The organism is Streptococcus sobrinus DSM 20742 = ATCC 33478 (assembly GCF_000686605.1).
Taxonomy (GTDB): Bacteria; Bacillota; Bacilli; order Lactobacillales; family Streptococcaceae; genus Streptococcus; species Streptococcus sobrinus.
On sequence record NZ_JMLC01000014.1, the window covers coordinates 1 to 54,936 of the forward strand.

48 protein-coding genes and 3 riboswitches are annotated in these 54,936 nt (G+C 45.3%); of the genes, 10 read left to right on the forward strand and 38 right to left on the reverse strand.

Annotated elements, in window-relative coordinates; genetic code table 11:
• The 20 genes from BS63_RS0105885 to BS63_RS0105985 all read right to left on the reverse strand — a co-directional run.
• On the reverse strand, positions 1–3,119 hold a 3,119-nt coding region (locus BS63_RS0105885), incomplete at its 3' end, for a GbpC/Spa domain-containing protein (protein WP_028798489.1).
• A gap of 368 nt (positions 3,120–3,487) precedes the next feature.
• Positions 3,488–5,893, reverse strand: a complete 2,406-nt coding sequence (gene pheT, locus BS63_RS0105895; protein ID WP_028798490.1) for a phenylalanine--tRNA ligase subunit beta — start codon at positions 5,891–5,893, stop codon at positions 3,488–3,490.
• Positions 5,894–6,021: 128 nt separating this feature from the next.
• The gene (locus tag BS63_RS0105900; RefSeq protein ID WP_019769446.1) at positions 6,022–6,543 is read right to left on the reverse strand and encodes a GNAT family N-acetyltransferase; all 522 of its coding nucleotides are present in this window, start codon (positions 6,541–6,543) and stop codon (positions 6,022–6,024) included.
• A gap of 19 nt (positions 6,544–6,562) precedes the next feature.
• Complete coding sequence (pheS, locus tag BS63_RS0105905; protein ID WP_002963076.1) at positions 6,563–7,606, reverse strand: phenylalanine--tRNA ligase subunit alpha; 1,044 nt, start codon at positions 7,604–7,606, stop codon at positions 6,563–6,565.
• A 407-nt stretch (positions 7,607–8,013) separates the two neighbouring features.
• On the reverse strand, positions 8,014–8,889 hold the full coding sequence (locus BS63_RS0105910; protein ID WP_002963077.1) for a DNA/RNA non-specific endonuclease: 876 nt from the start codon (positions 8,887–8,889) through the stop codon (positions 8,014–8,016).
• Between the two features lie 54 nt (positions 8,890–8,943).
• Positions 8,944–9,135, reverse strand: coding sequence for a DNA-directed RNA polymerase subunit beta (locus BS63_RS0105915; protein WP_002963078.1), 192 nt, complete (start codon positions 9,133–9,135; stop codon positions 8,944–8,946).
• Complete coding sequence (gene murA, locus BS63_RS0105920; protein ID WP_002963079.1) at positions 9,135–10,403, reverse strand: UDP-N-acetylglucosamine 1-carboxyvinyltransferase; 1,269 nt, start codon at positions 10,401–10,403, stop codon at positions 9,135–9,137. Before murA ends, BS63_RS0105915 begins: the two co-directional genes overlap by 1 nt.
• Before the next feature lie 63 nt (positions 10,404–10,466).
• Entirely contained in the window at positions 10,467–10,703 is a 237-nt protein-coding gene (locus BS63_RS1000000111810) for a DUF1146 family protein (RefSeq protein ID WP_080566229.1), read from the reverse strand.
• 352 nt (positions 10,704–11,055) lie between these two features.
• Positions 11,056–11,475, reverse strand: coding sequence for a F0F1 ATP synthase subunit epsilon (locus BS63_RS0105930; RefSeq protein WP_002963081.1), 420 nt, complete (start codon positions 11,473–11,475; stop codon positions 11,056–11,058).
• A 12-nt stretch (positions 11,476–11,487) separates the two neighbouring features.
• The gene (gene atpD, locus BS63_RS0105935) at positions 11,488–12,894 is read right to left on the reverse strand and encodes a F0F1 ATP synthase subunit beta (protein ID WP_002963082.1); all 1,407 of its coding nucleotides are present in this window, start codon (positions 12,892–12,894) and stop codon (positions 11,488–11,490) included.
• 399 nt (positions 12,895–13,293) lie between these two features.
• A complete protein-coding gene (locus BS63_RS0105940) occupies positions 13,294–14,172 on the reverse strand; it encodes a F0F1 ATP synthase subunit gamma (RefSeq protein WP_002961719.1) in 879 nt (292 codons plus the stop codon).
• Positions 14,173–14,184: 12 nt separating this feature from the next.
• A complete protein-coding gene (gene atpA, locus BS63_RS0105945) occupies positions 14,185–15,690 on the reverse strand; it encodes a F0F1 ATP synthase subunit alpha (RefSeq protein WP_002961720.1) in 1,506 nt (501 codons plus the stop codon).
• A gap of 15 nt (positions 15,691–15,705) precedes the next feature.
• On the reverse strand, positions 15,706–16,242 hold the full coding sequence (locus BS63_RS0105950; RefSeq protein ID WP_002961721.1) for a F0F1 ATP synthase subunit delta: 537 nt from the start codon (positions 16,240–16,242) through the stop codon (positions 15,706–15,708).
• Positions 16,242–16,739 (reverse strand): F0F1 ATP synthase subunit B, encoded by a 498-nt coding sequence (atpF, locus tag BS63_RS0105955; protein WP_019769196.1) that lies wholly within the window; start codon positions 16,737–16,739, stop codon positions 16,242–16,244. The genes BS63_RS0105950 and atpF overlap by 1 nt, the downstream gene beginning before the upstream one ends.
• 18 nt (positions 16,740–16,757) lie before the next feature.
• Positions 16,758–17,471 (reverse strand): F0F1 ATP synthase subunit A, encoded by a 714-nt coding sequence (atpB, locus tag BS63_RS0105960; protein ID WP_002961724.1) that lies wholly within the window; start codon positions 17,469–17,471, stop codon positions 16,758–16,760.
• A gap of 29 nt (positions 17,472–17,500) precedes the next feature.
• Positions 17,501–17,707 carry a F0F1 ATP synthase subunit C gene (locus tag BS63_RS0105965; RefSeq protein WP_002961726.1) on the reverse strand — a complete coding sequence of 69 codons (207 nt, stop codon included), beginning with the start codon at positions 17,705–17,707 and terminating at the stop codon, positions 17,501–17,503.
• Positions 17,708–17,916: 209 nt separating this feature from the next.
• Positions 17,917–18,933, reverse strand: a complete 1,017-nt coding sequence (locus tag BS63_RS0105970) for a diacylglycerol kinase family lipid kinase (RefSeq protein WP_002961728.1) — start codon at positions 18,931–18,933, stop codon at positions 17,917–17,919.
• Positions 18,934–18,942: 9 nt separating this feature from the next.
• Positions 18,943–20,901, reverse strand: coding sequence for an NAD-dependent DNA ligase LigA (gene ligA / locus BS63_RS0105975; protein WP_002961729.1), 1,959 nt, complete (start codon positions 20,899–20,901; stop codon positions 18,943–18,945).
• 171 nt (positions 20,902–21,072) lie between these two features.
• Complete coding sequence (locus tag BS63_RS0105980; protein WP_002961731.1) at positions 21,073–21,576, reverse strand: QueT transporter family protein; 504 nt, start codon at positions 21,574–21,576, stop codon at positions 21,073–21,075.
• Positions 21,574–21,673, reverse strand: a riboswitch (PreQ1 riboswitch). Its footprint overlaps the gene before it by 3 nt.
• Positions 21,674–21,721: 48 nt before the next feature.
• Positions 21,722–22,123 (reverse strand): hypothetical protein, encoded by a 402-nt coding sequence (locus tag BS63_RS0105985; protein ID WP_002961732.1) that lies wholly within the window; start codon positions 22,121–22,123, stop codon positions 21,722–21,724.
• A gap of 80 nt (positions 22,124–22,203) precedes the next feature.
• Here BS63_RS0105985 and BS63_RS0105990 point away from each other — a divergent pair, with 80 nt between their 5' ends.
• Entirely contained in the window at positions 22,204–22,656 is a 453-nt protein-coding gene (locus BS63_RS0105990; RefSeq protein ID WP_019769199.1) for a GtrA family protein, read from the forward strand.
• 82 nt (positions 22,657–22,738) lie between these two features.
• Here the strand turns inward: BS63_RS0105990 and budA are convergent, their stop codons facing one another.
• From budA to BS63_RS0106015, 5 genes are all read right to left on the reverse strand, one after another.
• Positions 22,739–23,458 carry an acetolactate decarboxylase gene (gene budA, locus BS63_RS0105995; protein WP_019770329.1) on the reverse strand — a complete coding sequence of 240 codons (720 nt, stop codon included), beginning with the start codon at positions 23,456–23,458 and terminating at the stop codon, positions 22,739–22,741.
• Between the two features lie 78 nt (positions 23,459–23,536).
• Positions 23,537–25,210 carry an acetolactate synthase AlsS gene (gene alsS / locus BS63_RS0106000; RefSeq protein WP_019769201.1) on the reverse strand — a complete coding sequence of 558 codons (1,674 nt, stop codon included), beginning with the start codon at positions 25,208–25,210 and terminating at the stop codon, positions 23,537–23,539.
• Between the two features lie 203 nt (positions 25,211–25,413).
• On the reverse strand, positions 25,414–26,640 hold the full coding sequence (locus BS63_RS0106005; RefSeq protein WP_002961741.1) for a tetratricopeptide repeat protein: 1,227 nt from the start codon (positions 26,638–26,640) through the stop codon (positions 25,414–25,416).
• Entirely contained in the window at positions 26,630–27,796 is a 1,167-nt protein-coding gene (locus BS63_RS0106010) for an AI-2E family transporter (protein ID WP_019770332.1), read from the reverse strand. Before BS63_RS0106010 ends, BS63_RS0106005 begins: the two co-directional genes overlap by 11 nt.
• An 8-nt stretch (positions 27,797–27,804) precedes the next feature.
• The gene (locus BS63_RS0106015; RefSeq protein WP_002961744.1) at positions 27,805–28,287 is read right to left on the reverse strand and encodes an NUDIX hydrolase; all 483 of its coding nucleotides are present in this window, start codon (positions 28,285–28,287) and stop codon (positions 27,805–27,807) included.
• A gap of 134 nt (positions 28,288–28,421) precedes the next feature.
• Between BS63_RS0106015 and BS63_RS0106020 the strand changes: the two genes are divergently transcribed.
• The 3 genes from BS63_RS0106020 (at position 28,422) to BS63_RS0106030 (ending at position 30,711) form a co-directional block, all read left to right on the forward strand.
• Complete coding sequence (locus BS63_RS0106020) at positions 28,422–29,438, forward strand: lactonase family protein (RefSeq protein WP_002961746.1); 1,017 nt, start codon at positions 28,422–28,424, stop codon at positions 29,436–29,438.
• 198 nt (positions 29,439–29,636) lie between these two features.
• Positions 29,637–30,449 carry a sugar phosphate isomerase/epimerase family protein gene (locus BS63_RS0106025; protein WP_002961748.1) on the forward strand — a complete coding sequence of 271 codons (813 nt, stop codon included), beginning with the start codon at positions 29,637–29,639 and terminating at the stop codon, positions 30,447–30,449.
• A gap of 70 nt (positions 30,450–30,519) precedes the next feature.
• On the forward strand, positions 30,520–30,711 hold the full coding sequence (locus BS63_RS0106030) for a hypothetical protein (RefSeq protein WP_002961750.1): 192 nt from the start codon (positions 30,520–30,522) through the stop codon (positions 30,709–30,711).
• A 364-nt stretch (positions 30,712–31,075) separates the two neighbouring features.
• Here BS63_RS0106030 and BS63_RS0106035 read toward each other — a convergent pair whose 3' ends face one another.
• From BS63_RS0106035 to BS63_RS0106095, 13 genes are all read right to left on the reverse strand, one after another.
• Positions 31,076–32,173, reverse strand: coding sequence for an NAD(P)/FAD-dependent oxidoreductase (locus BS63_RS0106035; RefSeq protein WP_002961752.1), 1,098 nt, complete (start codon positions 32,171–32,173; stop codon positions 31,076–31,078).
• A 7-nt stretch (positions 32,174–32,180) separates the two neighbouring features.
• Positions 32,181–33,005, reverse strand: a complete 825-nt coding sequence (locus BS63_RS0106040) for a ZIP family metal transporter (RefSeq protein ID WP_028798491.1) — start codon at positions 33,003–33,005, stop codon at positions 32,181–32,183.
• A gap of 9 nt (positions 33,006–33,014) precedes the next feature.
• Entirely contained in the window at positions 33,015–33,803 is a 789-nt protein-coding gene (locus tag BS63_RS0106045; RefSeq protein ID WP_002961756.1) for a Nif3-like dinuclear metal center hexameric protein, read from the reverse strand.
• Entirely contained in the window at positions 33,793–34,479 is a 687-nt protein-coding gene (locus BS63_RS0106050) for a tRNA (adenine(22)-N(1))-methyltransferase (protein ID WP_002961758.1), read from the reverse strand. Before BS63_RS0106050 ends, BS63_RS0106045 begins: the two co-directional genes overlap by 11 nt.
• Before the next feature lie 126 nt (positions 34,480–34,605).
• Positions 34,606–35,298, reverse strand: a complete 693-nt coding sequence (locus BS63_RS0106055) for a DnaD domain-containing protein (RefSeq protein WP_002961760.1) — start codon at positions 35,296–35,298, stop codon at positions 34,606–34,608.
• 9 nt (positions 35,299–35,307) lie between these two features.
• Complete coding sequence (metA, locus tag BS63_RS0106060; protein WP_002961762.1) at positions 35,308–36,252, reverse strand: homoserine O-acetyltransferase MetA; 945 nt, start codon at positions 36,250–36,252, stop codon at positions 35,308–35,310.
• Between the two features lie 173 nt (positions 36,253–36,425).
• Positions 36,426–36,944 (reverse strand): adenine phosphoribosyltransferase, encoded by a 519-nt coding sequence (locus tag BS63_RS0106065; RefSeq protein ID WP_019769346.1) that lies wholly within the window; start codon positions 36,942–36,944, stop codon positions 36,426–36,428.
• 250 nt (positions 36,945–37,194) lie between these two features.
• Positions 37,195–37,932, reverse strand: a complete 738-nt coding sequence (locus tag BS63_RS0106070) for a cyclase family protein (RefSeq protein WP_002961768.1) — start codon at positions 37,930–37,932, stop codon at positions 37,195–37,197.
• A 184-nt stretch (positions 37,933–38,116) separates the two neighbouring features.
• Positions 38,117–39,397, reverse strand: coding sequence for an O-acetylhomoserine aminocarboxypropyltransferase/cysteine synthase family protein (locus tag BS63_RS0106075; protein ID WP_002961769.1), 1,281 nt, complete (start codon positions 39,395–39,397; stop codon positions 38,117–38,119).
• Between the two features lie 297 nt (positions 39,398–39,694).
• Positions 39,695–41,989, reverse strand: a complete 2,295-nt coding sequence (gene pcrA, locus BS63_RS0106080) for a DNA helicase PcrA (protein WP_002961771.1) — start codon at positions 41,987–41,989, stop codon at positions 39,695–39,697.
• Between the two features lie 379 nt (positions 41,990–42,368).
• Positions 42,369–42,809, reverse strand: coding sequence for a DUF7679 family protein (locus BS63_RS0106085; RefSeq protein WP_002961964.1), 441 nt, complete (start codon positions 42,807–42,809; stop codon positions 42,369–42,371).
• 68 nt (positions 42,810–42,877) lie between these two features.
• Positions 42,878–43,906 carry a LacI family DNA-binding transcriptional regulator gene (locus BS63_RS0106090; RefSeq protein WP_002961965.1) on the reverse strand — a complete coding sequence of 343 codons (1,029 nt, stop codon included), beginning with the start codon at positions 43,904–43,906 and terminating at the stop codon, positions 42,878–42,880.
• A 184-nt stretch (positions 43,907–44,090) separates the two neighbouring features.
• Entirely contained in the window at positions 44,091–45,725 is a 1,635-nt protein-coding gene (locus BS63_RS0106095) for a glycoside hydrolase family 13 protein (protein WP_002961967.1), read from the reverse strand.
• A gap of 272 nt (positions 45,726–45,997) precedes the next feature.
• On the opposite strand from BS63_RS0106095, the gene BS63_RS0106100 reads away from it, so the two are divergent.
• The 6 genes from BS63_RS0106100 to BS63_RS0106130 all read left to right on the forward strand — a co-directional run bounded on the left by BS63_RS0106100 (position 45,998) and on the right by BS63_RS0106130 (position 54,335).
• The gene (locus tag BS63_RS0106100) at positions 45,998–47,224 is read left to right on the forward strand and encodes an extracellular solute-binding protein (RefSeq protein ID WP_019771899.1); all 1,227 of its coding nucleotides are present in this window, start codon (positions 45,998–46,000) and stop codon (positions 47,222–47,224) included.
• Between the two features lie 226 nt (positions 47,225–47,450).
• Positions 47,451–48,812 (forward strand): carbohydrate ABC transporter permease, encoded by a 1,362-nt coding sequence (locus BS63_RS0106105; protein ID WP_002961973.1) that lies wholly within the window; start codon positions 47,451–47,453, stop codon positions 48,810–48,812.
• Positions 48,812–49,648, forward strand: a complete 837-nt coding sequence (locus tag BS63_RS0106110; protein ID WP_002961975.1) for a sugar ABC transporter permease — start codon at positions 48,812–48,814, stop codon at positions 49,646–49,648. Before BS63_RS0106105 ends, BS63_RS0106110 begins: the two co-directional genes overlap by 1 nt.
• Positions 49,649–49,771: 123 nt before the next feature.
• Entirely contained in the window at positions 49,772–50,908 is a 1,137-nt protein-coding gene (locus BS63_RS0106115; protein WP_002961976.1) for an ABC transporter ATP-binding protein, read from the forward strand.
• Between the two features lie 202 nt (positions 50,909–51,110).
• Positions 51,111–51,201: riboswitch (glycine riboswitch) on the forward strand.
• Between the two features lie 3 nt (positions 51,202–51,204).
• Positions 51,205–51,309: riboswitch (glycine riboswitch) on the forward strand.
• Between the two features lie 134 nt (positions 51,310–51,443).
• A complete protein-coding gene (locus BS63_RS0106120; RefSeq protein ID WP_002961979.1) occupies positions 51,444–52,817 on the forward strand; it encodes an alanine/glycine:cation symporter family protein in 1,374 nt (457 codons plus the stop codon).
• 321 nt (positions 52,818–53,138) lie between these two features.
• Positions 53,139–54,335, forward strand: a complete 1,197-nt coding sequence (locus tag BS63_RS0106130) for a cation diffusion facilitator family transporter (RefSeq protein WP_002961980.1) — start codon at positions 53,139–53,141, stop codon at positions 54,333–54,335.
• Positions 54,336–54,936: the final 601 nt, after the last annotated feature.

Here is a 54,936-nt window from a genome sequence, read left to right on the forward strand (position 1 = left end):
TCAGTGGGTTTATCTGGGATTTCAACCGTTGTCATCTTAGGCGGCTCTGGCGCTACCGGAGGTGTTGGTTGTTTGGGCTCAGTGGGTTTATCTGGAACTTCAACAACAATTTTAGTTGGCGGCGTTGGCGGTGTTGGAGCTGTCGGTTGTTTGGGCTCTTCTCCCGGTTTCTTAGGATAGCCAACAGTGGAGTTGATCGCAAACCAGTAGATAGTTGGAGCTCCAACGGCATTAGCACCCTTAGCGGTGAAGACCAAATGACCATTAGTCATCTGCATACCGGCACCACCGTAATAGAGGTAAGGTGATTCTTCATCATCCCAACCACGTAGGTTAGGAGTTGACTCACCGTTGAAGACAGCACCGTGTTCAATGTATTGGTTGTCAGCGTTTGAAGTTGCTTCATGCGTATTGGCATCGTAGCTAACGCTGGAGTTTGGAATAGCAATGTAGCGGTTGTCGCCGATATTAACAAACTCTTGGTGTTCCACATTTTGGAATTTCTTCTTCGGTGTGAAGGTAATCATGCCTGTTTCAGCATCAACGGTGTAGCTACCGATAACATCATCCTTTTGAACACCATTATCATCGTAACCATAGTCTTGGTTACCGATTGAGTGAGCATTGGCACTACCAGAAGCATTAACGGTTTTATCGTCAGTTGTTGCTTCCCCAGTAAGGTTTTCAACTTGACTGCCGTCAACAGCATAGCTTTGAGTAACAATCTTGAGAGGGTTGTCAGCTGAAATATTAACCGTCTTACCACCGAAGTCAGCATAACCAGACTTGGTTTGTACTTCACCGTTTTGGATGTCTGGGTGACTGCCATCTGCATAAGGATTCCAGGTACCACGAACGACATTACCCTCAGTATCGCGGGCTTCAACTGTCAAGGCACGTGGGGTATCTTCACTTGATACGTAAGCCGCACCCGTCCAGTGGTTAAGGGAGTTGAGGGCCACAATAGCCTTACGTTGGGTCAGGTCATATTTTTGGCCATTCTTATCGTAGAATTCAACATCAACGGAAACCTTAACGGCCTTGTTTTCGTCGTCAGTCGACGCACCAACTGTCAAAGTAACAGTTGGGTCATTGCTAACCTTAGCAATACCTTTTTGGTTGTAAGATGGCAATTCATCAATGGTATAACGGTAGATAACACGAGTGATATCTTGTGGAACACCTTCGACCATCATCTTAGATTCGGTCAAACCATCATAGGTAACGGTAAACTTATCACCTTGTTTAACTTCCAACCATTCGTTATCCTTGTTGCCATAAGGGCTTTCAGAAACGACATCGCCTTCTTTAATTTCATTAGAGCGATATTGGTTAACGGCACTAGTCCCGATACGCTGTTGCGCTTCAGGAGTCAGATAAGAATTGATGCCTTCGATGGTGTGAGTCGCATTTTTTTCACGTTCAAAGACCAACTCCTGAGTTGCCTGAGCTTCTGTAAGATTGTGGTCAGCCAGAAATTTGTCGTAAGCATCCTTAGCGTTTTGCCATTGTTCGTGCTTAGTGTTGTACTCAGCCAATTTGCGTTCATATTCTGCACGCGCTTGGTTGTAAGCTTCTTTTTCTTGGTTGTACTTAGCTTCATTTTCAGCATTGGTTTTATCCGCTGCCTCTTTTTCAGCCTGTTTGTTATCATGCTCAGTCTTAGCCTTTTCATAGGCAGCCTTGTCAACTTCGTACTTAGCCAAGTCTTTGTCGTATTGAGCCTTGGCAGCATCGTAAGCGGCCTTTTCTTGGTCGTACTTGTCTTGAGCTTCCTTGTTGGCCTTGTCAGCGGCTGCTTTTTCAGCTAGCTTACTGTCATAGTTAGACTTGTCAGCTTCGTATTTGGCTTTTTCTTCCTTGTACTTAGCCAAGTCTTGGTCATATTTTGCCTTAGCGGCATCATAAGCGGCCTTTTCTTGGTCGTACTTGGCTTGCGCTTCTTGGTTAGCCTTTTCGGCAGCTGCTTTTTCAGCTAACTTCTTGTCGTAGTTAGCCTTGTCAGCTTCATATTTGGCCTTGTCTTCCTTGTACTTAGCCAAGTCTTGGTCATATTTTGCCTTAGCGGCATCATAAGCGGCCTTTTCTTGGTCGTACTTGGCTTGAGCTTCCTTATTGGCCCTGTCCGCTGCCTCTTTTTCAGCTTTCTTACTGTCGTAAGTTGCTTTTTCAGCATCATACTTAGCCTTATCTGCCTTGTATTGTTCCAAAGCCTTGTCGTAGTCAGCCTTAGCCTTGTTGTAGTCAGCCATTTGTGCTTGGTACTGAGCTTTAGCTTCAGCATTTTGCTTATCGGCTGCTGCTTTTTCAGCTACTTTACTGTCGTAGTTAGCCTTATCAGCATCGTATTTTTTCTTATCTTCATTGTATTGAGCAAGGGCAGCATCATAGTCTGCTTTGGCAGCATTGTAGGTTGCCATTTCTTGTTTATACTTGAGTTTAGCAGCGGCATTCGCCTTGTCTGCTGCCTCTTTCTCAGCCAGGCTAGTTTCGTACTGAACCTTTTGTTGGTCGTAAGTTGCTTTAGCAACATTGTACTTAGCCAATGCTTGATCGTATTCAGCCTTGTCTTGGTTGTACTGAATCATAGCCGCATCGTAGACCCCCTTAGCTGCCGCATTTTGCTTATCAGCTTCAGCCTTGTCTGCTACAGCCTTATCATAGGCAGCCTTGTCTTGATTGTACTGGGCTTGAGCCTTTTCGTAATCAGATTGTTGCGCCTTGTAGTTATCAACGGTCTTGTTGATTTCTTGGGCTTGGGCCTTGTTGTCTTCATCAGCTGCTTGGACAGAAGGCTGGGTCTTGGTTTCATCTGCTGATGATTCAAGTCCAGCTTGATTTGCATTAGCCTTTGCTGTTTCTAATTCAGGTGAGGTTACTTCTTTAGTTGTTGTAGTGGTATCACCCTCAGTCTTTTGGCTAATCACCTTGGTTTGTGGGCCTTCTTGACTGGCTGCTACTTCACTGGCAGCATTGCCAGAATCAGCAGCTGATTGGTTGGTTTGTTCGTCAGCAAGAACTGTAGACGATGACAAAGCAAAGGCTGCAGTTCCCAGCAAAACGGATGCCGCTCCATAGCTGTATTTGCGGATGGAGAAGCGCTGAGATCTTTTTTCCATGTTAATCATTCCTCCCAAAGAATTTGTATCTCAAGTATTTAATTTATTGAAACTATTAAATACTAATTAGTATTATAACAAAAAAATTACAAATACCCAAATTATTTTGCTGTTCAAATTATCTTTTGGAAAAGTTTATGTTGGCAAAAGTCCGTCATGTTGGGATTCTCAGCTATTCTTTTGCTTAAAAAATTCTTTTTTAAAATCAATAATTCTATATTTTTTGATTGTTTTCTGAAAATTTTCATACTCCTCGTGTATCTCTTTGAAAATTTCCAGAACTACTTCTGGGACTTTTGGAAAAGTAAAAAAAACCCTAGAAGCTTGTTCATAAAAACAATTTCTAGAGCTTATTAGTCAATTTGTGATTATCGCACTTCTGCTGCGACTTTTTCGGTCAGAGACTTGGTGATTTTTTCCATATACTTAGCGACTTCTTCGTCAGTCAAGTTATCGTCCGGATTTTGGAAGGTCAGGCTATAAGCCATTGACTTCTTACCATGAACGATATTATGACCAGCATAGACATCGAAGAGTTTGATGCTGGTCAGGCGTTTGACACCAGCTTCTTGAATAGCATCCAAGACAGCTTGGTGGCTGACTGCCTGGTCAACTAAAAGGGCGATGTCACGAGATACGGCTGGGAACTTAGTGATTTCCACAAAGGCTTGAGCCGGTTGCAAGTTGGCTTGAAGGGCCGTTAAATTAATCTCAGCCACATAGGTTTCTGGAATACCGTAGTCCTTGGCTACCTCTGGATGAACCTGACCGACAAAACCGATGGTTTGACCAGCCAAAACCAGACTAGCTGTCCGTCCAGGATGCAGGGCAGCCAAAGATTTATCAGGAACATAGTCAACGACCAGATCCAACTTATCAAAGAGGGCTTCCAAGATTCCCTTAACATGGAAGAAATCGACTGGTTGAGCTGCCGTTTGGAAATCTTTGTCACTGACTAGACCAGTCATGGCCAGAGCAAAGGTATCCTGCTCATTTGGCAGGTCTTCCTTGGGATTACCCTTTTGTTCAAAGACTTTCCCAATCTCATAGATAGCGATATCTTTATTCTTGCGGGCAACATTGTAGGCGATGGTGTCCAACATGCCAGCCACTACGTTTTGCCTGAGGGCAGAGCGTTCGATGGACATAGGCCACATGAGTTCAGTCACATTGGTCGGATTTTGGGCGAATTGGACGGCTTTTTCAGGTGTGGTCAGGGCGTAAGAAATAATTTCTGACAGACCTGCTCCTTCAGCCAGGGTCCGTACCTTGCGACGCAGGTTTTGGCTGGCTGTTAACTCGCCAGCAGTTCCTGCTGCTTCTGGCAGAGTGGTTGGTAATTTTTCGTAACCATAAATCCGAGCGATTTCTTCCACCAAGTCAGCCTGAATGGAAATATCCCAACGACGGCGAGGTACGGTAACGGTGAAATGCTCCTGGTCACCAGTTACTGGAAATTCCAGCTTGTCAAAGACATTTTGAATGTCGGCCATGGTCAAGTTGGTACCCAAACGCACGTTGACATAGTTGAGGCTGGTTGAAACTTGGGCAGGTTCCGTTGGTAGGCTACCTGCTTGGACCTGACCGGCTAGGGTTTGTCCCCCAGCGATTTCTTCCAGCATAGCTGCCGCAAAGTCCAGGGCTTGGCCAACTGTGTCATAGTTAACGCCCTTTTCAAAACGAGAAGAACTTTCAGAACGCAGGTTGAGACGAGAGCTGGTTTTGCGAACAGATTGGCCATCAAAGACAGCAGCTTCCAGAACGACTGTTTTACTATCGACATCAATTTCTGTTGACTGGCCACCCATAACTCCAGCTAGGGCAACAGCCTGGTCAGCAACGCTGATGACCAAATCGTCAGTTATCAGTTCACGTTCTTCACCATCTAGAGTTACCAGTTTTTCACCAGCCTTGGCCTGGCGAGCGACGATGGTCTTGTCGGCAAACTTGGCATAGTCGAAGGCGTGCATGGGTTGTCCGAAATAAAGGAGGACATAGTTGGTCACGTCAACGACATTATTGATAGGACGAATGCCGGCATTCATGAGCAGGTTTTGCAACCATTGGGGACTTGGAGTCACGGTCACATTTTCAACCAGGCGGGCCTTGTAGGTCAGGGCCTTGTCAGACTCGATGGCGACAGTCAATTTATCCGCTGCCTTGCTGTCGATTTCATGGACTTGCTTTTCAGGCAGGTGAACCTTTTTCCCATAGATAGCTGCTACTTCGTAGGCTACCCCACGCATAGACAGGGCATCAGCACGGTTGGGGGTAATCGCCAATTCGACAATCTCATCATCCAAATTCAAGTAGGGGAATACCGATTGACCAGGCACAGCATCCTTTGGCAGTATTTGAATACCATCTGAGAATTCCTTAGGCACAACCGATTCAGAAATTCCTAATTCTTGCAGAGAGCAAATCATGCCCAGCGATTCCATGCCCCAGATTTTCCCTTTTTTAATCTTATAGTTGTCGGCAATCCGAGCACCTGGTAGGGCCACGATAACCTTGATACCGGCCTTGATATTTGGAGCTCCACAGACGATTTGACGAGGATTGTCATCACCAGTATCAACCTGACAGAGGTGGAGATGGGTTTCCGGGACATCCTCGCAAGTCAGGACCTCTCCGACAACAATTTTTGACAGGCCCTCAGCTGGTGTCTCCACACCTTCGACTTCAATCCCTGTCGTTGACATTTTTTCCGCGAGCTCGGCTGTGGTGACATCCACATCAACCAGCTCTTTTAACCATTTGTATGATACAAGCATAATTTCTTAGCACCTGGGTGGGCCTAGGGCCTGTCCCTTGGTGCTTCCTTCCTATTTGATAGTCTTTTCTCTTTGAAAATTTCAGGATGAAACGGACAAAGCAGCTCCATCTGAGATTTCCAAGAGTCTTATTGCAATTTTTTCTTCAATAGCCAATCCACGTCGACCTTATCCTCAGAGACGGGAAAGGCATGTTGGCTGAACTTCTCAAAGTCATACTTGGCATAAAACTTCTGGGCCTTATAATTCTTCTCCCAGACTCCCAACCAAGCCCAGTCAGCACCGGACTTTTGTGCTTGGTCCAGAGCATATTCAAAGAGGGTCTTGCCAATGCCTTGACCTTGAAATTCCTGGAGGACATAGAGCCTTTGGATTTCATAGGCGGCATCCAGCTCGTTTTCGGTTCGGGCGGAACTCCAATTGGTCTTGAGAAAACCAGCTGGCTGGCCATCAACTTCCGCTAAAATATGTAATGATTGAGGATTGGCCAACTCTTGCCCTAAAACCTCTAAGGAATAAACCTGGTCAAAATAGTCAGCCAGTTGCTGGGGACTATTATCATGGGCAAAGGTCTGACCAAAGGTCTCAATGGCCAATTTCTGCAGGACTGGCAGATCAATCGGTTCTATCTCTCTAAGTTTGAGGGTCATAGGCACCCCCTAGGCTGCTTTATTTGAATTGGGCTGAGAAGCGGACATCCCCTTGGTAGAAGCCACGAATGTCATTGATACCGTAACGCAGCATGGCGATCCGTTCTTGACCAAGACCAAAGGCAAAGCCTGAATATTTCTCGGAATCAACGCCAGACATTTCGAGGACGCTTGGGTGAACCATACCGGCACCAAGGATTTCAATCCAACCAGTCTTCTTGCAGACGTTACAGCCGTCACCGCCACACTTGAAGCAAGAGACGTCGACCTCAACTGATGGCTCGGTGAATGGGAAATAGGATGGACGCAGGCGAATCTTACGATCTGCCCCGAACATCTTCTGGCTAATCATTTGCAGTGTTCCCTTGAGGTCCCCCATGGAAATATTTTCCCCGACAACCAGACCTTCGATTTGGTGGAACTGGTGAGAGTGGGTGGCATCGTCAGTATCCCGACGGAAAACACGTCCAGGGGAAATCATCTTGAGCGGTCCCTTAGAAAAGTCATGCTGGTCCAGCGTTCTGGCTTGGACCGGACTAGTGTGGGTCCTGAGCAGGATTTCATCGGTAATGTAGAAGGTATCCTGCATATCTCTAGCTGGGTGGTTCTTAGGCAGGTTCATCCGTTCAAAATTATAGTAGTCACTTTCAACTTCGTAACCGTCAACCACCTGGAAGCCCATGCCTAGGAAGATGTCTTCAATCTCTTCCGAAGTTTGGCTGAGGATATGGCGATTCCCCAATTTAACCTGACGACCAGGCAGGGTAACATCCAGACTTTCGGATTCCAGCTGGGCTTGAATCTTAGCCGCCTGAACAATCTTTGCCTGTTCCTCAAAATCCTTGGTCAGGATGTCGCGAACCTCATTGACCTGCTTACCGATAACTGGTCGCATGTCATTGGACAAGTCCTTCAATCCCTTGAGGAGCTCTGTCAGTGAGCCCTTTTTTCCCAAGACAGCAACCCGCAAATCCTGGAGTTCCTTGCTGTGGTCACCGGTCATTTCCTTCAATTTAGCCTGAGTTGAGGCCTTCAACTCTTCTAATTGCTTCTGTAAATCCATCTTTTGATGTCCTTTCTTCCTTCATTAAGGTCTTACTCTTCTCGCTTTTAAACAAGAAAAAACCGCCTACCAAAACTCCATCATGCGGAGCGTTGACACGCGGTACCATCCGTTTTTATCTAGCAGGCTAGACCTTAATTGACTAAGTCCTTAATATGAGTGAATTCACAGGGCTTTCCTTGAGTGAACTTCCAGTCGACGATTCACATTCCCTTTTCAAGTATGACCAAGCTACTAGTCTCACAGACTCATTATTTAATTGCCTCTATTCTAACAAAAATTTGCAGGGCTGACAAGCTCAAAAAGGAACTTCACTTGACAGGCATAGGGGAGATGCCACCTAGCAATCAAATGAAGCTGCCTACTAACTATCCCATCTGATTAACTTCCTAGGATTTTTCAAGTCCTTAGGACTTGGGTGAGACCTGTCCCGAATAATAATCTAGGCTGATACCCTTTTGGACATTGGGAATGAAGACGTTGAATTCCAAACTGCCGTCGGAAGACTTAGCTTCCAAATGACTGCCAGAAGCAATCAGATTATCCTCTTGGTAAACCAAGGTTACCCGATAGCGGACGCGTTTGTTTTTGTCCAAGGCCTTACGAATCAGGGTTTCATAGTAGTTTTGACCAGTTGACTGGGAGCTGCTGGCCTCGTTGGCCCAGGCGGTCTGAACCGCCACATTGGCGGGATTGCTGGTAGAGGCATCAAAGCCCTTAAGACTACCAGCTAGGGCATAAGCAATCAGATGGCCCCGGTCGACTGCGTGGTCGTAAGCTCCTGAGAGGTTGGTCTTTTGATGCCAACCAGCTGGGGTCCAGTCGGTCGAGCCATTGCCAGTCTCCTGACGATTGCGGTACTGGCGGGTAGATTTAGCCAGCAGGGCATTGGCCTGACTAGGAACCGTCTGCCCTTGGATCAGCTTGGTTTGATTGTTAACATAGGGGTTGCTGGCTACCTTGGCATCCAAATCGGTCTTGTTGTTATTGAGAATGTAGGCTCCTGCTCCATTCCAGTCCATCTGTTCCGGAAGCTGATTTTTGACTTCCTGGGTCATAACGCTGTCAGCAAGTGTCTGAGTTGGAGCCTCCTGGCTTGAACTTGAGCGCCTTCTTCCTTGATTTTGTCCAGTCAACTGTTGGGCAACATGCTTGATAGGATTCTGATTAGAAATCTTGTCGTTAGTGGCCACAAAGCCCAGTAACAGAACCAATACCAGTCCGATTAGGGACAAAAGGGCCTTTTGCTCTCGCTTCATGCTTGATTTTGATTTTTTCACCATAATGTTCTCTCTCGAAAAATCCCGATCAGCCTGTTTGCCTATCGGGATTTCAACTTATTTTCCTGTAAATTTATTAATAAGCTCTTGCCACTTATGGGGAGATAAGATAGCTAGAGGATTGTGCCCCTCTCCAAGGACAGCATAACCGACCATGAGGCCGATGGCAAGGAAAACGAGGCAAAGCAGGGCAACCAGTAGAATCAAAGCTAACTGATGTCTAACATAAGCCCAACCAGATTTTGCCATCAATCATTCACCCTTTCAATGTCTGCCCCCAGAGTGGCTAATTTTTCGTGGAATTTGTAATAGCCGCGGTCCAAGTGGATTAATTTCCCAACGGTCGTAGTTCCCTGAGCCACCATGCCAATCAGAATCAGGGCTGCACTAGCGCGTAGGTCCGTTGACATAACTTGAGCCCCTTGGAGTTCCAGACCACCGTGAATAATAGCCGTGTCTCTCATGATTTCTGAATTCAGTCCCATCCGCCGCATTTCTTCCAAGTGTTGGAAACGGTTCTCAAAGACTGTTTCAATCATGGTAGATTCACCCCCAACGACAGCCATAAGAGCCGTGAATTGGGCCTGCATATCCGTTGGAAAGCCTGGATGAGGCAGAGTTTTGACAGTCACCGGTTTTAATTTGCTGACGTCGGACTTGACCCGAATTCCTTCAGCTTCTTCGGTCACTTCTACGCCCATTTCCAAAAGTTTAGAAATCAATGGACGGTTGTGTTCCCAGACAGCAGACTTAACCAAAACATCACCTGAGGTCATGGCCGCAGCTACCATAAAGGTTCCTGCTTCAATCCGGTCTTGAACCACATCATGTTCAGCCCCGTGCAAGTGATCAACACCCTTGATTATCAAAGTTTCTGTTCCAGCTCCACGGACACTAGCTCCCATCTTATTAAGGAGGATAGCTAGGTCAACGATTTCTGGTTCTCGAGCTGCATTTTCGATCACAGTTGTTCCTTGGGCAAGGGTTGCTGCCATCATCAGATTTTGCGTAGCCCCGACAGAAGGGAAGTCCATATAAATATTGGTCCCTTTGAGTCGTTCAGCAGTTGCTGTGATGTCCCCACCCGATTGGCTAATTTTAGCCCCCATAGCCTCCAAACCTTTGAGGTGGAGGTCGATAGGCCGGCTACCAATGGTACAGCCACCAGGCATAGAAACCTTGGCATGACCGTTGCGAGCTAGGATTGGACCAAGGACAACAATGGATGCCCGCATCTGGCTGACATATTCATAGGGTGCTTCATCTAAAAGCTGCCCCGTCGCATCCACTGTAACTTGATTTTGGTCCTGGTCAAAGTCAACTTGAACATTAAGCCCGCGAACCACATTATTCATGGTGAAAACATCCGATAAAATTGGGACATTGTTGAGAATTGTCTTCCCTTGAGAAGGCAGAATAGTTGCTGCCAAAAGAGGGAGAACGGCATTCTTTGCCCCTTCAATCGTTACGGTACCTTTCAAGCGTGTTTTGCCACCCTTGACAATAATTCTATCCATTCTTATATTCTCCATTTTTCCAAGCTTCTTCCTATTATATCACAAGATTAGAAAAAAGCTGACTCAGTGAACCGTGGTAAAAATTGTTACGGCCAGATTGATCAGAGTCAAAAAGAATGAACTGACCAGATAACCTAGTCCAATAGACAGAAAACTAACAAAAAGATTGACCTGTCTGAGGTTGTCGGGATTCAGTCGAAGAATCTTTTCCCAGTTGACCAAACGGGTCAACATCTGGTAACTCATAAGGATAAAAAAGAGATGACAAAGGATTGTGATAAATGATTGTGCAACTTCCATAGGACTATTTTAGCATGACTAGAGAGGAAAACTCAAACCAAAGGTAGTCAAACTCCAAAAGTTAAAGGGGAAAACTAAGTTCATAAAGTTCGATAACCATAGCCTTCCACCAGCAGAGCAAATCAAGATTTGGAGAATTTTTGTTTGCAATGACTGCCAACAAAAAGTTGCCCTTGTCTCTTTAGATGCTGACTCCTACATTGCTTATTCTTTTTTGATTTTCATTGAGTATATTAATCGGACCACTGCTACCGTCACCTAGAGAGTCACTTCGTAATGCCCGTTCTTCACCTCTATTTTCCTCGGCTTTGGACGATTAAAAAATCGATCCCAGCTAGAATCGATTTTTTGCTTATTTGTTACCAACGCTGATGCGGTTGATGGCCCGACGCAGGGCAACTTGAGCACGGCGAACTTCATCAACTTGATGGCTCGCTTCTGCTTCTTGCAACTTGCGTTCGGCTCTTTGCTTAGCCCGTTCTGCCCGTGAAATATCAATATCACGGGAGCGTTCGGCCGAGTCCGCTACAATCGTTACGGTATTGTCCTTAATTTCAAGGATACCACCATTAACAGCAACCCAGTCCACGTGCTTGTCATCGTCAATCCGACGAATCTTCATTTCATGGACGGTCAAAGGAGCAATCGTATTGACATGGTTAGCCAAGATTCCCATTTCACCATCTGTAGTAGTTACGGAAATGTAAGTAGCATGGTGATCATAACGAACCCCATCAGGCGTTACAATTTGTACTGCCATATGTTCAGTCATAGCATCACCTCATTAAAAGCCCATTTGTTTAGCTTTTTCAACAACATCCTCGATTGGACCGACGCTACGGAAGGCATCTTCTGGTAGGTCATCATACTTACCTTCAAGGATTTCCTTGAAGCCACGAACGGTTTCCGCAACTGGTACATAAGAACCAGGCTGACCGGTAAATTGTTCGGCCACGTTGAAATTTTGTGACAGGAAGAATTGAATCCGACGAGCACGGCCAACCAAGACCTTTTCGTCATCTGACAATTCATCCATACCCAAGATGGCAATGATGTCTTGCAATTCATTATAGCGTTGCAGGACACGTTGGACTTCTGTCGCTACTTGGTAGTGTTCCTCACCAACGATTTCCGGTGCCAGGGCACGAGAAGATGATGCCAGTGGGTCCACAGCTGGATAAATACCAATTTGGGTCAGTTTACGTTCCAAGTTGGTGGTTGAATCCAAGTGGGCGAAGGCTGTCGCTGGGGCAGGGTCAGTATAGTCATCGGCTGGCACGTAGATAGCTTGAATTGAGGTAACAGACCCCTTCTTAGTAGAGGTAATCCGTTCCTGCAATTGTCCCATTTCTGTTGCCAAGGTTGGTTGGTAACCAACGGCTGATGGCATCCGACCCAGCAGGGCAGATACTTCAGAACCAGCTTGGGTAAAGCGGAAGATATTGTCAATAAAGAGCAGCACATCTTGACCCTCAACATCACGGAAATATTCCGCAAGGGTCAAACCTGTCAGGGCAACCCGCATCCGAGCTCCAGGTGGTTCATTCATTTGACCAAAGACCATGGCGGTCTTTTCAATAACTCCGGATTCTTTCATTTCCCAATAAAGGTCATTACCTTCCCGGGTCCGTTCTCCAACACCAGTAAAGACGGAGATACCACCGTGTTCTTGGGCGATATTGTGGATCAATTCCTGAATCAGGACGGTCTTACCAACACCGGCACCGCCGAAGAGACCGACCTTACCACCTTTGAGGTAAGGCGCTAAAAGGTCGATAACCTTGATCCCCGTTTCCAAGATTTCTGATGAAGTAGACAGTTCATCAAAGCTAGGAGCCTTCTTATGAATAGGTTCACGCTCTGCATCTTCTGGGAATGGTTGTTCCAAGTCAATGGTATCACCAAGTACATTGAAGACACGGCCCAGAGTTTCTTTACCGACTGGTACGCTGATTGCACTACCAGTATCTAGAACCTCAAGTCCACGCGTAAGCCCATCAGTAGATTCCATAGCAATGGTACGTACAACACCGTCACCCAATTCTAGGGCAACTTCGAGCACGATTTTTTCTTTTTTATCGTTATCTTTATAAACGACCAATGCATTATTAATCTCAGGAAGCTTATCGCCAGTCGCAAACTTTACGTCAACGACAGGTCCAACAACCTGAGCAATTTTGCCTGAGCTCATGCTATTTTCCTTTCAAATTTGATACTAATTAAAATCCAAAAACTGACTTTTGATATTTTCTTAGCTAGTGCGGACGGAAGCAAACTCCTGGCAAGATACAGAGCCGTCAAGCACCACAAAGGAAAATAGGAAATCTGACGAAGGAGCTAACAGAGCTCCAAGGCAGATTTATCTTTTTCCACAGTGGTGTAGGCGAGTTCAATTACGGAGTTTCATTCCTATTTTTTGAGCCTAATGTCTCAAAAAATCCGTTATTAGTGACACTTTTGCTGTCACTAATAATTCCACTAGGGCAAAAATATCCGGTTTGTCTTACTTTCCCCGCAGACTACCTACAACAATTTTTTATAATATTGCTTCAGGTTTTGTTTTTAACTTAATATAATATGAATTCAACCATTATTCCAGGGCATTAGCACCGGCAACAATTTCGGTAATTTCTTGCGTAATTGCTGCTTGGCGGGCCCGATTGTATTGGATGGTCAAATCACTAATAAGATTTCTTGAGTTATCTGTTGCTGTCTGCATGGCTGTCATACCAGCTGCATGTTCAGCTGTTTTAGCATCGACAATGGCACCGTAAATCAAGCTTTCTGTGTATTGGGGCAGGAGTTGCTCCAAGATTGCTTCGCGATCAGGTTCCAATTCAAAGGCATTGGATGCCTCACCTTCTGATTCATTGGCGTCAAGGTCAACAATCGGCAACATCTGTTCGACCCGCACCTGGCTGGTCAAACTGTTGATGTGGTGATTATAGCAGACATAGAGTTCATCAAAGAGCTCTTCTTTATACATCTCAACCGACTGAGAGATGATTTGCGATACTTGGTCGAAGGTTGGTTGGTCTTCCAAGCCACGTAGCTCGAAAGCCAAATCAATTCCCCGTGATTTAAAGAAGTCAGATCCAGTCCCTCCAATGGAGATAATGGAATAATCTTGCTTATCACTGTGGTATTCCTCAATCAATTCCATGACGGACTTGAGGATTTTGGAATTGTAACCACCTACCAGACCCTTATCGGAGGTGATAACGATGTAGCCGGTCCGTTTAACAGGACGGGAGGCCAACATGGGATTATCAGAACCATTGGTCAACTCAGCATGAAGGAGGTCGGTTGTGATTTGCCGAATCTTTGAAGCATAGACTTGAAAGTCCTTGGCGGCTTGTTCAGATTTGGTCAATTTAGCGGCAGATACCATTTGCATGGCACTCGTAATCTTACTGGTTTTTTCAGTTGAACTAATTCTTGTTTTGATTTCACTTAGAGAACCTGCCATTGGTCAACCTCCTTATTCAAATGAAGATTGATCTTTAAATTCTTGAATCGCAGCATCCAAGACTGCTTCTTCAGGAAGATCCTTAGTGGTCTTGATGGTATCCAAGACATCGGTATGGTGAACGTCAAAGTAATCATACATAGCTTGTTCGAAGGCCAAGATGTCATTGACAGGAACACTATCCAAGAAGCCATGCGTCAAAGCATAAAGGATCAAGACTTGTTTTTCAACCGGAAGCGGTTGGTGAACCGGTTGCTTGAGGACTTCTACTGTCCGACGACCACGGTTCAACTTAGCCTGGGTGGCTTCATCAAGGTCGGAACCAAATTGAGTGAAGGCTTCCAATTCACGGTAAGAAGCCAGGTCCAAACGCAGGGTACCCGCAACCTTCTTCATGGCCTTGATTTGGGCAGAGCCCCCAACCCGTGATACGGATGAACCAGCATCAATGGCTGGACGAATACCAGAGTTGAAGAGGTTTTCTTGCAAGAAGATTTGTCCATCAGTGATGGAGATAACGTTGGTCGCAATGTAGGCCGAAATATCACCGGCTTGGGTTTCGATAAATGGAAGAGCTGTAATAGAACCACCACCCAATTCATCAGAAACCTTGGCTGAACGTTCTAAAAGACGGCTGTGCAGGTAGAAGACATCCCCTGGGTAGGCTTCACGTCCTGGTGGACGACGGAGCAAGAGGGAAAGTTCACGGTAGGCAACGGCTTGTTTTGATAGATCATCATAGACAATCAAAACATGTTTGCCGTTATACATGAATTCTTCTGCCATGGCAACACCGGCATAAGGAGCGATATAAACCAAAGGTGAAGGTTGCGAAGCTGAAGCTGTCACAACGATGGTATAATCAAGGGCACCGTATTTGCGTAGGGTCTCAACTTGAGTCCGAACGGTTGATTCCTTTTGACCGATAGCTACATAGATACAAATCATATCTTGATCCTTTTGGTTCAAGATAGCATCAATGGCAACCGAGGTCTTACCAGTTTGGCGGTCACCGATAACCAGTTCCCGTTGGCCACGACCGATTGGAACCAAGGCATCAATGGCCTTGAGTCCAGTTTGTAGGGGTTCAGAAACGCTCTTACGTTGCATGACACCTGGGGCAGGTGTTTCAACAGGGCGAGTTTTGTCTGTCTTAATATCACCAAGTCCATCAACTGGTTGACCAAGGGGGTTGACCACCCGACCAATCAACTCTGGACCAACTGGAACTTCCATGATTTTACCGGTACGTTTGACCGTATCACCTTCAGTGATTTCTGAGAAATCCCCAAGGATAATGATACCAACGTCATTGGACTCAAGGTTTTGAGCCATTCCGTAAGTACCGTTCTGGAATTCGAGCAACTCACCTGCCATGGCATTGTCCAAACCACGGGCCCGGGCGATACCATCACCAATGTAGGTTACTACTCCAGTTTCAGTGACGTCAAAATTTGGCTGGAAGTTTTCAATTTGCTTTTTAATTAAAGCACTAATTTCTTGAGCATTAATTGCCAAAAGTCACACCACTTTCTATTTAAGATTGTTTTTTAGTTGTTGTAATTGACTGCGAATACTTGTGTCAATAATCTTGTTGTTGCCCTGAAGGACGAAGCCTCCAATGATGGATTCATCCAAGTCTTCAACAAGGGTCTGGGCTGAAATTTCAAACTTTTGATTTCCCAGGGCCAAGATGCGTTCCTTCTGGCTTGGGCTTAGAGGAACAGCTGTCTTGACAGACAAGGGAAATTGACGGGTTTCTTGAACGAGCTTGTCCAGAACCGCTTGGAAGATGGGCTCAATCAAGCTTTCTCGCTCATTATAGAGAATGATGGCAAGGAAGTTCTTGACATAGGTTGAGGCCTCTTCTTGTAGGTAAGCAACCAATTTTGCCTTATCTCCTCGGCTCAAAGCCAAGCTAGATAAGTAAGAGCCCAAATCGGTCTCCTTAAAAATGGTTAGGCAAGATGAGAGTTCAGCTTGAATCTCAGACACAAGTCCCTTTTCTAGGGCAACCTGACGAAGGCTGTCAGCATATTGTTCAACAACTGCTTGTGTTTTACGATCCATTAGGCATCTCCTAATTGATCAAGATATTGGTCAATCAACTCGGACTGAGCTGACTTATCCAAATTCTTGGTCATAACTTTTTCAGCCAACAAGACAGTCAGGTCAGCAACATCACCCTTGACACTAGACAGGGCTTCCGCCTTATCTTGAGCAATGTCTTGGTTAGCTTTTTCTTTCAAGCGACTGACTTCATCACGGGTTTCCGCAAGAATCTTGGCCGATTGAACATTACCAGTCTCCTTAGCAGAATCGATGATTTTCGCTGCATCATCCTTGGCCGAATTCAACTGTTCTTGGCGTTTTTCTGCCAGCTCTTGCGCCTCTTTACGGGCATTTTCAGCGTCATAAATGTCTTGGTTAATCTTATTAGCTCTTTCCTCGAAGATTCCCGTAATTTGCGTCCAAGCAAACTTACGAATCAACCAGTAGAGGATAAGAACCGAACCAGTCGTGATAATAATATCGCCGATTGTTGTACTATTAAATAGTATAGACATGTTTTCTCCTCTCTTTCTCTATTCTTCTTCACTATTGACCTTATCACCAATATAGTTGGAACTCAGGATGATAAAGACATAGGCCTGGATGGCACCAATGAAGAGTGAAAAGGCTACCCAGAGCATATTGATAAAGAAGGCGACTATTCCTCCAAATGGGGAAAGGCCAGCTAATTTCAAAATCAATCCCGTTAGAACTTCACCAGAATAGATATTCCCAAAGAGCCGCAGGGCTAGGGAAGCAATATTAGTGAGCTGCTCCAGAATATTCATGGGTAACATAGCAGCGTATGGTTCTAGGAAACCTTTGAGGTAACCGCCGAAGCCCTTCTTACGAACACCTTCAACATGACAAACCAGAGCTACCAGTAAAGAAAGAGTGATGGTCACACCAAAATTAGAGGTTGGCGAGGTCCAAAAATTATATTTCTCGGTCTTAATGGCCGTCATCAGACCAATATTATTAGCCGTGAAGACAAAGGTAAAGATGACAAAGAGGAAAAGGCTATAGTTCTTGGCGTAGCGCCCGAGTGCGTCTGAAATGGTATCATTGACGAACTCATAGAGGTATTCCAAGACATTTTGCTTGCCCTTAGGTCTAATTGTCATTTTCCGGCTGGCCCAAAAAACGAAGAGAAAAACAATGAGGACTGTCAAAAGAGAGATGGCTAAAATGGTCAAATCAAATTCGATACCGAAAATGGATACGCTTGGATTAGTTTGTGTTTCCAATCCTTATCCCTCCTTCTTAGTTCACTATTCTATAAGTTAGCGACGACGAAACTTAGACCAAAGAGAACGAAGAAGGTCCCTTCAATAAAGGCAACCCCGATAAACATCAATGAACGAAGTTTGCTGAACATTTCTGGTTGGCGAGCTGATGCCTTGGCAATATTGGCTACCAAGATACCTTCACCAATTGATACACCCATAACGGCAAGGCCGAGTGCTAAAACAGTTAAATGCATAGTAAAAATACTCCTTTAAAATTTTTTACTCAATTATTTTAGTCCTATTCGGGTCGAAAGTCAATGATTTCACGTAATTGTAAAGGCTTACTCGACTGAGTTGATTCTTTATCAAATTATTCTTCAGTCATTATTCGGAATTTGCCCTTAGTCTTTTAAAATGCCATTAAAAAGTTGGCAAAGAAAAATGCAGGCAATAGCCTGCACCTTTATTTCTCGTCATCTCCCAATTCATCAACTTCGTGGGAGAATTTTTGAGCGATAGCTTCGAGGGCCAATTCCTCAGTATCCAAATCAAAGGCATCATCTGAAATCTCATCAGTATCGGCAAAGAAGTCCAGATGATTTTTAAGATTTTCTAGGGTGATTGGAGCATCACCACCGTATTCACCATCTAGGTTAATCATCATCCGTTCATCCGTCTGTGGCTCTATGACAATCTTGCTGGTTTTGATGTACTCGATTCGCTTGTCACCAATATGTTTGCCCCCCTGAATTAATTTGCGAACTAGGTTGGCAATATCGATCAGATTGGCTGTTTTGACAATGATTAGCGTGAAATTTCCATCATCCAACTTGGCATCAGGGGCAATGGTTTCAAAGCCCCCCACCGAATTAGTAATCGCCGCAAAAATCATTGAGGCATCACCTTCGAAAACTCCCTGGTCATGGATGATTTTAACTGGGGCCGTCTTAATTCTTGGCAGGAGCTCAACCCCCTTGACCAGATAGGCTAAATAGCCAATCATAGTCTTGAGTTGACTAGGGACGCTGTAGGTTAACTCGGTCAAAGTACCTGCAGCCGCAATATTGACAAAAAAGGTGTCGCCGTGAGCTCGACCAACATCTAAATGGATGAGCTGATTCTTACCAATAACCTTGGCCGCCTCAACTGGATTTCCACGGGGAATTTTGAGGGCTCGAGCTAGGTCGTTAGTCGTTCCTGTCGGAATCAGAGCCACCTTGGGTCTTTTTGCAAGAGGGGCCAAACCGTTGACCACTTCATTGATGGTACCATCACCACCAGCCGCAATCACCAGATTGAAGCCTGCCTTAGCTGCACGAGTGGCCTCGTTTTTTGCCGAGTCAGGCTCTGGCGTGGTCTGAAAGGCCGACGTTTCATAACCAAAACCTTCTAAAATGTCAAGAACCTGAGCAACATTCTTTTTCATGATTTCCTGACCTGAAGTTGGATTATAGATCAAGCGTGCACGTTTTCGTCTCATTGTCTCCTCCTATAGGTTGACCAACCATTCCTCATCGTGAATGGTTATCCCTAATTCCTGAGCCTTGGCCAATTTAGAACCAGCATCCGCTCCTGCAACTACAATATCGGTATTTTTAGATACCGAACCTGTGACCTTAGCCCCCAAATTTTCTAATTTTTCCTTAGCCTGACTGCGCTTGAGACTGACTAGTTTTCCTGTCAGAACGACCGTCATCCCCGACAGAGCAGCATCCTCAGCCACACGTTTGCCTAAGTAGTCAAAATTGAGGCCAGCTTCCTGCAATTCGGTCATGAGTTGCTTGGCTCCATCTGTCGCAAAATAATCCTGAAGCGATTGGGCAATAACGCCACCCAACCCCTCAATTTCGGCAATCGCCTCAAATTCAGCTGACATGAGATTATTGAGGGAGTTGAATTTTTCTAAGAGGAGCTTACTGGCCTTAGCACCGACATGTCGGATTCCCAAACCAAAGAGCAGCTTTTCAGCTGAATTTTCCTTGGAGACAGAAATCGCTTGGTAAAGCTTGTCAGCCGACTTTTCCTTGACCCCTTCTAGGGTCAGCAGGTCCTCAACTGTCAACTGGTAGAGGTCAGCCACATCCTCAACCAAGTCAGCTACATAGACCTTCTCAATCATGGAAGGTCCTAAACCGGTTATGTTCATGGCATCCCGACTCGCAAAATGAATCAGCTTTTCCTTGAGCTGGGCTGGGCAGCGAGGGTTGACACAACGCAGGGCAACTTCATCTTCATAATGGACCAGGTGACTCTGACAAGACGGACAGGTCTGAGGAATTTCCATCGGTACTTGGTCCTTGCGCTTGTCCATGACAACGTTGAGGACAGCCGGAATAATATCACCCGCCTTATAAACAACAACCGTATCATCTAAACGGATATCCTTGTCAGCAATATAATCGACATTATGGAGCGTGGCCCGACTGACTGTTGTTCCTGCCAGCTGAACTGGGGTCAAATTTGCCGTCGGTGTGACCACACCAGTCCGACCGACAGTCCAATCAACCGAAAGAATTTTGGCTTCTTTTTCTTCTGCTGGAAACTTGTAGGCAATAGCCCAGCGGGGAGCCTTGACGGTAAAGCCAAGTTCTTCTTGCATAGCCAGACTATTGACCTTGATGACAATGCCATCAATATCATAGGCTAGGCCATCACGGTCACTTTGGACTGCTTGGATAAAATCCCAAATCTCATCCATCGAGCTGGTGACAATCCTGCGCGGATTGACAACGAAGCCCAATTTTGCAAAGCCCTCTAAGACAGCTTCTTGGGTTGGAAAATCTGTTTCTCCGGCTTCTTGGTAGATGAAAGTGGCCAATTTCCGCTGGGCTACTACTGCTGTATCCAGCTGTCTCAGGGTTCCTGCCGCTGCATTGCGAGGATTGGCAAACTCAGCCTGACCTTCTTCCCGTCGCTTAGCATTGATAGCTTCAAAGGAAGTCCTTGGTAAATAAGCTTCTCCACGTACCGTAATGGTCTCGCCAGCAGGCAAGCTTAAAGGTATATCCTGAATCCGCTTGAGATTCTCGGTAATGTTTTCACCGACAGTTCCATCGCCACGAGTGGCCCCAATTTGCAACTGGCCATTGACATAGGTCAGGGAGATAGACAAGCCATCAATTTTCAACTCAGCCAAATAGGAGGCAGAGGGAAACTCTGTCTTGACCCGACGGTCAAAATCGTCTAGCTCCTCGCGCGAAAAAGCATCCTGCAAGGAAAAAAGCGGATACTCATGCCTATATTTTTCAAAACCTTCTAGAACCAGACCTCCGACCCGATGAGTTGGACTATCTGCCTGAATCAGGTCAGGGTGAGCCTGCTCCAAGTCTACCAATTCACGATAAAGCTTATCATACCGGGCATCTGAAACTGACGGATTATCCTCTGTATAATATTCTCGCGCATAGCGATTCAGCTGGGCGACCAGCTCTTTCATACGATTTTCCATAGTAGTTTTATTATATCAAAAATCTAGGAAAATAAGCGGCCCTATGAAGGGAAATTTTGGACAATCATGAGCCTAGCAAACAGGTAAGGGCTAGTCGGACTGTCAGGTCCTAAAAGTCACTAGACCGATATTTTGGATAACAAAAAAACCTTCCGCAGAAGGCTTTTGCAGCTATTTACTTAGATCAACTCGTTTAGCTAGAAGACTGATAATGTAGCCACCAATCAAGAGAGAAATTAGCTCCCCTAAAGCAGTTGTTGCCCAAGTCGCTAAGAAGGGAACATGAGTAACATAAGTCAATTCTCCAGCAATGGTAAACATGGTGAAGGCATAGAGCAGACTGAAAAATAAGAAGGCCTTGTTGTAGCCTAAAATCTTTTGTCCCATGTATTTTCGAAAAAGATAAACTCCCAGACTTGTGAAAATCAAGGTTTGGAGACTCCCGACAACTACATCGATTAAACCTAGGCTGCTGTTAAAGTTAGCCAATATACAGCCCAATGTCAATGCAATGATATATTTAGGTTTATAAAAGGCTAGAAAACCTAACATCTCCGACAGACGAAATTGAAGAACCCCATAGCTAATAGCATTGAAAGGAGGCATGGCTGTGAAGATGACATAAAGCGCAGTTACTAGTGCAATTTGCACCAAGTCACGAACGGTAAATTTCATGTGATGATTCTCCTTTAGCGGGGCGACCGCTTAAAATATGCTTGGTGAAAAGAGCTAAGCACCAAGGGCTGGAAACCAGTTGTTCTAGTATAGCATAAGTTATAAGAAAAAAGAAGGCGACTCAACTAAGCCAAGTCTCCTTCTCCTATTCCTGATCCAAATCTACCTTCTTAGCAACCTTCTTTTCCATGATAAAGTTATTGATTTTCAAATGATAATCATCATGGGTCCGCTTTAGGTGACCTTCTTCGCTGACAATATAAGACCCCTGATCCCGATAGTTTGAAAAAGGTGCAATTCCAAAAGTTGTGACTAGGATAAAGGTTACAAGAGTGGGAACAACAGCCAGAATAACGGTCTGCCACCAGGATAATTTCCCCAGCAAGAAAAAGAATAAACTAGGGCTGTAAATCAGTAAAATCAAACCGATGTGCATGATTTTAGTTTCCCAAGCTAAATTGTAAAAAGAGAGCACCCAGTTACCTGGAAAAATAAGGATTAAAGCACCTATCCACAAAACAATCAAAGAAATTTGCCAAAGTCTCATAAGAATTTTCTTTCTATTTTCATTTAGACTATTTACCTCTTATTCTAGCATATCCCACGCTTTTATGCTAAAGTATTTTTATGAAAAAAATTAAATCACTTATTATTTGGGCTTGGAATAATGAAGCCATGAAGTACCTCTTTTTTGGTGGATTAGCGACCATGGTCTATATGATTAGTCGTTTCACCATCTTTTCTCTGACTAACATGCCCTTGGTTGCAACTGTCTCAGCTAATGCAATCGCAATTATCTTTGCCTTTGTAACTAATGATATCTGGGTCTTTAATCAGGCTCGCCCTGGCTGGCCGGCTCGCTTTGTTAAGTTCGTCTCAGCCCGACTAGTTACCCTAGTGTTGGATTTTGGGATGACTTTTATCTTTGTCAAGACCTATCCCCATATTATCGGTCAATTCGTAGGTGATAATATTCATGTTGTCGATACTATCGTTGGGGCTATCAGTCAGGTTCTGATTATTCTGCTCAACTATATCTTCAGCAAACTCTTCGTCTTTGATAATAAGAAAACTGACTAGATGACATTAAAAAGACTGGCTTCTCTTGAATGAGAGGTCAGTCTTTTTATCACTAGATTGGCCGACAGAGCTTATCATCTTTCTACTCAGATTTATTGATATCTTCCTTCAATTCGTCCAAGTTAAACTTGGCAAAGAGATAGTTGCGGTCCTGAACTGGGAAGCGTTGATCCAACTGATCAACCGGACCGATTTCAACGGTACCATCAGTCATGACGAAATCCATAACATGTCCACCAAAGGAGAAATCATCGGAAATAAAATGAATGTGGTAGCCCGCTACGCTTACACCGTGGAACATTTCTGGAGTCCAAAAACCAACGATAGTTCCTGTGACATCTTCAGCCGTGTATTCAGGTTGGCGGTTAGCAACCTCCGCAAATTTTTCTCCGCTTTTTGCCTCGGGAATCATACGGACGTGCATGTGCTTGAAATGGCCCTTAATTTTAATGGAACGAAAGAGATTGGCCCCATCGTAGTAGGATTCAATTCTTTCTTCCAATTCTTTATCTGTTGTTTCGTAGCGCTGTTTAAAGACAACTTCTGCATGGTGGGGAACAACCGCTGCATAGGGAACCTTGGTATCTGGAGCCACTTCAACAACCTTGAGCTGGCCGTTCTTACTAGTCGTTTGATAGGCCTTCCCATCAAGAACTACCAATTCTCCATCAATAGAATCCAGCGTTCCAATCCCCAAATCACCGTGTTTCAATAATTCACCGATGGTTAAAGAGCCATCAAAGAGACCGGCAAAGAGGGCATTCAGAGTATTATACTGAAAAAGTTTAATGACATCAGCCATGTCTTTTCTATCCTTCTTTCTTTTGTGCTTGTCAACCGCCTGTTCTAGGCTTGAGCCTGAGCAAAACGTAGACAGGCCTTAATAGAATTCTTCTGGTAAGATGGTTTCAGCTAGAGCCGTATTGTCCTTGTAGTCAATTGGAATATCAATTAAAACAGGACCTTGGTCAGCATCTACCAGAGCTTGCTTGAGGGTCGCTTGGAAACTGTCCTTGCTATCCACGCGATAACCCTTGGCACCGAAACTCTCTGCATATTTTACAAAATCAACTGGGCCAAAGTCAATCCCTGAAGCACGGCCGTACTTTTTCTCTTCTTGGAATTTAACCATGTCGTACTTACCATCATTCCAAATGATATGAACAATGGGCAATTTGAGACGGACAGCTGTTTCCAACTCTTGGGCAGAGAAGAGGAAGCCACCATCACCAGAGATGGAGACAACCTTGGTATTTGGTCTGAGGAGAGCTGCGGAAATGGCCCAAGGCAGGGCTACTCCTAGTGTTTGCATCCCGTTTGAAAAGAGCAAATGACGAGCTTCATAGGACTTGAAGTAACGGGCCATCCAGATATAGTGACTACCCACATCGACAGTCACTGTCATATCATCAGTGACATTGTCCTGCAGTACTTCGATAACATCCAGAGGGTGGATAAGACCAGCTTGGGAATTAGTATCGAATTTGAGGTCACCAGCCATTTCTTTCTTCAGTTTTTTCAAATACTCAACAGAGCCAGTTGGCAATTGATAGCCTGAAATGGCAGGCAAAAGCAAATCAAGGGTTTCTTCAATATTACCAATCAATTCCCGTTCTGGTTGGAAATAGGTATCAATTTCAGCTGTGTCCGTATCAATGACGACAATCCGAGCAGAAATTTCTGCATTCCAGTTACGAGCTTCGTATTCGATGGGGTCATAACCAATGGCAATAACTAAGTCAGAGCGTTTGAGCAACATATCTCCTGGTTGGTTGCGGAAAAGGCCCACCCGGCCGAAGAAGGTTTCTTCTTCCAAGTCACGTGAGACAATTCCAGCCCCTTGGAAGGTTTCGACAACTGGTAATTTCACCGCTTCTAAGAGACGGCGGAGAGCTCCCGTTACGCGACTGCTGGAGGCACCATTCCCCAAAAGGAGAACGGGGAGGGCTGCATTGCGAATGGCTTGAGCCAAATAGTTAATGTCATCAACAGAAGCTGAACCCATCTTTGGGTCGGTCAGGGGCTTGATAGCCTTGACAGAGACTTGGCTATCGGTAACATCCTGCGGGATAGAAATGAAACTAGCTCCTGGCTTGCCCAGTTTGGCATAACGGTAGGCGTTGGCCAAGGATTCAGAAATGGTATCAGGTTCTTGAACTTCTGCCGCATACTTAGTAATAGGTGCCATCATGGCTACATTGTTCATAGACTGGTGAGCCCGTTTGAGGAGGTCAGACCGCTTAACTTGGCCGCCGATAGCTAGAACTGGATCGCCTTCATCAGTTGCTGTCACCAGACCTGTAGCCATGTTGGACACCCCTGGTCCTGAGGTAGCAATAACAACTCCTGGTTCACCTGTTATTCGGCCAACACCTTGAGCCATGAAGACTGCATTTTGTTCGTGGCGAGCCACAATCAACTCAGGTCCCTTGTCCTCGAGGGTATCAAAGACGCGGTCAATCTTGGCACCTGGAATCCCAAAAACGTACTTGACATCGTGGTTAATGAGACTATCAACGACTAGATCAGCCCCATAATTTTTTTCTTCAGACATATGTTTACCTAACTTTCTAACAATAAAAAGGAAGCTCTCGTGATATTGAAAATTTCACAAAGTTTCCTTTTGTTTTCTACATCATGTAAATCAATTATAGCACGTTTTTTCAACTTTTCTAGTCCCAAAGTTTGTGATTTTTTGAACATCGAAAATGACTAAATTGGAAGGAGGCCTTTCAGTCTCAAATCTTCTTTATTAGTTTAATCTTCCAAAAACTCAGCCATATTCATATCATCTGGAATCAATTCGAGGTAGTGCTGGGCGATTTGACGGGCCTGATCGCGATAGCCAAATTCTCTTAGAATATAGGCATAATCCTGGAGGAATTCTGGATTATCCTTAAGGTCCTCAGCGATAGCTTGGAAATGTTCCAGGGCCTCTTCTTCTCGGTCTAGGGCTTGATAGGCCTTGGCCAGGTTCCACTTGGTCAGGACACTGTCAATATCTTCTTGCTCCAGAGCCAGGACATCCGGGTAGCGCTCTTCTTCCAGATAGAGATTGGAGAGTCGCATGAGCACATCCTCAAGATCCTCAGCCAAATCCTTAGCTGATAGGAGATATTTCTCAGCTGTCCTGCTATCGTGATTTTCATAGGAAAGCTGAGAGGCCAAAAGCAGGAGCCGACTATCAAATTCATTCTTGGATAGGCCCTGTTGGGCTAGCTTGAGGGCCTCTTCAATCTTGTGCTCGGCATGCAGGGAGAGGGCGTAAACATATTCATAACCCTCAAAATCAGGATTCATGGTATCCAGCTGTTTGAAATAAAGATTGGCCTTTTGGTAATCTTCTTGGTCGTAGAGAATACTTGCCAACTCAAAGACAGTGGCGTCATCATATTCAATCTGAACAGCCTTTTCCAGAAATTCCACTGCGGCTTCAAATTTTCCTAGACCAGCATAGGCACGCCCAATCCGCTGATAGGTAGATATGCCTGTTGCTTCTAAAATTTCTCGATTGTCCAGCTGGGCATATTCTTTGATGGCTTGGTCATAATTAGCCAGTTGATAATCTAGTTCAGCTAGGCCAAAAAGAACCAAGGGTTCTTCGCTGATTTGCCAGGCTTCCAGTATCTTTTCGCGAGCCACATCGCTCAAGCCTTCCATATCGTAGAGGTCAGCCATGACCATCAGGGCGGAGAGATAATTCTCATCCTCGGAACTAATCCTGTCTAGATAGCCGAAGGCCTCCTCTAGCTGGCCGTCTTCGGCTGCAATCTGGGCCAGATTAATAGCTACTTCAGGATAAGAAGCTAATTCCTGCAGATAAATTTCCTTGGCTTGGGGTAAAAAGCCAATACTTTCTAAGTATTGGGCTAGGGACAAAAGAGTCTCGGCATCATCGTCTGCCAAGGCTTTCTTGAAATATCTATTAGCGTGATTCAAGTCTCCCTGATCTAGAGAGGCAATCATTTTTTCACTATTTAGCACGTTCCTGCTCACTTTCTTCATTATAAAGACCACTGAAATTGCGGTACCAGTCAAAGATTTCCTTGACAACAACCTTGAGGGCTGAATAGACAGGGATTCCCAAAAGCACTCCCCAGATACCAAAGACAGATCCAGATGCCAAGAGGATAAAAAGAATCATGATGGGATGGATGCTGAGCTTGGAACCCAAAACCAGAGGCGAAACGAAACGGCCTTCAATGGTCTGTTCAATTGCAAAAACAATCAAAACCTTGACCAGCATCAAAGGACCTTCAACCAGACCCAAGATAATGGCTGGCAACATAGCCAGAAAGCTCCCCAAATAGGGAATCAGATTCAGGCAACCTGCCAGAATTCCCAAGGCAACAGCATAGCGAAGGTCAATCAGACTGAACATGATGGAAAACATGATACCAACTACGATGGCCACCGTCACTTGCCCCTGCACATAGCCCTGCCACTGGGAATTGACATCGCTGATAATCCGAGATAAGGGCGTCCGCCATTTGACAGGGAAGGTCTTGAGAATGGAGCCTTTAAGTTTATCACTGTCCCGCAAGAGATAAAAGACGATAAAGGGCATCATGATGATGGCAATAGCCACTCTGGTGACAGCTGAAGCGAAATCACCCGCCCAGCTCACGATGTTCTTAGAAAAATTCTCGGCATAGCCAATAGCCTTACTACTGTAATTATTGACCCAGTCTTCAAGTTGAGGGCGAATAGCCTCAAAACGATTATCGGCAATAATCTGATTAACCTGTCTTTCGACTGATTTGATATAGTGGGGCAGGTTATTGATGAAGGACATGATTTGATCCTGCAACATTGGGAAAAAGCTGGAGCCCCCCCAAATTAGGAGGCCTGCAATAACCAGATAGACCAAACTGATAGCCGTGACCCGATTGATAGGCAGATGTTTTTCCACAAAATTAACAATCGGCTTGAGCAGATAATAAAGCAAGACCGAAATGACAATGGGCAGCATGATGACGGTCAAGAAACCTGCTAGAGCCGTGAAGATAAAGCCTATTCTAGTCAAAAGGTAGAGGGTCAGAAAGGTCAAAATCATAATGACCAAGGCAGAGACAAAGCGATTATCAACGACCCACTTATAAAACCAGCTCTCGTAAAATTTTTCGTTTTTCTTATCCATGATTTTCCTTATTTATCGTAAAATGTGACACTTTTTTCAACCAGCTGACCAGCTGAGTCGTAGGCAAACTTTGCTGAGAAGAAGGGACGGTCTTCCAAAATCCATTTAAAGATTTCATAGTCCCCTTCCCAGGTGGGCTTGGAGAGGACCTGGTCATAAGGAACCCATTCAAGAGTGCCTTCCCGCGACTCCTCATCAGAAATCAGTTCTCCCTCAAAATCTGTCACCTTAAAGACATAGGTGTACCAATCATGACCTGGCGTAAATTCAGGGAAGGTAATGATTCCCTTGAAATCCATGTCCTTGACGGTAAAATGGGTTTCCTCGAAAATCTCTCTCTTAGCACACTCATCTGGGCTTTCTCCTGCTTCCAACTTGCCTCCAACAGAAATCCACTTGCCCTCATGGACATCATTGGGTTTCTTGTTGCGGAGCATGAGCAGAAGTTCTTTTCCGTTATCAATGTAACAAATGGTTGCTAGCTTGGTCATAGAGCCTTCTTTCATTACTTGCGATAGTATATTTATTTTAACAAAAAAATGCTATAATTTCTCTATAGAAATAAGGCTTGATGGTGGTTTGCGTTCTATCAGGCAAACCAGTCAGCTAAAAAAGAAAGGCTCGCATGGAAGAAATCTATTTTGGTACCTATACAAAACGACAGTCCCAAGGGATTTACAAGGCAGATTTTGATAATGAGACCGGGCAGCTGTCTAATCTGCAGCTAGTGGTCAGCCAGCAAAATCCAACTTATCTGACTTTTAGCAGCGATGACTGTCTCTACAGTATCGCTAGTGATAAGAATCAAGGCGGAGCGGCTAGTTACACTCCTGATTTTCAGCCGCTCAACCAAATTCTTGAAGAAGGACCGGCTCCTTGCTATCTGGGCTCAGATGATAAGCGAGGCCTCCTTTTCTCTGCCAACTATCATACGGGCCAAGCCCTGATTTACAAACGTCAGGCTGATGGCCAGCTAGAGCTTGTTAATCGCATAGTCCACCAAGGCTCTGGGCCTCATGCCAACCAAAGTCATGCACGGATTCATTTTTCCGACATCAGTCCTGACCGTTACCTGATAACCTGTGATTTAGGGACAGACGAATTGACCAGCTATGCTATAAATGAGACTGGCCTGGTACAGCCTATTGATAATTATCAGTTTCCATCTGGGAGTGGCCCCCGCCATCTGACCTTCCACCCTATTTTCAAACATGCCTTTGTTGTCTGCGAATTGGATTCAACGGTTCATAATTTGATTTATCAAGGTTGTGGAAATTTTGAGGCTTACCAAACTATTACCACCCTGCCAGATGACTACAGCGGTTTTAACGCTCCTGCTGCTATTGAGGTCACTAGTGATGGCTGGTTCATCTATGTGTCCAATCGTGGCCACAATTCCATCGCCTGCTATCGCTTTATTCTGGATGGCTACATCCATTTGATTGATATTGTCCCCAGTCACGGTCAAACGCCAAGAGATATCTGCTTGACGGCTGACGAAAAGTATCTCTTGGTGGCTCATCAGGTTTCGGACAATGTGACCGTCTTCCAACGCCATCCAGAAACAGGCAGGTTGACTGAACTCAGCCATGATTTTCAAGTATCCGAATCTGTTTGCCTAGTCAATCGGCCAAAGTCTTAAGGGACTGCGGGCTATGAGATTGACCAAAATATGGGCAGCCATAGCAGGTCGTCTCCAAACGGCCAAAGTCTAGTTCATAATCAGTCCTAAGCAACCGCCCCACAATAGTTGACTAGGGCAAAACTTGACCACTAGCTCCAAGGCATTGGAACAATGAAGCAGGCAATGCACCATTAATTTTAAAAAAGGGATGATAACATGTTCAAACCCATTTTAGGGCTCAAGGCTTCTGCCGATCCTCAGCAATTAGCCAGTCGCCTCCGCTACAAACCAGAGGTTTTTGAATTTTACACCAGCCAAGATGACTTTTCGAAAGAGGGCCTCAAACGTCTCGCAGAGGCGATTCTGCAGGTTCAAGACCAGGCTACTAGGCGGATCATCCTCCATCAGCCCATGAAGTATCAGGGGGAATTTCTGGAGATGATTACACCCCAGGAGATTCTGCCCGAGACCTACTACTTCCTAGAGAAGTCAACCAACGATTTGTTGGAACTGGCTTTTGACCATGACTGTCAGGTGCTAATTCATGGTTCCTATGAGCTTAAAAATCCCCAGGTGCTGGCTTACTATAAAACTTTGGAGCAGGCTCGCCAGACTTCCTTTGAACGTTTGGATTATTTTAGCCAGCTGGGTGGTCAGCGTATTCTTTTTGAAAATGGGATTTCCCCCATATTTTTCTTTGGCGACCCCGATTATGACCAAGAAATTCTTAAGCGGGGCTACCGCCTGGCCTTTGACACCTCCCATGCTCTGATTAAGGCCCAAGGAAATAATCAGATCCTACTGGATTCGCTGGAAAGATTGAAAGCCAACATTCACTACTACCATTTGGTTGATAGTATGGGGATGACCCACGATAGCCTGACTCTGGGAGAAGGCATTACGGATTGGCCCCAAGTCTTGCAGCGACTCAACCCCAAGGCTTCTGCCATCTACGAAATTGTCGTCAAGGATGTCAATGATCCCAAGGAACAGCTGGCCAGCCATGAGTTTTTAAGCAAGCTAGTTTGATATTTAAAAGCTTTATGCTTTAATAAAAGAGTAAAAAGGCTCACGAGCCATAAAATAAAGGAGAGAGACCATGAATTCAAGTGAATTATTTAACCAAGTCAAGGAACTGATCGAGAAGAAAGACTTCTCGGCTGCTCAGAAATTTATCGACCAACACAAGGACGACCTGGGTGATTATCTTGATAAGGCCAAGGACCTCTTGGCTGGTGTCAAAGGTGCCGATGGTGTTCTGGATAAAGTTAAAGGACTGTTTGGTAAATAAAGAAATTTTGATGAGAGGTGGGTCCTGTTGGACCTGCTTTTTTAGCATGACATGACCTCTCCAGAACTATCAGTCGAAAGTTCTGAACTTCAAAATGTAATAGGTCCAATGTGACAAGATAATCTACTAGGGCGAAAAATTGTCGAAGCTACTCCTTTTGCCATTGGTACCCAATGAGTGATAAAAATTGCTTTTATAGATTTGCACTTTGATTTCACCCCATTCTTGGTCACTAGAAAACCTTGAGCTTGCGAGTCTTTTTTGGCAACAGCTCGTCATCACTTGTCCATTTGCTAGATGCCTCTACCTCCAAGAATCTAGCCTTTCATTTTCAAATTAAAAAGGGCGAGAAATTCTCAGCCCTTTAATTTTTACTGATGTATTTTTCAATGGAATAATCTTGAATATCTAATTGACCTCTTCGGCCAACTAGAAGGTTGACCAATTCCTTGGCAATCAGAGGACCTGTGGTTAGACCAGACGAGCCCAAGCCTGATGCTGCAAAGACACCTGTTAAGCCAGGGACTTGTCCATAAAAGGGAGAAAAGTCGCTAGTGTAGGCCCGAGTTCCCACTCGTTCCCGATACTGCTTGGCTTGAGCCAATATGGGCAGATAGGTCTGGGCCTCCTTTTCTAGTCCCTGCAAGGCCTGAGGGTCAGGTGTCAAATCATAACCCTGGTTATTTTCATGGCTGGCTCCAACAGAAATCTGCCCTTCCTTAAAAGGAATGATGTCCAGTTCGCCTTCTGGCATGACAACAGGCAGGGCCTCGGTCGCAAAATCTGTAAAGTAATAGTCTCGCAACTGCCCCTTCTGCGGGCGAACATCCACTTGGTAACCAAGCGGTTGCAGGAGATTAGGGAGCCAGGCTCCCGTTGCCAACAGGACCTGATCAAAGGTCTGACCCTCAATGAGGTAAGTACCATCGGCCAAGACTTGCAAACTGACCTTGGCTTTGACAACCTGACAGCCAGAAGCTCGCAGGAGGGTCTGAGTCAGATTGGCTCCTTCCACCCGGGCCCCACCTGAGGCATAGAGAAGTTGGTCAAAGCCCTGTAAATCAGGGAGCCGCTTGGCTACCTGAGCTTGGTTTAAAATCTCCAGCTGCCCAATCAAGGGAGATTCCTCCCGTCGTTTACTGGCTAGATCTTTTAATTCAGCCAACTTACTTGGGTCCCGCTTAAGCAGGTAGACGCCAGTCTGCTTATAGAAACTGCTATCCCAGCCGTCGGTCTGCAAGTTAGCTATCAGCTCTTGATAGAAATCAGCACCCAGACGAGCCATCTTATACCACGCCTTATTGCGCCGCTTGGAAAACCAGGGACTGATTATCCCTGCTGCCGCCTTGGTGGCTTGGCCTTGGCCATGGTCAAAGACCGTTAGCTGACAGTCTTTTTCTTTTGAAAGATAATAGGCAGCCGTTGCTCCGACAATGCCTGCCCCTACTACTGCAATTTTCATATTTCTCCTAACCTAGGGCCACATCCATGATCATCATAATCACAAAGCCCAGCATCAAACCCAGGGTAGCAATATCGGTATTGCCATTGGTCTGGGACTCGGGAATTAATTCTTCAACCACAACAAAAATCATGGCACCAGCCGCAAAGGAGAGGGCATAGGGAAGAATGGGCATCATGAGCATAACCAGACCAGCCCCCATGACCGCTCCGATGGGCTCAACAATAGCCGACATGGAGCCCAGATAAAAGGCCCGCAGTCGAGACTTGCCATCCGCCCGAATAGGAATGGACAGGGCAGCTCCCTCGGGAACATTCTGGAGACCAATGCCGATAGCTAGGCCCAGGGCTCCCAAAAGAGCAGCTTGACTGGGATGGCCACCGGCTAGAGCTCCGAAGGTTACCCCAACTGCCAAGCCTTCTGGAAAATTATGGATGGTAATGGCCAAGAAAAGCAGAGCCGTCTTAGACAATTTCTTTGGTGGCTGCAATCCCTCGGCTTGGCTGACATCCTCCTTGTCCAAATGCAGGTGGGGAACCAGAGCATCGATCAAACGAAGGGCCAATCCTCCCACCAAGAAACCGGCTGCTGCCGGAATCCAGGACCAGCTTCCATAATCGACCCTCGCATAGCTGATAGAAGGCTCCAAGAGCGACCAAAAAGAGGCGGCAATCATAATACCTGCTGCAAAACCCATCATGGTGTCCAAGAGCCTGCGACTTATAGTCTTAAAGAAGAAAACGATAGCCGCACCAAGAATAGTACAGCACCAAGTGAAAAGGCCTGCCAGAAGAGCCAGCAGAACAACATTTTGCGATAAAATCCATTCCATACCGGTCTCCTAAAGATGACTAAAGGGATTGGTGGATGCTTGACTGGGAATCAACTCTAGGTCCCAGCCCGCTTCTGTCTTCCAAGCCGTCATCTTTTCCAACAATTTTTCAATAAAGAGCACTTCGATATGGTGACCCGGATCAAGAGCCATCAGCCCATCCGTCAGCATATCCTGGGCGGTATGATAATAAATGTCACCCGTGATATAGACTTGTGCCCCCTTAGCAAGGGCATCCTGATAGAAGCCTTGGCCACTGCCACCACAGATAGCCACTCGGCTAATAGTTGGATTGGCTCCATCGTAACGAACCAGCCTTATGCTATCCAAGCCAAAAACGGACTTGACTTTTTGGGCAAGGTCTTCCAAACTTTGGGGCTCAATCGATCCCACCCGACCGATGCCGTAGCCGCCAGAAGTCGGAGTCAAAATTTCTCTGTCCTTGATGCCTAGAAGGTCGCAGAACCAGTCATTGAGACCATCAGGAACAATGTCAATATTGGTATGACTGACATAGACTGCGATATCATGCTTGACCAGTTCTAAGAGAATATCATTTCGGGGACTGCTGGTCAAATCCTTGAGGGGACGAAAAATGGGGGCGTGCTTGGTGACAATCAGGTCGACTCCTTTTTCGACGGCCTCAGCTACCGTATTTTCCCGTACGTCCAGAGTCACCATAAGCCGCTTGATGGTCTTGTCTAGGCTCCCAATTTGGAGACCAGAAATATCCCCCTCCATGGAGAGCTCTTGAGGGCAATAACTTTCATATTTATCGATAAATTCCTTAGCCTTCATCCTGAATGGCCTCCTTGATTGCTTGAATTCTTTCTTCTAGAGCCTGGCGGTCAGCTTGGTTGGCTTCTGGAATCTTGCTTAGAGCTACTTGCAATTTCTCCAGCTCCCTTTGCCATTTGGTCAGAAAGCCAGCTGATTTTTCTTCTAAATGCCGAGGCCCAAAGCGTTTCTCAAAGTCATTGAGAACTTGCTGACCAGGCTGGGCGACAATGATTTCATAGAATTTTCCTTTTTCGCTCATGACCTTTTCGGCAATGATTTTAAAACCGTGATCAGACAGCCAGGCCCGGACATCATCCTCGCGATTATTGGGCTGGAGAACCAGACGCTCAAGGCCAGATAATTTTTCCTGACCAGCCGTCAAAATATCCGCAATTAAACGGCCACCCATGCCACAGATGGCAATGGTGGTCACCCCATCACTAGGCTCTAAGGCCTCAAGCCCATCTGCCAAACGGACCTGGATTTTCTGGTTCAAGCCAGCTGCTGTGACATTTTCCAGAGCGGACCTATAGGGACCTTGAACCACCTCGCTAGCGATAGCCTGACTAATCAGACCCTCTTGCAAGAGATGGATAGGCAGGTAGGCATGGTCGCTACCGACATCCAATAATTTAGCCCCCTGGGGAATGAAGTCTGCCACATCCAGCAGACGCTGTGAAATATTTGTTTCCATAAGCCCTATTATAGCAGAAAAACTGGCGTCTGCCCCCCTTCATTTTTGCCAGAAATATCCCCTGACTCTGATAACTCCTAGCAAAAAAGGCCGAACACTACTTTGGGTTCAGACCTTGTTCAACTATTATTCTCGCTCATTCCAAAGGTTCATGGCATTGAGGAAATCATCCGATACCTGAACCTTGCTTGGATTGGCCTGGTCTCGCTCTTGGCGACGTTCTTCAATCTGTCGAACCGTGGTAATGCCGTCACGAGTCCAGCGCCGTAAAATAGCCGTCAAATACTTCCAATTGCGCTTGCTGTTGAAAATACTTTCCTTTAGGGCCTCCCGAATCAAGTCAGGGCTAAGACCATCCTCACGCACATACTTTTGCAGGTCTTCCAATTCAAAAGGCGTCAGCATCCAGCCCGATTTTTCAAAATCATTAATCAGAGCTTGCAGGTCATTGGCATTGTCAAGCGGAGCTAACGGAGTTTGAGCCCCCTGATCATCCTGATTCAGCAGGTCATCCAAACGCTGGAGCACCGGACTGGCATCAAAAATAATATCGGTCTCACCATCCAGTTCAATCGTCTTCATGACCAAGAGCTCTTGATTGGTCAGATTGGAAATGGCTTGATTAACCTCTGCTACGGTCTTCCCTAAAGCATCTGCTACCCGACTGGAAGGCATCTCATCTATCTTGGTCGTATTTTGCAGATAGAAAAATTGCCAGACCAGATAATCATCGGCGGTTGAAAATATATCTTTAAAATGAAAGAGCAGGCTACTTGGCAGAACCAAGTTGCCCTTTTGATAATTGTCTAGAAAAGTCATAGTTCCTCTTTATAAATAACCGTAAAAACTGTTCCTATCTTCCAAGTCCTCCAGCCGATAAGGGGTTTCTTGGTAGACAGCATAGTTTAGCCAATTGGTGAAGAAGGTCGATGCCGCCAAACTCCAACGTAGCTGGGGCTGCTGACTTGGCTGACCTTGGGGGAAATAGTTGACCGGCAGACTTGGATCCTTGTGGGCCTTTAAATCTCGCTGGTACTCTCGCTTGAGAGTGTCACGGTCGTATTCCAGATGGCCAAAACTGTAGACCTCCCGCAGGTCACGACTAGCCAAAATAGAAAGACCCACTTCTTCTCCCTTGGCCAGGATTTGCAGATTTGTCTTAGCCCTAATATCTGTCTCCGTCACTTGAGTATGACGGGAATGAGGCGATAGGAAGCTATCATCAAAGCCCCTCAAGAGAGGTGAAAAATGTTCCACCACTTCTTGATGATAAATCCCCGATAGCTTGTGGTCCATGAGGACCTTGTCAACCCCGTAGCGGTAATAAAGGCCAGCTTGAGCTCCCCAACAAAGGTGCAAGGTCGAATAGACATGGGTCTTGGCCCAGTCAAAAATCTGACAGAGTTCCTGCCAATAATCCACCTGCTCAAATGCTAGGGTTTCCACCGGTGCCCCCGTAATAATCAAACCATCAAAATAGTCTTCCTTGACATCTTCAAAGGTCTTATAAAAGTTTTCCAAATACTCAGGTTTGGTATTTTTTGACTGATGACTAGTAGTGTAGATAAAGTCCAGCTTAATCTGTAGAGGTGTGTTGGACAGATAGCGTAACAGCTGAGTCTCCGTCGCCTCCTTGGTGGGCATGAGGTTGAGAATCAAAACCTTGATCGGCCGAATATCCTGCCCCCTGGCCCTGGTATCGTCCATGACAAAGATATTCTCATTCTTTAAAATATCAACGGCTGGCAATTTTTTATTGAGCGTAATTGGCATGAAAATACCCCCATTCTATAATAGATTACCTCTATTATAAAACATGGGGATAGGCTTTTCAAATAGAACTTCTCTAGGCTGGGCTATAACTAGAATCTATAGCTTCTACTCAATGCAAACCCAAATAGGATGGATCTACTTCGCTCCTCAAATCTTGAGATTTTCCAAACGTACTAGCCTGGGAAGTTCATCAAGATTTTACTATCGTATCCTTCAATAGCCTTGCGGCCATCAAGACCATCCAATTCAATCAGGAAGGCACAGCCAGCAACGATACCACCCAGACGTTCAACCATCTCAATGGTAGCCTTAACCGTACCACCAGTTGCCAGAAGGTCATCAACAATCAGCACCCTTTGACCTGGCTTAATGGCATCTGCATGCATGGTCAAAGTATCAATGCCGTACTCTTTTTGGTAGTCAGCAGAGATGACATCACGAGGCAATTTGCCTGGCTTACGGACTGGAGCGAAACCAACTCCCAATTCATAAGCAACAGGACACCCCACAATGAAACCACGGGCTTCAGGGCCAACAATCATATCAATCTTCTTGTCACTAGCGTATTGGACAATTTCCCGAACCGCATAGCTGTAGGCTGGACCATCTGCCATCAAGGGTGTGATGTCACGGAAGGTAATGCCTTCTTTGGGGTAATTTTCAATTGATGCAATGTACTTATTTAAATCCATAATGTTCTTTCTAGTGGCTTTCCGCCAAAATGTTTTACAGTTCATTATAGCACAAATCGAACAGAATGGTCTGAGAGACTTATTGAAATCTTGGCAGTTGAGACTGAACACTTTGGCATTAGAAAAGCCCAGTACAGATTTGTCTGGGCTTGGATTTTTTAGTCTAATTTGTCTAAGACAAGAGTTAACACCCATGAGAACCCTATCTCACTCACAAAATGTGGTACCTTTGAAGATTACCTATAAAACACTACTCTTCAACATAGGCGATAGCCCGAACTGGTGAGCCAGTAGCCTTTTCCCAGTGGGGATAGGCGATGGCGATGAAACTGCCTTTGGCTGGGACTTGGTCTAGGTTGGCCATCACTTCCAGCTGGTAGATGCCTTGCTCCAGCAGGTAGTACTCATTGAGCAGGGCACCATTCTTGGCTGCCGTCTGACCGCTATCTGTATCTAGGGTTTCATGACCCAGAGCCTTGACCGCTCTCTCTTTAATCAGAAATTCGATAGCTTCTCGGCTCCAGCCTGGAGTTTCCTGTGTGCCTTGAGCATTGAGGTTGCGGATTGCATCTTGGTCCGGCCACCTCTTTGACCAATCGCTCCGAAAGGCGACAAAGGCTCCAGCCTCGATCTTGCCATGTTCTTCCTCGAAGGCCAAGACATCATCCACCTTTAATTCATAATTAGGATCTTGGGCAACTTTTTCCGATAAATCAATAACATAGAGGGGCAGGAAAAGCTCTTCCAAGGGCAATTCGTCCAACCACTTACCACCTTCCACAAAATGGATCGGGGCATCAATGTGGGTGCCATATTGCCCTACAACCGTAAACTGCTGGACATGGAAACCATCCTTGAGGGTGAAGATGTCCTTTTTTTCCAGAGCCGGTAAGGCAGGAAAATGGGGACTGCTTTCGGAAATCTGATGGGTCAAATCTACTAATTTTGCCTTCTTAAAGGCCTTAAAAGCGTCACTCAAACTTACCATATAAATACCTCCAAACTTAAGGCCAATCTAGTGTCTGTCTCAGATCTGTTTGAAAATCTAACTCATATCTTACCTAGAGACTCGAGGACCTAAAATAATTTTTCCAAAGCCTAACTCAAATTCATTTTAGAACTTTGCTCAAATCGCTCCCAAGTCCTGACTCAAATTCAATTGAAAGTCTGTCTTAGATGTTATCAAGGGCCTGACTCAAGTCGGCAATCAAATCATCGATATTCTCTAAACCGATAGAGAGGCGGATTTGATTTTGACTGATACCGCAGGCTGCTAGATCGGCATCGGATAGCTGGCCGTGGGTCGTTGTCGCTGGGTGAACCACTAAGGATTTGGCATCCGCAACATTAGCCAGGTCGGAGAAAATTTCTAAGCTATCAATGACTGCTCTAGCTTCTTTACTGCCTCCCTTGACATGGAAGGTAAAGATAGAGCCTGCTCCCTTAGGCAGATATTTTTTCGCCAAGTCGTAATAGGGACTGGATGGCAGGCCAGGATAATTGACCTTCTCAACCTTGGGATGATTTTCCAAGAAATCCACAATCTTCTTGGTGTTTTCCAAATGACGGTCAACCCGCAAGGAGAGGGTTTCTAGGCCTTGGAGAAGCAAGAAGGCATTGAAAGGCGACAAACAAGCGCCGAGGTCACGCAAAAGCTGGGTCCGCACAGCGGTCACATAAGCGGCTGCTCCAACGTCTCGGGTATAGCTGAGATTGTGGTAGGATGGGTCCTCATCAACAAACTGCGGGAATTTGCCAGAAGTCTCCCAGTCAAAGCGACCGCTATCAACGATGACACCACCGATAGACGTTCCGTGACCACCGATGAATTTGGTGGCAGAATGGACGGCAATATCTGCTCCATGGTCAAAAACATTGATTAAATATGGGGTAGCAAAGGTGTTGTCAATAACCAGAGGAACCTTGTGGTCGTGGGCAATTTTCGCCACGGCCTCAATGTCCGGAATATTGATGAGAGGATTTCCCAGAGTCTCAATCAGAACCAACTTGGTATTGTCCTGGAGTGCTCCTGCCACTTTTTCCAGATTGTCAACATTGACAAAGCTAGTGGTAATCCCGTAGCGGGGCAGGGTTTCCTTGAGCAAATTGAAGGTACCACCGTAAAGGGTGGTAGCGGCTACCACATGATCACCGGTATGGGCCAGGGCCAGTATACTGTAGGTGATGGCTGCCATACCAGAAGCTGTCGCGACAGCTCCCACGCCCTTTTCCAAGGCTGCCATGCGTTCTTCAAAGACAGCTACGGTCGGATTGGTAATGCGGGAATAGATATTGGCTGGCTGACGCAGGGCAAAAATGTCCTCAGCTGCTTGGGCATCATCAAAGACATAGGAAGTCGTCTGGTAAATAGGCACAGCCCGAGACTTGGTGTCCGAATCAATGGGCTGGCCAGCGTGGAGTTGCAGGGTTTCAAATGAGTAATCTTTGGTCATGAGTTCTCTCCTATCTGATAAATTATTACTATTTTACACCTAAAACTTTCTCCAAGCCAATAGTTATCTAAGCAAAAAGGTTATAGCTGGGGGCTATAGCTTTCGAAGAAGTCGGCTGGCCATGGCTAGATCAAATGGCCCCCATCTTGAGGAAGAACTGGTGCAAGGCTAACTAGTCCATAGCCTGGGGAGGGACATGGCACGGACAAAGGGCCACATCCTCAGGAATGGAGATACCAATTCGAAGAGTCTGAAATAGACAAAAACTCCACCCGACTGGGCAGAGTTTGGAATTATTTACTTCTTCTCAATTGGAGCGACGCTTGCCAGGACCTTCTTGAGGCCGACTTCTGGAAACTTGATTTTCAGTTCCTGAGTCTTGCCAGTGCCTGAGACTTCTAGCACCGTGCCATCTCCCCATTTGCGGTGGTGGGCAATATCACCAATCTGCCAATCGACAGCGGATTTATCAGAAGCACCAGCCCCTTGGGCTTGGGCTCCGGCTGGCCGAGCAGTCGCAAAGGATTTTGGTGCTGCTTGTGCCTTTCTGGTCTGCAAGGCTTGGGCCAGACTCATGCCTTGACCAAACTTAGTCTCTCCGCTATCACGATAGGTAGCGGCAAAGGAGCTATTGGCCGGCCTTGCCAGACCTTGGTAGTCCAGCAGGTCATCAGAAATTTCCCTGATAAAGCGAGTTGGTCGGTTGTAGTTGGATTTCCCAAAGAGGGTCCGGCTGTTGGCGTTGGTCAGGTAGAGGACTTCTTCTGCCCGAGTGATGCCGACATAGGCCAGGCGACGCTCTTCTTCCAATTCATCGGGGTCTTCGGCGGCTCGGCTGAGGGGGAAGACATTTTCCTCCATACCAATCAGAAAGACAACTGGGAATTCCAGTCCCTTAGCGGCATGCAGGGTCATGAGGGTGACTTCTGCCGACTCAACATCGCCATCATCGGTATCAGCAATCAGAGCCAAGTCATTGAGGAAACGGCTAAGCTTGTCCAGACCAGCCTCATCTTCTGGGGCATCGTCCTTGTTCTCATCGAAATTCTTGGTAACGGTCAGGAATTCTTCAATATTTTCAATTCGTGCTTGACTTTCCAAGGTATTTTGCACCTGGAGGGCCTCCAAATAGCCTGTCTTGTCCAAGACCGCTTCAACCAATTCGGTCAGACTATAGTTGTCCAAATCAGCCCGCAGATTGAGCAGACTATTGGCCAAATCCCAGACGGCTTGGGCAGCCTTGCCCTTGATAGGAGAAAGCATAATTTGCTCGGAAGCTTCCAGCAGGCTGAGATTCTGCTCTAGAGCAAAAGTCCGAATTTTCTCCATCGTTCCTGGTCCCACACCCCGCTTGGGTTCATTGACAATCCGCTCATAGCTGATATTGTCATGGGTATTGGCTATGACATTGAGGTAGGAAATGACATCACGAATTTCCTTACGGCTGTAGAACTTGGTGCCCCCGACCATGGTGTAGGGGATGTTGGACTTGAGCAGGGCTTCTTCAATGGTCCGCGACTGGGCATTAGTCCGATAGAGGACAGCGAAGTCCTTGAAATCACGCCCATTTTCCCTGACCTCTTGGTCAATGGTTGAGGCAACAAAGACAGCTTCATCCCTTTCATCATAAGCCTGATAATAAACAATTTCTTGCCCCTCATCATTTTGGGTCCAGAGTTTCTTGGGTCTGCGGTTGCGATTATTGTTGATGACATCGTTGGCCGCTTGGAGAATCTTCTTGGTAGAGCGATAATTTTCCTCCAGAAGAACGACCTTGGCTTCAGGATAATCCTTTTCAAAATCTAGGATATTCTGCATATCAGCCCCCCGCCAGCCGTAGATGGATTGGTCGGCATCACCGACAACACAAATATTCTTAAAACGGGAAGCCAAAAGCTTAACCAGCTGATACTGGGCGTGGTTGGTATCTTGATACTCATCGACATGGATATACTGGTAACGCTGTTGGTAGTAGGCCAGGACATCAGGATTGCTGTCAAAGAGCCGCAAAGTCAGCATAATCAGGTCATCAAAGTCCATGGCCTCGCTGCGACGAAGTTCTTCCTGATAGACCTTGTAGCACTTGGCCACAATCTGGGTGTACATATCCCCTGCCTGCTGCTCATAAGCCACTTCATCAATCAGGTCATTTTTGGCATTAGAAATGGTGCCCAGAATAGCCCTCTCATTCCACTTCTTAGAATCCAGGTTGAAGCCCTTGATAATCCGTTTCATCAGGGTGCGTTGCTCACCGGGATCGACAATGGTAAAATTGCGGTCGTAGCCGATATGGTCGGCCTCCCGTCGTAAAATTCGCACACACATGGAGTGGAAGGTGGCAATCAGGGTTTCTTCGGTGGCTGGATTGAGGAGCATGGCTCGCTCCCGCATTTCCCTGGCTGCCTTATTGGTAAAGGTAATGGCCAAAATATTCCAGGGATTAACCATTTTTTCATCAATTAAATAGGCAATCCTATGGGTCAGGACTCGGGTCTTACCAGAACCGGCCCCAGCCATAATCAAAAGCGGCCCCTGAGTAGTTCTGACCGCTTCTGCTTGCTTGTCGTTCATTCCATTAAGTAAAGGATTCATCACATTTTTCCTTATAAGATACTAAGCCGTTAAACAACTCAAAAATTTAGAGAAAGCAAAGGTGCTGGTACCTAGGCAATTTCATCTAAAGTCAGAGACCTGTAGGCTTATATAATTCATTTTCGCTCTAAAATTATAACACAAATCCTACAAAGTTACTAAGAGATAGAAAAGGGAATATACTAATGGACAAACAAAATTCGGGCCAGCTAATAGGGAGTGCTCAAAAGCTCTAGGGTAAGGAAAAAGCGACCTCTGTGTAGACAAAATAGAAAGAACCCAACCAAACGGTTAGGCTCTCTCCGGAGATTATGAAAAAGAAAAGTTTATTTAGGATGACTATAGTATAACTACTCTTGCTTAAATCAGACTAAAGAAATCAAGCCTTTTGATTTTTTTCTAAAACTTTGCGATAGCGGAACCGCCAGCGACAATAATCTAAGGTGATTATCAATTTATTTCGCCGACTGAAATCATGACGTAGGAAGCGAATGCTTTCCTTAAAATGCCTCAGCCCAGCTGTTTGCCAATTCTCTCTGGTTAAAAATTGCCCTCTGGTTCGCCAGTACTGCTCTTCATAACGGTAGTAAAGTTTACGAACCCGAGCTAAGTGCATGAGGGGCTGGTAACTATTAGACTCCTTATAGACATCCGTCGGAACATTAATGAGGGCACCGTAGAGCAGATTTTTCCAATCATCGGGATGTTCGTGAAAATAGAGCCGCATGGGCTTTTGCAGGTCACGCGGGAGTTGATAATGCCAGCGTTTGCCGTTTAAAAATTCCACTTGGACATAGAAGATCTTCTTACGTTTTGCCACAATCTCTCCCCCTCCTATTAATTAAGTGCTATTATAGCACAAGAAGGATTTAGAAGCTCTTGATTAGCTTATGATTTTCGTGTTTTTCCAACGTAGCGCACACTTTCTCGCTCTTTCAATTTAAAAGGAACCAAAACCTTAGAGTGGTCCTTGGTTTTTTTCTGAATCAAGTCTAGAATACGCTCAAAGGAAATTCGGCCTAGACTAGAAATATTGATATCGAAAGAAGTCAAATAGGGGTGGAGAATTGAGGCATAGGCGGAATTGTTGAAGGAAATCAGCGACAAGTCCTCTGGCACTTTTAGACCTTGGAGGCTGAAAAATTCCATGACCTTGAGAGCTGTTAAATCATCAATAACGACAAGAGCTGTAATTCCTTCTGTTTGGACAAAATTGAGGAGTTTTTCCAAAGATGACGGCTCAGATTTGTCAAACAAGAAGGATGGATGTCTGGTTAGCTCCCTTAGATCTGTACCGATCCTATAGCCGATATAACGCTCCAGATAAATCTCACTGGCTTGGTCATCGGTTATAAAGAGAATATTGCGGTGCCCCCTGTCTGCCAGATAGTCAACGGCTGTGCGGGCCATGAGTTTATTATCATTGTCAACATAGGTAGTCTCATTTTCATAATTAACAGGCGTACCCAAAATAACGAAGGGAATTTGTTTGCGCATAAGGAATTTTTGAACAGGATCTTCAGCCATCGAGTAGAGAACAATAAAACCATCCACTCGTTTTTCTGCATACATCCGCTTTATCTGCTCCTCCAACTCACTGGCTGAAGGGCCAATAGCGATGGAGACCGTATAGTGATGCTCCTTGGCTTCATTATTGATGACCGTCAAAATCTCCATATTGAAAGGTTGGCTATGTCGTTCTTGCTTAATCATAGGCGGGAGGACAACCCCGATAGCATGACTGTCATTGCTGGCCAACATCTTGGCAGCTATATTGGGTACATAGCCCAGCTCCTTCATGGCCTTATTGACCTTGTCTTTGGTTTTTTGTGAAATGGCAGAGCTGTCCTGCAAGGTTCGGCTGACAGTCGAGGGACTGACACCAGCTCGCTCAGCTACATCTTTGATAGTAACCAAAATTTCCCCTCCCTTCTAAAACGCCTTGGGTGCTTTTCCAACAAAAGTAAATTATTTAAGCCCAGACAATAGACAAGCAAGTTCAGTACTCGCCTTGACGAGGGCTTCTCGCTGATATTTTTAAAATTTATTCTCTATAAGTCCAATTTGGGAGTAGATTTCCTTTGTTTTCTCGGACATTCGCTTAATTTTTAGAACGGCAATAGACATGATAGTCGTAGCCCGGCAATGTGAGTTCTGACTTTAGAAGCAGGGGCCGATTGAAAAGGGCTACTTCCTGCCAGTCAGCTAGGTCTAGGTCAGACAAGTCTAAGCCCAAGTCTTCCCCAGATAGGTTGACGATAACCAGATAGGAGACATCATGCAAATGCCTATGATAAGCGAAGACTTTATCTTGCCCCGTTTCCAGGGCTTGAAAGGTTCCTTGACTAACGACGGTGTCTTGATGTCGAAGCTCAATTAATCTTTGATAGAGGTGGAAAAGCGAGTCCTTATCAGCCAGCTGAGCCTGAACATTAATTGTCTTGTAATTGTCATTAACTTTCATCCAGGGTTGGCCTGTTGTAAAGCCAGCATTTGGGGAACAGTCCCACTGCATAGGCAGGCGGGCGTGATCGCGACTCCACTGGGTAGCCTGGGTCAGAGCGTCTTCCTCACTCATCCCCTTTTCCAACAAGTCTTGATAGGCCAGCTTGATACTATTAGAATCAATTTCATCAGCCGACTCAAATTGGCCATTGGTCATGCCCAGTTCTTGACCTTGAAAGATAAAGGGCGTTCCTCTTAAGAGAGAATAGGCAACGGCAAAAGCCTTGGCACAACCTTGACTGCCATCACCAAAGGCGGAAATAATCCGAGGAATATCGTGATTTTCTAGATAGAGGGCATTCCAGCCTCGCTCACTCAGATCCTCCTGCCAGCGTTTCAAAACAGCAATCAAACCGGCTACATCTCCTTGATTATCGGGAGTACGACGATTGTGCTCCCACTCAATAATCATGCTGATAAAGCCCGTTTTCTCATCGGTCCAAGCAGGGGCCTGCTTGCTGGAAACACCGGAAGCCTCGCCAACTGTCATGACCCCATATTGATCAAAGATCTCCTTGAGGTCAGCCATATAGGCTTCAATTCCTGAGACATTCATAAAGGGTGCCCAAGGGCCATCTCCTTCCCAAAATTGGATTTTAAAATCCCAGGCTTCCTTTTGCAGGTGGCTGATGGCATCAAGGCGGAAACCATCAAGGCCGAAATCCAGCCAATAGCGAATCATCTGATAGATTTCTTCTCTAAGCCGAGGACTCTTCCAATTCAAGTCAGGCTGTTTGGCATCAAAAATATGAAAATAAGCTTCCTTGGTCCTCTCATCATAGGTCCAAGCCGAGGTACCTTGAAAAGATTTCCAATTATTGGGCATCCTGTCAGGGCTGGCCGGCTGCCAAAGATAGTAGTCGCGATAGGGATTGTCCTTAGATTTTCTAGCCTCTTTAAACCAAGGGTGCTGGTCAGAAGTATGGTTGACCACTAGGTCCATAATCAGCTTTAAACCCAGGGAATGGGCCGTCTCCAAGAGCTGTCTCAAATCCGCCAGACTGCCAAACTCAGGATTTATACTATAGTAATCGGAAATGTCATAGCCATTATCAACCATGGGAGAGGCATAAACCGGATTGAGCCAGAGAACGTCAACGCCCAGCTCCTTGAGATAGGGGAGTTTTTCTATAATACCAGGTAGGTCCCCCTTGCCATCTCCATTACTATCCTTAAAAGAACGAGGATAAATTTGATAGACAGTCGCCTTCTGCCACCACTTTTCTTTCATAGAGCTTTCCTCCATTTTTGTAAGCGTTTTTACACAATTCTAATGTAACACCTCTCTGGGCAAATTGCAAGACTTTATGCAAACGATTGCATTTTATTTTGTAATCTTTTGTAAAATCCTTAAAAGACTGATTATATAGCCTTTTTAACGAATTTTTGGCTATCATACCATGATATATTTTAAAAATTTTTCTAAAAATACTTGACTTTTTTTGCAAACGATTTCATAATAAGAGTGTAAATTAAATTTTTATGTTTTAGGAGGAAATAAACATGAAAAAATGGAAAAAGATTGTTGCAGGTGGAGTCGCTCTTCTATCTGTTGCAACTCTAGCAGCTTGTTCTGGTAACAAGTCTTCTGACACAACCCTGAAGCTCTGGGTTCCAACTGGTGCTAAGAATTCTTATTCTGCCACCATCAAGGAATTTGAAAAAAACAACAAGGGTATCAAGATTGAAGTCAAAGAATCTAACGACTCCAAGGCTCAAGAGGTTGTTTCAAAAGATGCTGCCGCTGCTGCTGATGTCTTCTCCATGCCACACGACCAACTCGGTCAATTGGTTGAAGCAAAAATCATCCAACCTATTCCTGACAAATACGTCAAGGAGGTTAAGGCTAACAACGTTGAAAATGCGGTAACAGGTGCCCAATATAAGGGCAAAACCTATGCTTTCCCATTTGGAGTTGAATCGCAAGTTCTCCTCTATAATAAAAATAAATTATCTGCTGAAGATGTAAAATCTTATGAAACCATGACCTCTAAGGCCAAGTTTGGTAACAGCCTCAACGAAGTCAATGCTTATTCTGTTGCACCTCTGATGTTATCAGTCGGTAACACCCTCTTCGGAGCTAACGGTGAAGATGCTAAGGGAACCAATTGGGCAAACGAAAAAGGTGTTGCGGTTATGCAATGGCTGGCTGATCAAAAGAACAATTCTGGTTTTGTTAATGTTCCTGACAATGAAGCTGTTTCTAAATTCGGTAACGGCGCAGTTGATGCCATCGAAACTGGTCCTTGGAACTACCCAGATGCAGTTAAAGCACTTGGCAAAGATAAGATGGGCGTAGCTGTTTACCCAACCGTTCAAATCGGTGGTCAAAAAGTCCAACAAAAAGCCTTCATGGGGGTTAAACTCTATGCCGTTAACCAAGCTCCTGCCAAGGGTAATACAAAACGTATCGCTGCTGCTTACAAGTTAGCTTCTTACCTGACTGCTAAAGATAGTCAAGCAAACCAATTCAAGACTCGTAGCATCGTACCTTCTAACAAGGAGGTTCAAGCTTCAAGCGCTGTAACTTCTGACCCATTGGCTAAGGTTGTCGCAACCATGACTAGCTCTAGCGACTATACTGTCGTAATGCCTAAGATTAGCCAAATGTCAACCTTCTGGAATGTATCAGCTCCATTGCTTAGCGGACCTTACTCTGGTAAGATTGCTCAAGCTGACTACATGACTAAATTGCAACAATTCGATAAAGACTTGGCTGCAGCGAAATAGGTCTCATACCTTTCTTAAATAGAAAAGACCGGGAGGTTGGGATTAGAATCCTAGCCTCCCTATCTTTTCTTGAGAGAAATACTGATGCTGGCCATGGTTAGAAGCCTGACCAGACAAAATCGTTTAATTAATACTCAATGAAAATCAAAGCTTGCTTCGGCAATTAGGGCAAAGTGAGTTAACGAAAGGAAGAATTGATTTTCGCAGAGTATTTTGGAGGTTACACATGAACAACTCTAACTACTATGAAAAGGTTCCTGTGCGAGAGGCCCTCAAGAAAGGGGGCTTAGACATTAAACTGTCTGCCATCATTATGGGAACGGCCAATCTCGCTAATAAGCAGATTATTAAAGGACTCCTTTTTCTCCTTTCAGAAATTGTCTTTCTGATTAGCTTGGTCCTACAGGTCATTCCGGCCTTTAAGGGCTTGATTACCCTAGGTACCCACACCCAAGGGACGGTTACCGAAAAAGTCGACGGGATTGAAATTACCAAGACCGTTGAAGGCGATAATTCCATGTTGCTCCTGATTTTCGGGATTGCTGTGGTGGTCTTTTGCTGTGTCTTTGCTTACATCTACTGGTGTAATCTAAAGAGTGCCCGCAACCTTTATGTCATGAAGTCTGAAGACCTCAAGGTGCCAAGCTTTAAAGAAGACTTTGCCAGCCTGGCAGATGGCCGCTTCCACATGACTATGATGTCCATCCCGCTGCTTGGCGTCCTGCTCTTTACCATTGTCCCTCTGGTTTACATGATTTGTATAGCCTTTACCAATTTTGACCACAACCACCTACCACCAGGAAGTCTCTTCCATTGGGTCGGTTTCTCAAACTTTGGTAATGTACTGACTGGTCGGATGGCTGGTTCCTTCTTCCCAATCCTGACCTGGACCTTGATTTGGGCAGTCTTTGCGACTGTTACCAACTTCTTCTTCGGAATTGTCCTAGCCCTAATTATCAATACTAAGGGCCTGAAATTTAAAAAACTCTGGCGGACGATCTTCGTTATTACCATTGCCGTGCCAATCTTCATTTCCCTCTTGATTATGAAGAATCTCTTGGCACCTGGCGGTCCTCTCAATGAGATGCTGATGAACTTCGGATTGACCAGTCACCCTCTCCCCTTCCTGACCAACCCAACCTGGGCCAAGGTCTCCATTATCATCGTCAATATGTGGGTCGGTATTCCTTATACCATGCTGGTTTCGACTTCCATCATTATGAACCTACCTCAGGAACAATTGGAAGCTGCTGAAATTGATGGGGCAAGCAAGTTCCAAATTTTCAAACGCATCACCTTCCCACAAATCCTGATTATCATGACCCCTACCCTCATCCAACAGTTCATTGGTAATATCAATAACTTCAACGTTATTTACCTCTTGACTGGTGGTGGTCCAGATAACCCTAACTTCTATCAAGCGGGTTCAACTGACCTCTTGGTAACTTGGCTCTACAAGCTGACCGTTTCAGCTAAGGACTACAATCTAGCTTCCGTTATCGGTATCCTGATTTTCACCCTGTCTGCTGTCTTTAGTTTGCTGGCCTACACAAGAACAAGTTCTTATAAGGAAGGGGCTGTCAAATAATGAAAACGAAAAAACGTATCAATTTAAGTCTGACCTACATTTTGCTGATTATCCTGTCTATCGTCTGGCTTTTCCCTATCTTTTGGGTGGTCTTGACCTCCTTTCGTGGTGAAGGGACAGCCTTTGTCAGCTACATTATTCCAAAAACCTTTACGCTGGATAACTATATCAAGCTCTTTAACAATGATTCCTTTCCTTTTGCTAGATGGTTTATCAACACCCTTGTTGTTGCTATCTTCTCCTGTATCATCTCGACCTTCATTACAGTGGCTATTGCCTATTCCCTCAGTCGGATTAAATTCAAATACCGCAATGGTTTCTTGAAACTGGCCCTAGTCCTCAATATGTTTCCTGGCTTCATGTCTATGATTGCCATCTACTACATCTTGAAGGCCCTTGATTTGACCCAAACCCTGACAGCACTGGTGCTGGTTTATTCAGCGGGAGCAGCTCTCGGTTTCTACATTGCTAAAGGTTTCTTTGATACCATTCCATATTCCTTGGATGAATCAGCTATGATTGATGGCGCAACCCGCAAGGACATCTTCTTCAAGATTACCCTGCCTCTGTCAAAACCCATCATCGTCTATACTGCCTTGACAGCCTTTATCGCCCCTTGGATGGACTTTATCTTCGCCAAGATTATTCTGGGTGATGCCACCGAAAAATATACGGTTGCTATCGGGCTCTTTGCCATGTTGGAACAAGATACCATCAATGAATGGTTCAAGACCTTTGCTGCTGGTTCCGTGATTATCGCTATTCCAATCACTCTCCTCTTCATGTACATGCAAAAGTACTATGTGGAAGGTATCACCAGCGGTTCTGTCAAATAGGTAAAAGCTTGGCTGAACCCTTTAGCCTTGGTCTTCAAACGAGACCAGACTTTAGTCAAACCTCTAGTTTTGGCGGTACAATTAAGGAACAGAAATCCAGTTTAGATAAAAGGAAAAAACATTATGACGACTTTAAAACTTGATAAAATTTATAAAAAATATCCAAACAGTGACTACTACTCTGTTGAGGATTTCAATCTTGACATCAAAAATCAAGAATTTATCGTTTTCGTAGGACCCTCTGGTTGTGGTAAATCAACTACCCTGCGAATGATTGCTGGCTTGGAAGAAATCTCCAAGGGAGAGCTTTACATTGACAACGTTCTGGTCAATGATAAATCCCCCAAGGACCGTGACATCGCCATGGTTTTCCAAAACTACGCCCTCTACCCACACATGACTGTCTTTGAAAACATGGCCTTTGGTCTGGAATTGCGCAAATACAAGAAAGACGACATTCGCAAACGGGTTGAGGAAGCCGCCGACATTCTCGGGCTGAAAGAATTGCTCAACCGTAAGCCGGCTGACCTCTCAGGTGGTCAACGGCAACGGGTTGCCATGGGACGGGCTATTGTCCGCGATGCCAAGGTCTTCCTCATGGACGAACCCCTGTCAAACCTAGATGCCAAGTTGCGGGTATCCATGCGGGCTGAAATTGCCAAACTTCACCGTCGGATTGGGGCAACCACCATCTACGTTACCCATGACCAAACTGAAGCCATGACCCTAGCTGACCGGATTGTCATCATGTCAGCCACCAAAAACGAGGCTGGCACGGGTACTGTCGGTAAGGTTGAACAAATCGGAACACCGCAAGAGCTCTACAACAAGCCTGCTAATAAATTCGTTGCTGGCTTCATCGGCAGTCCAGCCATGAACTTCTTTGATGTCACCGTTAATCAGGACACCATCTCAGATGGCAAGGGCTTCGAAATTGCTTTGACAGAAGGCCAAAAGAAACTTTTGGAAAGCAAGGGTTATATGGGTAAAGAAGTTACCTTCGGTATTCGTCCGGAAGACATTTCCTCAGCTGAAATTGCCCGGACCACCTTCCCTTCTGCCGTCGTCGAGGCTACCGTAGAAATTTCCGAATTGCTAGGCAGCGACTCCGTGCTTTACTGTAAGACGGGTAATCAAGAATTTGCTTCTCGGGTCAATGCCCGCGATTACCTGGCTCCAGGCCAGCACATCAACTTGACCTTCAATGTTGCTAAGGGACACTTCTTCGACAAGGAAACCACCGAACGCATTGAAGCTTAACACTCATCATCCCAAGCTCCAAGGGCCTCTAGCTCTCGGGGTTTTTTACGGTCCTTCGAGAGGCACGAACGAATGTGGCCCTTGATTCCTTGATTGACAAATTTTCGTTAAAATCATTCGGATTTCATCGTCATTCCCTTAAAACAGGCTTGACAGCATTCGGATTTTTCGCTAAACTAGTAACATATTTATCAATAACCGTTTGAAATCATCAGGAGAGAAAAGACCAGGTCTTTCGCCGAAGGAGTAATGCTCTCAGGTTTCTAGCCATAGAATAGGACTGATGATGGACGGACTTCTGGAGAGATTTTCTCTGTGCTGACCAAGCTGTTAAGTGCAGAGAGAACGCCGAAGGGGCAAGGTAGCCTAGACTACTCAAACTCTCAGGCAAAAGGACAGAAATTCAGCCCACAACTGCCTAGACTTTTGTCGTGCTGTTTATAGTCTCCATGGTCCAGACCTCAGCTAGTCTGGGCCTTTTATATTCCTCGATTCCATTGGTTGCTGATGATATTAATACTTTGGAGGATTAGTCATGCTAGACTTTTTTACAAAAATTGACGATTTTGTTTGGGGACCACCCCTACTGGTTCTTCTAGTCGGAACAGGGATTTATTTGACCATTCGCCTGGGACTCCTGCAGGTATTCCGCCTACCTAAGGCTTTTAAATTGATTTTTGCAGAGGACAAAGGTGAAGGAGACATCTCCAGCTTTGCAGCTTTGGCTACGGCTTTAGCTGCCACCGTCGGAACTGGTAATATAGTTGGGGTGGCGACAGCCATTGGAACTGGCGGTCCCGGGGCCCTCTTTTGGATGTGGATGGCTGCCTTTTTCGGTATGGCTACCAAGTACGCCGAAGGTCTGCTAGCTATCAAGTACCGGACAAAGGATGACAATGGCCAAGTCTCCGGTGGACCCATGTATTACATCATCAATGGAATTACCGGCCGGTTGAAAGTCATCGCCAAACCTCTGGCCTATTTCTTCGCCCTAGCTGGTATCTTAGTGGCTCTTCTGGGGATTGGGACTTTCTCTCAAGTTAATTCGATTACAGGCTCCTTGCAAAACAGCTTCAATTGGTCACCAAAAGTGGTCAGCATTATCATTGCCATTTTTGTCGCCATCATTGTCTTTGGAGGAATTCAATCCATCTCCAAGGTTTCAGAAAAAATCGTTCCTTTCATGGCAGGACTCTATATTCTGGCTTCCCTCAGTGTCATTGCAATTAACTATCAAAACCTTGTTCCAACCATTGTGGCCATCTTTAAATCAGCCTTCACACCGACAGCTGCTGTCGGTGGTTTCACAGGAGCTACGGTCATGCAGGCCATTCGCCTGGGGGTCGCTCGGGGAGTCTTCTCTAATGAATCTGGACTGGGTTCTGCTCCTATTGCCGCTGCGGCTGCCAAGACCCACGAGCCAGTTGAACAAGGGCTGATCTCTATGACTGGCACCTTCATTGATACCATTATCATCTGTACATTGACAGGCCTATCCATCCTGATTACGGGTCAATGGTCAGTCAAAGGCTTAGAGGGAGCAGCTGTCACCCAGTCAGCTTTCTCTTCAGTCTTTGGCAATATTGGTAGTTTGGTTCTGACCCTATCTTTGGCTCTTTTTGCCTTTACTACTATTCTTGGCTGGTCTTACTATGGCGAACGTTGCGTAGAATTTGTCTTTGGCACCAAGGGAATTACCATTTACCGCTGTATCTTTGTTTTCATGGTGGCCTTGGGAGGCTACCTGCAACTGCAGGTTATCTGGAAAATTGCCGATATTGTTAACGGTCTTATGGCCCTGCCAAACCTGATCGCACTCCTAGTGCTATCACCTATTATCATCAAGGAAACTAAATCCTATTTTAAGCGCATGGCAGGAGTTAAAAATCACGTTGATGCTAGCAAATAAGTTAATCCTATAGTAGCAACTGCCACACAAAATTCTCCTGCTTTGCATGACAGAAACTACAAGTAGCTTCTATAAAGAAGTCCATTGCTGATATCGTCAACGGTCTCATGGTTTTCCCAGATCTGATAATGCTGCTGGACCTCTCCCTCAATCATTATTGCCTCAACCAAGAAATACTTTGCTAAGTCTCAGCTGGATTTGAGCTAAATGTGATTACTCTCCTCTTGACAATCAGTCTGGGGGAGTTTTTATTTCCGGCCCCATTGGCTTGGAGCCAGCAATTCTGCTATAATATAGGGTATTAGAAATCAAGGAGGACTTATGGCAACTGCGGAAGATAATATAAAATTTGCAAGGCGGGGGCCCATTGTCTCCATCTTCGCCTATCTGGTCCTGACCGTTGGTAAGCTGGTCTTCGGTTATCTGCTGAATTCTTCCTCCCTGACTGCCGACGGTTTTAATAACCTGTCAGACATCATGAGTAATGTCATCCTCTTGGTTGGCCTCTATCTGGCTAGTCGACCGGCTGATGAAGACCATCGCTTCGGCCATTGGAAAATTGAAGATTTAGCCAGCCTGCTGACTTCCTTTATCATGTTTCTGGTTGGCTTTCAGGTTCTTTTTGAAACCATTAAAAAGCTAATCGGCAACAGTCAAACTGAGATTGATCCATTGGGTGCCTTGGTTGGTGTCATTTCCGCCCTAGTCATGTATGGTGTCTACCTCTACAATCGCCACTTGTCTAAGAAGGTCAAGTCCTCAGCCCTGCTGGCAGCTTCCAAGGATAATCTGTCAGATGCCGTCACTTCGATTGGAACTTCGGTTGCCATTGTGGCCAGCTCTCTGAACTTGTCCATCGTTGACCGGATCGCCGCCATCATCATCTGCTACTTCATCCTCAAGACAGCCTATGACATCTTTATCCAGGCCACCTTCAGTCTATCTGATGGCTTTGATGATAAGCAGTTGTCCCAATATGAGAAGGCTATTTTACAAATCCCCAAGATTACAGCCGTCAAATCCCAGAGGGGGCGGACTTACGGTTCCAATATCTTCCTCGACCTGGTTCTGGAAATGAATCCTGACCTATCTGTCTATGAGAGCCATGCCATTACCGAGCAAGTGGAGCAACTCCTCCATGATGATTTTCAAGTCTATGATGTCGATATCCATGTTGAACCTGCTCCTATTCCCGAAGACGAAATCCCTGATAATGTCTATCACAAGCTCTATAAATTTGAAAAACTTGTCTTGGCCAAAATTCCAGACTACGAAACTTATATTGCTGAAGACTTTATGCTGGTCAATGAGTATGGTCAAGTCTTAACGGAACAAAGCTTCCTTGACTTGGCTCCCTACTACTCCAGCAACTTCCAATATTTCAAGATGACCTCCATCAGCCAGAAGACCAAGCTTATTACCTATCGTCTGGAAGGCAGACAGCACGTCAGCATCTGGCGTCGGCATGAAACTTGGAAACTCCTCTTCCACCAAATCACCCCAGAAACAGAAAGATAAGAGTTGGCTTGGCCAGCTCTTTTTACTACATATTTGGAAAATTTCAAGATAGATTAGTCAAGTGGGGCTAATACTGGGTTAAAATCAGAACTATCACTCTGTTTGTAACTACTAAGTAACTCAGATCTGACTTGGTTTGAACTGTCAGGTGACAATTTTAAACATCAGAGAGTATAAGAATTCGAAATTCTCTATGGGCAAGGTTGGCTCCTTTAGCTAAAGCCCTAATACTCTTTGAAATTCAAAATTAGCAATTTACTATCTCAATACGACTACATCTGGAAAATGAAAATAAATCATTAACCAATGGAGTCATTCTAAAAGTGATACTTTCGCCAAAGTGGTATTCTTAGCAACAACTATAGATGTTGCTAAGAACGGAAATTTTGAAAGAGATTTAGTCCGGTGGACTAAATCTGCCTGAGCCTAAAAATTAGAGAGCGAAGGGCTCAAAATTTATCACGGGGCAAAGATATCAGCTACTAAAGTAGCAAATATCTAACGCCAATCTCTACGAAAATTGACTAGCCCCCTGATTAACTCGGTTAGGCCAGTAAAATCGGCTAGCCTAACCTCGTGTCGTAATGAAACTACGTGAGTT

What these genes read in the sequence shown, in the direction of transcription:
- pheT (WP_028798490.1), bottom strand. Translation starts at nt 5,893, where the DNA reads ATGCTTGTATCATACAAATGGTTAAAAGAGCTGGTTGATGTGGATGTC.
- BS63_RS0105900 (WP_019769446.1), bottom strand. Translation starts at nt 6,543, where the DNA reads ATGACCCTCAAACTTAGAGAGATAGAACCGATTGATCTGCCAGTCCTG.
- pheS (WP_002963076.1), bottom strand. Translation starts at nt 7,606, where the DNA reads ATGGATTTACAGAAGCAATTAGAAGAGTTGAAGGCCTCAACTCAGGCT.
- BS63_RS0105910 (WP_002963077.1), bottom strand. Translation starts at nt 8,889, where the DNA reads ATGGTGAAAAAATCAAAATCAAGCATGAAGCGAGAGCAAAAGGCCCTT.
- BS63_RS0105915 (WP_002963078.1), bottom strand. Translation starts at nt 9,135, where the DNA reads ATGGCAAAATCTGGTTGGGCTTATGTTAGACATCAGTTAGCTTTGATT.
- murA (WP_002963079.1), bottom strand. Translation starts at nt 10,403, where the DNA reads ATGGATAGAATTATTGTCAAGGGTGGCAAAACACGCTTGAAAGGTACC.
- BS63_RS1000000111810 (WP_080566229.1), bottom strand. Translation starts at nt 10,703, where the DNA reads ATGGAAGTTGCACAATCATTTATCACAATCCTTTGTCATCTCTTTTTT.
- BS63_RS0105930 (WP_002963081.1), bottom strand. Translation starts at nt 11,475, where the DNA reads ATGACTGAACATATGGCAGTACAAATTGTAACGCCTGATGGGGTTCGT.
- atpD (WP_002963082.1), bottom strand. Translation starts at nt 12,894, where the DNA reads ATGAGCTCAGGCAAAATTGCTCAGGTTGTTGGACCTGTCGTTGACGTA.
- BS63_RS0105940 (WP_002961719.1), bottom strand. Translation starts at nt 14,172, where the DNA reads ATGGCAGGTTCTCTAAGTGAAATCAAAACAAGAATTAGTTCAACTGAA.
- BS63_RS0105950 (WP_002961721.1), bottom strand. Translation starts at nt 16,242, where the DNA reads ATGGATCGTAAAACACAAGCAGTTGTTGAACAATATGCTGACAGCCTT.
- atpF (WP_019769196.1), bottom strand. Translation starts at nt 16,739, where the DNA reads ATGTCTATACTATTTAATAGTACAACAATCGGCGATATTATTATCACG.
- BS63_RS0105965 (WP_002961726.1), bottom strand. Translation starts at nt 17,707, where the DNA reads ATGCATTTAACTGTTTTAGCACTCGGCCTTGCCGTTATGGGTGTATCA.
- BS63_RS0105970 (WP_002961728.1), bottom strand. Translation starts at nt 18,933, where the DNA reads ATGAGACGAAAACGTGCACGCTTGATCTATAATCCAACTTCAGGTCAG.
- ligA (WP_002961729.1), bottom strand. Translation starts at nt 20,901, where the DNA reads ATGGAAAATCGTATGAAAGAGCTGGTCGCCCAGCTGAATCGCTATGCG.
- BS63_RS0105980 (WP_002961731.1), bottom strand. Translation starts at nt 21,576, where the DNA reads ATGAAATTTACCGTTCGTGACTTGGTGCAAATTGCACTAGTAACTGCG.
- BS63_RS0105985 (WP_002961732.1), bottom strand. Translation starts at nt 22,123, where the DNA reads ATGAGACTTTGGCAAATTTCTTTGATTGTTTTGTGGATAGGTGCTTTA.
- BS63_RS0105990 (WP_019769199.1), top strand. Translation starts at nt 22,204, where the DNA reads ATGAAAAAAATTAAATCACTTATTATTTGGGCTTGGAATAATGAAGCC.
- budA (WP_019770329.1), bottom strand. Translation starts at nt 23,458, where the DNA reads ATGGCTGATGTCATTAAACTTTTTCAGTATAATACTCTGAATGCCCTC.
- alsS (WP_019769201.1), bottom strand. Translation starts at nt 25,210, where the DNA reads ATGTCTGAAGAAAAAAATTATGGGGCTGATCTAGTCGTTGATAGTCTC.
- BS63_RS0106010 (WP_019770332.1), bottom strand. Translation starts at nt 27,796, where the DNA reads ATGGATAAGAAAAACGAAAAATTTTACGAGAGCTGGTTTTATAAGTGG.
- BS63_RS0106015 (WP_002961744.1), bottom strand. Translation starts at nt 28,287, where the DNA reads ATGACCAAGCTAGCAACCATTTGTTACATTGATAACGGAAAAGAACTT.
- BS63_RS0106020 (WP_002961746.1), top strand. Translation starts at nt 28,422, where the DNA reads ATGGAAGAAATCTATTTTGGTACCTATACAAAACGACAGTCCCAAGGG.
- BS63_RS0106025 (WP_002961748.1), top strand. Translation starts at nt 29,637, where the DNA reads ATGTTCAAACCCATTTTAGGGCTCAAGGCTTCTGCCGATCCTCAGCAA.
- BS63_RS0106030 (WP_002961750.1), top strand. Translation starts at nt 30,520, where the DNA reads ATGAATTCAAGTGAATTATTTAACCAAGTCAAGGAACTGATCGAGAAG.
- BS63_RS0106035 (WP_002961752.1), bottom strand. Translation starts at nt 32,173, where the DNA reads ATGAAAATTGCAGTAGTAGGGGCAGGCATTGTCGGAGCAACGGCTGCC.
- BS63_RS0106040 (WP_028798491.1), bottom strand. Translation starts at nt 33,005, where the DNA reads ATGGAATGGATTTTATCGCAAAATGTTGTTCTGCTGGCTCTTCTGGCA.
- BS63_RS0106045 (WP_002961756.1), bottom strand. Translation starts at nt 33,803, where the DNA reads ATGAAGGCTAAGGAATTTATCGATAAATATGAAAGTTATTGCCCTCAA.
- BS63_RS0106050 (WP_002961758.1), bottom strand. Translation starts at nt 34,479, where the DNA reads ATGGAAACAAATATTTCACAGCGTCTGCTGGATGTGGCAGACTTCATT.
- BS63_RS0106055 (WP_002961760.1), bottom strand. Translation starts at nt 35,298, where the DNA reads ATGACTTTTCTAGACAATTATCAAAAGGGCAACTTGGTTCTGCCAAGT.
- metA (WP_002961762.1), bottom strand. Translation starts at nt 36,252, where the DNA reads ATGCCAATTACGCTCAATAAAAAATTGCCAGCCGTTGATATTTTAAAG.
- BS63_RS0106065 (WP_019769346.1), bottom strand. Translation starts at nt 36,944, where the DNA reads ATGGATTTAAATAAGTACATTGCATCAATTGAAAATTACCCCAAAGAA.
- BS63_RS0106070 (WP_002961768.1), bottom strand. Translation starts at nt 37,932, where the DNA reads ATGGTAAGTTTGAGTGACGCTTTTAAGGCCTTTAAGAAGGCAAAATTA.
- BS63_RS0106075 (WP_002961769.1), bottom strand. Translation starts at nt 39,397, where the DNA reads ATGACCAAAGATTACTCATTTGAAACCCTGCAACTCCACGCTGGCCAG.
- pcrA (WP_002961771.1), bottom strand. Translation starts at nt 41,989, where the DNA reads ATGAATCCTTTACTTAATGGAATGAACGACAAGCAAGCAGAAGCGGTC.
- BS63_RS0106095 (WP_002961967.1), bottom strand. Translation starts at nt 45,725, where the DNA reads ATGAAAGAAAAGTGGTGGCAGAAGGCGACTGTCTATCAAATTTATCCT.
- BS63_RS0106100 (WP_019771899.1), top strand. Translation starts at nt 45,998, where the DNA reads ATGAAAAAATGGAAAAAGATTGTTGCAGGTGGAGTCGCTCTTCTATCT.
- BS63_RS0106105 (WP_002961973.1), top strand. Translation starts at nt 47,451, where the DNA reads ATGAACAACTCTAACTACTATGAAAAGGTTCCTGTGCGAGAGGCCCTC.
- BS63_RS0106110 (WP_002961975.1), top strand. Translation starts at nt 48,812, where the DNA reads ATGAAAACGAAAAAACGTATCAATTTAAGTCTGACCTACATTTTGCTG.
- BS63_RS0106115 (WP_002961976.1), top strand. Translation starts at nt 49,772, where the DNA reads ATGACGACTTTAAAACTTGATAAAATTTATAAAAAATATCCAAACAGT.
- BS63_RS0106120 (WP_002961979.1), top strand. Translation starts at nt 51,444, where the DNA reads ATGCTAGACTTTTTTACAAAAATTGACGATTTTGTTTGGGGACCACCC.
- BS63_RS0106130 (WP_002961980.1), top strand. Translation starts at nt 53,139, where the DNA reads ATGGCAACTGCGGAAGATAATATAAAATTTGCAAGGCGGGGGCCCATT.